Source organism: Mesorhizobium sp. BAC0120 (genome assembly GCF_033542235.1).
Lineage (GTDB): Bacteria > Pseudomonadota > Alphaproteobacteria > Rhizobiales > Rhizobiaceae > JAWRCU01.
On the sequence record NZ_JAWRCU010000007.1, the window covers coordinates 114641 to 168890 of the forward strand.

Here is a 54250-nt window from a genome sequence, read left to right on the forward strand (position 1 = left end):
GGAATAACCGTGTCTGCGATTATCCTGGGCCTTAACCTGCTCGGGGATGGACTTAGCGACTACTACGACAGCGACGGCAGATAGCTCCTGTTCTGATCGGGCTCTCGACCCGCAGAGCGCGTCAACAGGATTTTGCTTCCCCCAATCAGGGCTTCATGTCTGTTCGTCGGGCCGATCGCGGTCTTTGGTGTGGTCGTCCGTCCTGTCTTGGGCCACGGTCGGTTTGCGCGGCTGGTCGACATTGTCGGATTGACTGAGTTCATCTGCTGTTTGGTCGAGCGGCTCGGTCAATCCATAGGGCCCCTTGGGGGGCTTGTTCCCCGCGGCTGCCTGATCGATCTCGGTATTTTCTTCCGCCTCTGGTGCATCCGGGTCCAGCGGATATTTTCTCGCGCCGGTCGCGCGGCGATTTATGGACGGCCTGATTTCTCGGTCTTTCATTAGCAGTGACCTCCTTCCGCTCTCTTGTCGCTGGTCGCCACCTGCCGGTTCTTTTCCCAAAGCCTGTCAGCCGGCAAATGTTCCGGAATGCTGGGCGTGCGCAGTCCAGCTAGGGAACGTCATGACCTTCCGAGCGTTCGATCCCCGCAATTCTCGAATGCATGGAGTAGTCAGCGTGCGAGCAAGCCTGGATGAAGCCAATGCGCGGGATGCCATCATTTCGGCAGAGGCGGCTTCGCTCATCTACGGCAGCGACACCGAGCCGGGCATCCGCCGCAAGCGAATGGGAAAGCAGTTCCGGTACACGGACCCGCAAGGCAGGACGATCACCGATCCCGCGACCCTCGAACGGATCAAGCGCCTGGCAATTCCGCCAGCCTGGAGCGACGTCTGGATCTCGCCGAGTCCCGACGGCCACGTTCAAGCTACCGGCCGTGATGATCGCGGGCGCAAGCAATACCGCTATCATCCGAGATGGACCGCCTGTCGCGATGAAGTGAAATATTCGAGCCTGACGGCCTTCGCGCGCGCTCTGCCTCGCCTGAGACGGCGTATCGATGCTGATTTGCGCAGGAGAGGGCTGCCACGCGAACGTGTGATCGCCTCCATCGTCTGGCTGCTCGACCATACGCTGATCCGGGTCGGAAATACGGCCTATGCGCGTGAGAACAAGAGCTTCGGTCTGACGACCTTGCGCGACCGCCACGTGACGGTCGAGGGTTCCTCCCTACGTTTCGCCTTTCGCGGCAAATCGGGCAAGGAATGGAAGCTCAGGATCAGCGACCGCCGCATCGTCAAGATCGTCAAGGGAGCACAGGATATACCTGGACAGCACCTCTTTCAGTATCTCAACGCGGATGGTTCCCGGGGCGCCGTGGTGTCGCAGGACGTGAACGACTACATCCGGAACGCCGGCAAGGCGGACTTCACTTCCAAGCACTTTCGGACATGGGGCGGAACGACGCGAGCCGTGGAAATTCTCGCAACGACCGAACGGCCACAAACCAAACGCGAGATGGCGCTGGTCATGAACAGAGCGATCGATGAGGTCGCCGCGCGACTCGGCAACACGCGAGCGGTTTGCCGCAGGTGCTATATCCATCCGCTCGTGCTCGAGGCCTGGCAGGAAGGGCGGTTGGCCGGCGAGTTGGCCGCGGTGAAAAGCCGCTTTCGCAAGGTCCCGCGCGGACTGGATGTGGCGGAGGCCATCGTGCTGCGATGGCTCGAAAACGCCGAGCGCTCGAATGCCGCATAGCACCTGAGGGCCTTCAATTGGACAGTGTGACTGTTGCTCCGACCGATAAGAATCCTAATAGTACTTATACCAGGATAATACAGTTTTTGATGCAGCAAATAAAAAAGTTGAATTGTTCTTATCCAGGTAGCTAAATACCAGCCGGAACAATTGAGCTTTGGTTGCGTTGGGCTGTTGTGGCCTGCATCCCCGCCCGTCAGGAAAACTTCCGTGGGCCCTGCAGGCAATCAGCAGAAGGAGAATGCATCATGATCCGCAACCTCTTGGCGGCAACGGCAGTTGCAACAGTCGTGGCGGCCGGTGCTTCCGCCCAGCAGGCTCCCCCCAGCGGCGGCAACACTATGCAGCCGTCGGCGCCCGCGCAGACCGCTCGGCCCGTCCAACCGGAGGGCTATCTGGCCAGCCGACTCATTGGCCAGAGTGTGTATAACGGAACCGATACCAACGCGAAAAGTATCGGGGACGTGAATGACTTGGTCATCGATAAGAACGGTGTGGTCAAATCGGTTGTGATTGGCGTGGGCGGTTTCCTTGGTATCGGGGAAAAGAACGTTGCAGTCGACTTCCCGAAAGTTTCCATGGTGGAAGCGAACGGCAACCGCTGGCTGGTCACGAACGCGACGAAGGAGCAGCTTCAGGCGATGCCGTCATTCGATCGGAAGGCCTATGAACCCAATGAATCCGTGACGGGTTCGATCACAGGCAACACGGCGCCAACTACCAATCCGATGGGCACCACCAAAAAGTAACCCGGAATACGCGGGAGTTTCCCTCGGAATGCCGGGCCCGGCCGGGCGATCCGGACCCGGTGCCTGTGTCGCCTTGCAACATGCGGGCCATGCCGGGAACATGTTTCGCGCATCGTCGTTCTGCCCGTTCGAGCAGTCGGAGATCGAGGCCATGCCAAACCGAATCGAAGAGATGGAGCACAGGCAGCGCGGCGTGCAGGAGCAAGTGGCTCATGCCGATCGGCATCAAGACCCGGGCGGCAGCGAAGGAGCGCCGCAGACCGGAGCCCGACCATATCCTGTCCCGCCTTTTCCCAAGCAGCATCAAGCCAAGCCGGGGTCAGAGGCGAAGCTTGACCCGCAGCCCCTGTACGACGCGCCGTTCTACATCGGTTCGAAGAAACTGGACGGCAAGGTTGCGCTGATAACGGGCGCGGATTCCGGAATAGGGCGGGCGGTTGCTGTTCTATTTGCCCGCGAAGGAGCGGACGTAGCAATCGCTTATCTCAGCGAGCACGACGATGCCGAGACCACCAAAGCGCTGGTTGAAAAAGAGGGGCGCCGCGCAATCCTGTTGGCAGGCGACGTCACCGATCGCGACCATTGCAGGGCAGTGGTGGTCGAGACAATCGGCAAGCTCGGTCGCCTCGATATCCTGGTCAACAACGCGGCATTCCAGGTCCACACCAAGAATTTAGAGGACCTCACGCCGGAACACTTCGATCTGACACTGAAGACAAATCTCTATGGCTATTTTTACATGGCTCAGGCGGCGGTTCCGCACATGGCGCCAGGCTCGGCCATCATCAACACTGGTTCGGTGACGGGCATCGAAGGCTCGGGCCAGTTGCTTGACTATTCGATGACCAAGGGCGGCATTCACGCCTTCACGCGCTCGCTCGCCGCAAACCTGCTGCCGCGAGGCATCAGGGTGAATGCCGTAGCACCCGGACCGGTTTGGTCGCCGCTCAACCCGACGGACAAGGAAGCCGAAGACGTATCGAATTTCGGTGCGCAGACGCCGATGAAGCGACCGGCCCAGCCCGAAGAGATCGCACCCGCCTACGTATTCCTGGCCTCGCCACACTGCTCCAGTTACATCACCGGAGAAATCCTGCCGATAATTGGCGGATATTGAGTGAGATTGGCGGCGTTGGCCAAACTGGCTCAATGAGGGCGCCTGGCGCCGTCTTCGGGCTCGTCGCGATATACTCGCTCGACTGCTTCCCGCTGGGCTTGCCGCTCTCGCGGTCCCAACTTACGGCGCGTGAGCAACACATAGGCAATCAGGACTGCCAGAAGCAGCGGGCCGAGCACAACTACTATCAGCCAAAGCACATCCATGGCGGTTCCCATTGAATTGGCGGCCGATCGCCGCTTGCGTGGCGGCTAGAGCGGCGTGCGTTCAAATTGAACCACCACGCCGCTCTATCGATTTGTTTGCGCATCGGATTCGTCCGAAAACCGCGCGCGCTTTTCGGCCGATGCGCTAACGCTCCCGACCTCGCGGTTCACGGCTGCCGACGTGGTCCTGATACTGTTCGGTCTGCGTTTCCTTGCTGTCCAGCCCGCGCTCCCGCGAATGCTGTGATTTGTCCCGGTTGGAGAGAACCATGTTCTCGCCGAGAAGGTCCTTCCGCGCGTTCGTCATCGCGCCGCTGCCCGAACCTTTGCCATGCGAGGCTTTGCCGAAATGCTTCTTGTCCGCGTGTGCCATGTGCTTCTTCCGTGGTTGGGTTCCGCGACTACCCACGATGGGCGGGTCGGGTGTTCTTCTCAGGGTCATGAGAGTGATGGCTATCGCGCTCACCACCTCCGCCGGATTTCTTGCTGCGGCTGCGCTGATCGGGCTCCGGCGGTGGTTTCTTGATTTCCAGCGGCGCCTTGGCGTTCTCGTGAGATGCGCCAGGGCCGCCTTGTCTGATGCTCGCAGGCGTCTTGCTGGATGTCGACATGTTCAACGGTCCTGCTGACTGCGCTGGGGAGAAATGTTCACCCTGGTATTGCCCTGCTGCCCGCGCTTCTCCGGGTCCTGAATCGAAGATCCACCCTTGTTCTTCTGGTCCAGCGGTGCCTCTTTCGAGTCGCCCGGGCCCTTGGGGCTCCGGTTCTCGGGAGGTGTGGGGGGTGCTTTGCCTATCATGGCTACCTCCTTCAGATGCTCCGAAGGGTGAACAGCCAAGCTCTGCAATGGTTCCGGCCGGTCTGCGCCAATCCATTGTCAGTCAAACCTCGACAGATGGAATGCTACGCCGTCCCACTCCCTGAAGGGACGAATACCGTTCGTGCGGATGCGAAAACCGTAACGATCCGCGAACCGGAGCAGCTCCGCAAGGTCCATCTCGACCGAATCCCGGTACGAGAAGTTCAGGATAACCAGATCGCCGTTCGGCCGCAGGACGCGTGAAGCCTCGGCAACATGCCTTTCGGCGAGGTCGCTCGCCATTTGCAGGTAAGGGAAAGCATCCAGCGCAACCGTGCAGTCGAATGCGGCATTCGGGAACTGTGCCAGATCCATTCCGGAGGTGAGTTGGATCCGAACGTTGCGTTGCTCCGCACACCGTTCGCGGGCGATCCTGACCATCTCAGGTGAAATATCGATGCCGACGATACTGCGAACCTTTTGGTGAAGAGCGCATTCCAGCCGGCCGATGCCGCAGCCGATATCGAGGACGTCCCGCTCCGCTCCCGTCGCTCCGCGAACCTCGAGCCACGCAACGACTTCTTCGGTTGCGGCATCCAGCCGATCGGCCTTTCCGAACGAGTACAGAGCCACGCTGGCCTCCGGCGAGGATTTCGCCGCGCGATCGAAGGCTGCCGCCAAACGCGCTACCTCCGGTCGAGGGTCATCGAGCGGAGCCAGGTCGTGCGGCACCGCGGCAGCGGCCGCACGAACTGCATTCCAGCTGTCGGCATTTTGCCTGGCGAGATCGGACAAAGTATTCAGGCGTTCGGCCGCCGGCGCACTTTCGGCGACCGGGCGGGTCGGCCCTGACAAGAATGCATCGAAATCGGCTGAAGTGTCGGTTTCGAGGATGATGCGAACGAGCGCTGCGGCCGGAGACAAACGACCTTCCATGCACTCGCGTGTCATTTGCTCCAGCCGGTGCCCCAGCCTTCGCGCGCGACGCTTGTTCATGGAACGCGGCTGTACACGAGCTTCTGGTTCAAGCGATCGACGGCGCCCCAGCTATATTTGTAGCTTTCACGGCCGCGCAGGAAATGGAACTCACTGGCGCCTGCGCGGATCGCCTCGGCGATCGCATGTCCGATCAGGATCGAACCCGGGCTCTGCTCGGCAAACTCGGGATCGAACCCGCCTATATAGGCGTAGGCACGGCCGCGATCGAGGAAGCCATAATATGCTCCGGCGACAATCCCGCCGATGTCGAGCAGGTAACAGCGCGCCACGCCATGGTCGGCCAGTATCGGCAGCACTTCCCGATGAAATCGCCTGACGGCCGGGTGATCAAGAACTCCGGCTTCTCCGCGCACCTGCCAGCAGGCCGCATGAAGCCGGAAAAGGTGGTCCAGAAAATAGCTGGGGCGGCTCTGCGCAGCGGTGATCGTAGCCTCTCCAATCCGGTTGGCCGCGGCTTGAGCGCGGCGCAATTGCCGCCTGCGCCTGGCGGGGACACAACCGGCGAGATCCGGTTTTCCCCGCAGCTCGATCACCGGGCAGACGCTCTGATCGACACGTCGGCAGCAGAGGGTGTCAGGGCAGGGAAGCGCCAGCGCATGTGCATCCGGGTGCAGTTCCTCTAATTCCCAGCTCTGCCAGGCAAGCGAGCGGCCGGCGTCGATCATGGCAGCGCCGATGCTTTCCTGCCCCTCCGGCTCGATCAGCACATCGAGATAGTCGCTGACCGAAATGCCGAGTGGCAACAACCGGTGACCCTGCGCGCTCTGCTCATCATAGAAGGGCGCCAACCCGACCAGGCGCGAGCCCCGCCACACCGCAATGGTTGCAAGTTCCCCGGGCGCGAAGCAACGCCACCAGGCCATCAGCCATGGCGGCATCTGGAAGGGCGTGGCGGAAGAGCAGCGACGCCACAGTTCCCACCATCCCTGACAGGATGCTTCGAGAGCTTCCGGAGCGCGGATGATCTCGGCGTGGAGGGAATGGGCATTCATCGTGCGGTCGCGAGGTCGGGCCGCTCGCCTTTGACTGCGGCCAAGGCGCGGTAGGCATCCATATAGGAAAGGATCATCCTGTGGAGCGGGAAGCGGCGCTCTGCCGTAGACCGGCACAAATCCGGATCGAGCATGCCGGCTACCTTCATCGCATGCGCCATTTCGGCGGTATCCCGGACCAGGAATCCGGTGCGGCCATGATCGATGACTTCGGGAAGAGCGCCGTTCGGAAAGGCCACGACGGGCGTGCCGCAGGCAAGGGCTTCCATCGCGACCAGCGAACTGGTCTCGTGCGCGAGGCTGGGCACGACAAGACAGCGGGCGGCATTAAGGAAGCGACGTTTGCGTTCGAACCCGAGTGGCCCGAGGAAGCGCCGGCGAGCGTCGAGGCGGGGGCGAATCTCGTCGTCGAAATAGCGCTCGTGAGCCTCGTATCGATAGACTTGGCCGCCGATCAGAAGCGGCAGATCCGCGGCACGGGCGGCATCGAGAGCGAGATGGATGCCTTTCTCCGGGCAGACGCGGCTGAGGATCAGCGCGAAATTGCGTCTGGCATGGCGCGCTGAAAGGCGCTCGACGTCGACCCCGTTCGAAATGGGCGGGTGCAGTATCGCGCCTGCGGGTGCGCCGGCTAGCTGTGAGGCGGAGACAGGGTGTAGCCAAAGATCGTGGCGGTTCGGCCGAAGGGACGCCGGCGCATACCAGTCGAGCGGCAGATGCAAGGTAACCAACGTTGGTCCGTCATCCGGCAGATAGGCGTCGAAGTCTATGCCGTGCAGATGGACGACATCGACATCCCAGCGGATCCGAGCCGCAGCGATAGCCTTGCGATGACGCGCATGAGCTCTCCGCCTGGCCTCGTCATCCAGGAGGCCGTTCTCTGCTGGAACGGCGATGAGCTCGCCGGCGGCTTGCGAACCCTCGCACGCGATCACCAGCGAATGATGGCCGGCTTCCGTCAGGGCCCGGTCGAGCGCGGTCAGAACCTGCTCGGCGCCGCCCACCGCGTCCGGACCGACGCAGGCCAGAGGGTAGGCGACATTGAGCACGGTGAGCTTCTTCATCTCGGCATCGATCCGAGTTCTTCGGACGCCGCTCTCGCGAGCGTCAACCATTCCGGCCCGGTGAGACCGAGCTTCAGCTCTTCGTAGAGCAGCCGGCCGCCATTGGGCAGGCTGAGGAAGTTGTAGTGCGGCGCGGCACGGAAACGCTCGACCGGCGAGTCGAACGGCGCGAGCACCGAACGTTGCGTGACAAAGTGGGAGAGCATCTTCTGCTTGCGTTCCAAAGCAGCGCCATCGAGCGGAATTTCGAGAGAGGTTTTAGCCGTGTCGCCAAGAAAACGCTGGTAAACGCGACCAGCCGGGCTGGCGTGATAGAACGCCATCTCGACGACGGCCGGAGGAACGAGTCCGGTCCCCTCTGTCAACCAGCATGCCGCATGGACGGCAAAGGCAATGGCGTCGTGATCCGGATGCCCGCCTTCGAACGGATGGGTGCACACAAAGCGGGGCCTGGAGTCGCGGAACAGACCGGCCAACTGCAATGCGAGCGGCACCAGGTTGTGGGCCGCCTCCTGGTCGGGCATTCCAACATTGAGCAGCTGGTCGACGTCGATGCTTGCTTCGCCCATCGCAGCTGCGAGTTCGCCTCGACGAGCTTCGGCGTAATCCTGCCACGTGGCGAATCCGTGAGCGTAGGCATCCCGCATGTTGCGCGGAGCGCCGTCGGTCACGTGAATGATGGTCGCTTGGCTCAGTGCTGTAAGATGACCACCGATTCCGACCGTCTCGTCATCCGGATGAGCGACGACGACCATGACGTCCTCGCCTGCGGGATTGACGGCATCCGCAGACCTGAGCAGCCCGGCGAATTCGCTGAGAGCAGGGTGAGTTGGAAAAGAATTATCCATCCTGCTTCAAGTCCCTTTTCCCGCATGATCTTGGCCGAAGACTCTGCAACTTTTTGCCATCGCCGACCATCGGTTCGGGATCATGCTCCAGGGCAGGGGAGTCCTGTGCGTGTGAGCTTTCCATCGCCTCAGGCCGCGGGCAGAGACAATCCCTCCATCTTGCGATGGCCAACCACAGGCGCGTAGCGCCGGATCATCGTGCTGCAGAACTCGGCGAATTCCTCCGGTACCAGGGGGGCACTGGTGTGATGCGGCATGATACCCCGATGCGCAGGCGTGAAGCAGAAGGTGATCGTGACGTCGAAATCGGCAATCGCGTCCATCTGCCGGTCGAACCAGTCGAGCGCGCCGGGGCGGAAGCTGTCGGCCCAGGACAGGCCAGTGCGCAATGAGGTGACGCCCAGCCGTTTCAGCCAGCGCACCGCTTCATCCAGTCGATAGTCTTCGAAGTCGAACCACTGGGCAATTCCCAGCTGTGGAGTGTACCTGGCGAACTCCTCGAGCGCGGGCTTCGGCGAACCGTCCTCGCGGAGCAGCCCCATATAGAAATGGCGATAGTAGGATGAGCCTTCGGCCTCGCGGTGCCGGGTCGTCGCCTCCCATGCGCGCGGGAGATCGTAGAGACTGTACCACTGAATGCGTGGTGCCTGGCCGAGCAGCAGCTCGGCCGTCCTCTTCAGTCCCCAAAGCTGAACTTCTTCGGCGCCGAAGGTCGAGACGCCGACCTCGGTAATCCAGACCGGGAGATCCGTGACCTCATGGATCTCGGCGAGCTTCTGTGGCCACTCATCGATCTTCCAGAGATTCCAGTCGAGCGGAAAACCATGCACGGCGACAGCGTCGACGTGATCAAGGACGCCGTATCCCTGCATGCGCCGCAGGAACAGGGGATCGATCGGCGAAATGCCGCCGAGCACGCGTGTCACACTGGAATTCTCTGCCGCAATCGCGTCACCTGCGAGCGCCGTCATCTCGGCGAACAGGCTCCATTCCGGATCGATCTCCGGGTCCCAGTGCGATTTGTTATTGGGCTCGTTCCAGATCATGGCCGCTTCAATCATCCGGTTCTCCTTTGGCTGGATAGACTGGGCCTTCGCCGGCAGGCGGGCCTGCCGGTCGGCAGAAATAGACCTCCTCCTCGGGATGAGAGACGATCTCGAAGCCCGAGCTCCTCAGCATCGCTTCCATGCAGGCCCGGTTCGGGACCCACCAGTTGGTGGGATCGCCCGCATATCTGTCTTCGATGAAATGCAGCCTGGGAAATCCGGGATTTTCGAACGGCTCGGTGTCCCAGAAGGCGTGATCTGCCTGTAGCGCGACCAGCTCCGGGCTTCCGCGTTGCATCGACTGAAACACCATCAGTTCCCTGACGCAGTGCTTGCGAACGAGGTCCAGCGCGAGGAGCGGGTGGCGCAGATGGTAGAGCACGCCCATGAACAGGACGATGTCGAAGCGCTCGCTGAGAGCGCCGACGTCGTAGACGGAGAGCTCCCGGAATTCGACATCCGCTTCGGCCACTTCCGCCGCAAAGCGCGCCTGCGCCAGATAACCCTCGTCGGAATCGATGCCCAGCACGCGGTCGGCGCCGCGCCGTTTCATTTCGATCGAATAGAAGCCGGCATTGCAGCCGATATCGAGGACAGTTTTGCCGGCCAGGCCCGCAGGGAGCTCTGAGGCGAACTTGCTCCATTTGACGAACGGATAGTTGCCGAGAAAATGGTCCGGCGCCGTCGATACCCCCTGCAGCTCGATATTGTGGAACCATGGGCCAAGCGCTTCGATCCTGCGGCGAATTTCAGCGGTCGACAGATGCATCGCTATCGTCCTTGCACCGCTGGAATGGGGGCCTCGGCCGTCGCGAGCAGGGCATGAGCAATTTCGTCTCTGCTGGATCTCTCCATCCGGGCAAGAAGGTCGATCGCTGCGCGATAGCCGTTGAACGTACCGACGTCCACGTAATCTGAGCCCGCCTTTATGCCGAAAGCTTCACCGCCCGCAGCGAGATAGGCATTAATGAGGGTGCCGACATATTCGTCGCTGCCTTCGCGGGAGCGCCAGAGAGCGTGCAACTCGCGCAATATTCCGCCTGGCATCTTGAACGCCCCCCAAATCCAGTTCGACTGCGCGTCGGGCTGCTTCACCTGGATCTCGCGAACGCGGTTGGCTCGATCGACGACGACGGCGTCGAAGAATTCTGGCCTCTCGACTGGGAACAGCAGAAACGACAGCGTGCCATCGGGAAGGGCAGTGAACCCGTTCTCCGGATACCAGACCGTATCCGGGAGGCCGATAAGGACCTGCTCGTCGTCATGGACGAGGGGGGTCGCACGAAAGATCGCGTCGCACAGCCCGGCGGGCGTCGGCTGAACGACGAAGGCAGTTGACGCCTGTTCGTAGCCCGCCGCGTAATATTCGAGAATGTCGGATTTGCCCGGTCCGATAACGAAGCAGACCTTGTCCGCTCCCGCCGTGATCATCCGATTTACGAGATATTCGCTGACGGCGCACGGCCGCTCGACCGCGCCGTCGACGCGGCTTCCGACCGGCAGCAGCTCCTTCGAAAACCCGAGTGGCTGGATCCGGCTGCCGCGTCCCGCGGCTGGTACGATGCCGAGCATCAGATTGCCTCCGCCGCTGGCTGGGATGAGCGCTGCGCATTGCCGCACTGTGCAAGGATGGACTCCAGCTCCTGCGCACGCCGATCTGACGTGTGTTCGGCCAGGACGCGCTCACGGGCATTCCTTCCGATCCGGCGAAGCGCCTCGTCGCTGAGCTCAAGAGCAGCGATCACATTCTCCGTCGTCTCGACGGGAATGATCTCTTCGCCCGCCGCGAAGAAGGTGTCGAAGCCCGGCCATACGTCCGTTACGATGGCTGCTCCGCACGCTGCGGCCTCGAACAGACGTCCGGAGGGGCACCAGCCCATCTCCGCCATCGCATGCCGGGTCACGTTGAGTGTCAGCCGCGACGATGCGTAAAAGCCCGGATGGTCCGGAGGCGGCAGATGGCGCACGAAGTAGATGTTGCCGGCCCAGGGGAACTCCTGCGGATATTGCGCGCCACCAATGACGAAGCGGAGGTCGGGCCTGCGTCGCGCAACCTGCACGAGGAAACGGTCGACGCCCGCCTGACGGTCCGCTGCATAGGTGCCCAGGTAGGAAAGATCGCCTGCGAAATCGGGATTGGCTGCGGCTGGTCGATACCGCTCCGGGTCGACATGGCCATGGAGCGGTGCCGTCATGCGCGCTCCAAGCGCCGAGCGCAACTCGGCAAGCGCGGGACCGCCCGCATAGCTCAGTACAAGATCGAATCCCCGCAGGCCGTCCGGTCCGATATAGGCTGGAAGCTTGCCTCTGCGGACATGCGCGAGTGTGACCGGCGTATCGAGGTCGTAGAAGACCCGCAAAGCGACAGGGGCCTCCTGGATGAGGTCGGTGGCTGCGATCGCATCGGGGCAGTATGATGTCACGATCGCGACGTCGGCGTCTGCGACTTCACGTTCGGCGGCCGGCTGCACCTCGGCCCAATCGGGATAAAGGACGAGTTCTCCGCCCTCCAGAGTGTCGAGATCGCGAGCGCCTGCATAGTAAGGTACGTCACGTTCGAAGAAGACGATCGTCCAGCCGCGCCGCGAGAGCGCACGAATCAATCCGCGCCACAGCGTGGCATGTCCATTGCCCCAGGATGAGCTGACGCTCAGTCCGAAGATGACCATCTTCACGCGCTCAGTCTCCCTCAATGCACGATTTCGTTCAGCGAGATTATCCGTGCGCCCCATTCCCCGAGGACGATTGTGGTGACCGAAGCCGGGCTGATGTCGAACCTGGCGCCGGCGTCCGACGGCAGCGCGAGGATCCGACAGACCGCGGCCTTGATCACATCGGCGTGGCTGACGAGGACTACCCCGCTTTCGACGTGAACAGGTCTCAGGCGCTCCATGCAGCCGGTGACGCGTTCCCGGACCTGGAGCATCGTGTCTCCGGCCGGTGTCGAGGCGCGGGAACGGTCGGAGTTCCACAGCCGCCAATCCGGATCGTTCTCGAGCTCGGCGAACGTTTTTCCCGACCAGTCGCCAAAGTCTATCTCGTCAAGGTTTTGGTCTGTCTGGACCGGACTGACGCCGGACACGCCGGCAATAGCTTCGGCCGTCGCCCGCGATCGCGCACGCGGGCTCGAATAGACTGCACCGAATTGCTCGCTCCGCATACGCTCGGCGAGCCGGGCAGCCTGTGCGCGGCCCATCGCGCCAAGCTGTATCCCCTCCATCCGCCCGGCAAGGAGGGTCTCCACCTCATCGTGGGCGGCATGTCGGACAAGAAAGAAGGTCGTAGTCATTCTGCCGCGGCGTCAAGCATCGGTTCGGTATTGTCGATGAAATTGCGCAGCCGCTGATGGGCCTCTGCGTCAGTAAATTGCTCTGGCGGCGACTTCATGAAGTAGCTGGACGGGCCGATCAGCGCGCCGCCGACACCTCGATCAAGGGCGAGCTTCGCGCAGCGCACTGCATCGATCACGACGCCCGCCGAGTTTGGAGAGTCCCAAACCTCGAGCTTGAGCTCGGCGTTGAGCGGGACGCCACCGAACGTGGTACCCTCCAGCCTGATATAGGCCCATTTGCGGTCGGCGAGCCACGGCACATGATCGCTGGGCCCGACATGGATGTCGCCCACGGGGATCGGTACGTCGAGCTGGCTGGTCACCGATTGTGTCTTCGATATCTTTTTCGATTCAAGCCGTTCCCGCTCCAGCATGTTGAGGAAATCGGTGTTGCCGCCGAAATTCAGCTGATAGGTGCGGTCCACGCGAACGCCTCGCTCGCGAAACAGATGGACCAGCATGCGATGAACGATGGTGGCCCCTACCTGGCTCTTGATGTCGTCGCCGATCAGGGGCAGGCCGCGCTGCTCGAAACGGCGACGCCACTCAGGTCGGGAAGCAATGAAAACGGGAATGCAGTTCACGAAGGCGCAGCCTGCTTCGAGCGCGCGCTCGGCATACCACGCGGTCGCCTGTTCCGATCCAACCGGAAGGTAGGAAACCAGAACGTCCGTCCCGCTGCGCTCGAGCGTGCCGGTGACATCGGCTACCGGCCGCGCATCTTCCTCGATCTCATCGCGGAGATATTTGCCAATTCCATCCAGCGTGTTGCCGCGTTCGACCTGCACTCCGATCGGCGCAACATCGGCAAAGCGATGGGTGTTGTTCGGAGCCGCGTAGATCGCCTCGGCCACGTCCCGCCCGACCTTGGTGGCGGCGACGTCGAAGGCGCAAGCTATCTCCAGGTCGCGCACATGATAGCCGCCCAGGTCGACATTCATCAGCCCTGGGATTGGCTCATTGTCCTGGACGTCCCGGTAATAGGTGAGGCCTTGAACCAGAGACGACGCGCAATTGCCGACGCCTACGATGCCGATGCGAACCTTCTTCGTTGCCATCGATCCCCAACACTGCGTTTCAAGGTCGTAAGTACGTGCCGAACCAGTGACGGGTAGCTTTGTTCCACCTCTCGGCAATGTTCGTGCGGGGAAAGTTTCAACCCGCCGGCGTTGAAGTGCGCCGCCAAGCCGGTCGGCGGCAATTCTATCATTGGGCGGGTTTCGGGGTGCCGGAGCTGTTGCCGCCGTTGCCGGGAGGCGGATTTGCCTGCGTCTCTCCGCCTGTGCCGGTCTTGGGGCCCGGACTTGTCTCTACTTGAGGATTCTGGACCGGCGCATTGTTTCCGCGCGCGTTGGGATTCGGCTCACCGCAGGAAAGCAAAAGGAACGGCAAGGGCAACGCGACCAAGGCCACGAGCGGCGAGGTTCTCATTTCGACGGTTTCTTCACTTTAGGACAACCGCTGATCAGCGATGTCGTGACGGACACCGGATCGCTGCCGGGGAAAGTTCCTTGCAGGCCCTCATCCAGTTGTTCATCGAGAATGTTGCGGTCCTCGGAACGCCCCTCGGCGCGCCGATTTCGCTGAGACGTCGCTTCGGCCGGGTTCTTCATCGTCAGCTGCCACCCTGTTGTTCGGTTTTGACGCTCGAAAAACCACCCGGCACCAAAAAAGGTTCCGGTTCAAACCGGTCGGCGAGCTGCGCAACTCACAACGATCGGCAGCGTTGGGAACAGGTGTTGGCTGGAAAGGAGGCGCAAAATGAGTGCGAAACGCAAGCAGGACGCTACAGACAAAGCCGAAGACCGTACCGAGCAACAGCAAGGTCCGACTCTCGCGCAGGAGGACTGGGACGCGGTGAAGGGCGCCGACCCCGCGCCGACGGGTGTCCCCGACGACGATCTCCGGCAGGAGCCGATAAACGCGCCGGAGCCGGGCGACCTCCCCGAGGAAGACGACGATAACCCATACCAGGAAAGCGACGAGGCCCTCCCTGACGATGAGGAGGAGGCGGCACTAACGCGCGACCCTTCGAAGCAGAAATCACGGTTCGATGAGGTGTAGCTTCTCAACCCAAGTCGGTGACTGGTTTATCGCGCCTCTGCTTTCAATTGCTCAAGCAGGGCCCTCGCGTCGTCGACGACCATTCTCAGTTCGCACGTCATCGCGGCCTCTATCGCGAAGGCCCTCGAAGGCAACGCGCCGGGATCCTCCTGATGGTTCTGGAACTGAAGCTCGTCCTCAATCCGTTCGAACAGACGCTCGGTATTCCCTGACGTCCGGGCAATCTCCGCAAGCAGCAGGGTGGTGACAGCGCGAAGCGCATTCAGCCGGCCTTCGACTTCTTCGGCAGCAATTTGCGACATTCGGATTCGCCCTATTCTGGATGGATTTCGACCAATTCCCGAGTGTCGACGCCTTACTTTGTCTCAGGGCTGGGCTGCTGACCAGGTAGATCACGCGGCTTGACCTCAGGCATTCTGTCGGTTTTCGGGGCCGGTCGCGACATTCCCTGGTCGCCGACGGACGGCGGCTTTAGGACACCGCCGCAGGGGGCGAGCTTTTCGGCCAATGGCTGCTGATTTTGCCCAGCCTTGTCCTCGCTGTTCTGCTGCTGGTCGTGACTTTCGGATTGCGGTGCCGCCCGACACTTCTCAGATGGCGGCGTGGCCTCGCGGTCTTGCGCCAAAGTCGCCTCGCACATTGCCAAGATCATGGCGGCCAACATGATCGGTCTGCGGAAGAGCATGTGAGCCTCCTCGTCCGATTGGTGGAACCTCTGTTGGACAAGCGGCAATGCCGCCAATTGTTCCGGCCTATCGCCGGCTCCTGATCGCGCTACGAGCCCGACGCGACAGCAGTTCTGGCGGGTCCGAGAGACAATTTCGGAACATTCGCCATCCAGCACTTGTTGGATTTACGAGAATCCAGCCAGTGAGGAGATCCCGATGAATATGGTCAAATACCTCCCAGCACTTGCGGTAGCTGCCCTGCTTTCACCTGCCGCAGCCAAGGACGATGCATAAGCTTCGTCAACAAGGCCGCGATCGGCGGTATGTTCGAGGTGCAGTCAAGTGAGCTTGCTCTCAAAAAGTCGAAAGATGCCGATGTTCGCCAATTTGCCGAGATGATGGTCACGGACCACACCAAGGCGAACAATACTTTGAAATCCGTTGCGAAGCAGGAACACCTCAAGCTTCCGACCGAGCTCGACCACGAGCACGCCACCATGGGCGGCCAGTGCGGGATTTCCGATCCTCCGCTTTGGCTGCGGAAACGGGTCTCTCTACGCGTTCAATGGTTCACCCGTTCCCGTTCCCCACGCTCACGAAATTCCGCCTCTCGTAAAAAACGGGGAACAATGGTGGGTGACCGGCATTTCTAATGGAACTCCATAAAAGGCGAGTCTCGCGCGGGAGATCACAGCCTTGTCATCGCACAAGTATCAAAGCCCAGCTCCTCAACATGTCGGAACGGCGCCCGTAGGCGGCGAATCTATAGTTGAGCTCATCCCGGCTCTAAGAGCCTTTGCTCGCACCTTTTGTCGGGACCCTTCCGACGCTGACGACCTGGTGCAAGAGACGTTGTTGAAGGGCTTGGCCAGCATTGACAAGTTCGAGCCCGGAACACGCATGAAATCTTGGCTTTTCACAATCATGCGAAATACGTTCAATACGAATATCAAAACATATACGCGAGAGGCGCCGGGTCTGATGGATTGCGCCTCCAGCAGGCCTGTCTCCGATGCCACCCAGGAATGGACCCTTCGAAGCCGGGAAGTTCGTGAGGCGATCGACCGTCTTCCTACCTCCAAGCGCGAGATCCTGGTGCTGGTCGGAGTGCTGGGTGTCAGTTACGAGGAGGCCGCTGAAATCTGCTCCTGCGCGGTGGGCACTGTGAAGAGCCGCCTCAATCGGGCACGCGCAAGCGTTCTGGAGTATCTGGGCGAGAATTCTTCCGAAACGCTCGTCGAGCCGACCGCCTGTTTGCCTGCGGATCATCTCGACACGAACGATCAGCGCAGGCAGTAGCCTGCCTGGTACATCATCCAAGCGGAAGGGTCAGTGAAGCAAATCTCGGCCGACCTTTCGGGCAAGGTCATGCGGCGCGCAAATGCTGAGCTTATTTTCTGCCCTAATTCGGGTCCTGACGACGGCGATGGAGCAAAAGAGCCTCCTGAAGAGCCGAAGCCAGTTCAAGCAGCCGTTCGGGCACTTTTTCCTGCTCGATTTCCGTAAGCAGGTCGGCGATGCGGTCGTCGAGAGTCGAAATGTCGACCTTCTGCTGCTCGCTCTCTCGTTCCGTTATATCGGTCGTAGTACGTGACATTAGTCAGCCGTCATGGAGAACAGGAATTAGATTAACATATGTGAATTCCTTCGCCATCGAAAGTCCCCTGTAAACCTTCCCGCGGCGGCTTTGATCTGCCCGCCCCAACCATCCAGCCTTGAATGAGTTCCGCAGGCTTTGGTGCTATTTCATGGCCTGGCATCCCGCCGCCGGCTACGACATCGGATGCGCTTTTTTCTGCCGTTGAGAACCGTGCCGGCGGCCGCCCGTCAACGTGATGCGTATTGCCGAATAGGCATACCGAAGCGCGTGATCGGCTTCAGCGGTCAGGAGCCGCGACTATTCTGCTTGCCTCCGCCGGGATTGGCCCAGAAGCATTTCCTTGAAGCGCGTGCGCCGTTCGGGGGCGGGCGCCGAGCTCGCATCTGCGAAAATATGCAATGGTCAACCGCAATCCCTCCCTCAATGGAACTTGTGGAGCCCAGCCAAGCAGCGCCTGGGCGCGCGAGATGTCCGGACGGCGACGGTGGGGATCGTCGGCCGGTAATGGAAGATATCGGGGGCGAGAGCTTGTTCGGGTTTCCTCCACGACCAGGCGGGCAAGGTCATTGATAGTGAACTCGCCGGGATTGCCGAGATTGACGGGGAGCCCTGGATTGGGATCGACGGCCATCAGCGAGATAAGGGCTTTGGTCAGGTCGGACACGTAGCAGAACGAGCGTGTCTGCGACCCGTCACCATGGATCGTAAGAGACCGCCTGCTGAGCGCCTGCGTGATCAGGTTCGAGATGATGCGCCCGTCTTCGCGCTGCATGCGCGGCCCATATGTATTGAAAATTCGGGCGACACGTACATCCGCGCGCTTAGCCCGCAAAAAATCGAAGCAGAGCGCTTCAGCAGCCCGCTTTCCTTCGTCGTAGCAGGCACGCGGACCTGTGCAGTTGACATTGCCGAAATGATCCTCGCGCTGTGGATGCTCCAGAGGATCGCCGTACACCTCGCTGGTCGAGGCTTGCACGAAACGCGCCTCGTGGTTCTCGGCCAATTCCAGGAGATTGAGCGTCCCGTTTACGCAAGTGCGCATGGTGTGAACAGGATCCGCCTGGTAGCGGGGCGGGGAAGCCGGGCAAGCCAGATTGTAGATCTCGTCGATCCGCTCCTTTGTTCGAAACGGGAGGCAGACATCGTGCTCGAAAAACCGAAAGCTCGGGTACTGTTCGAGTTCGGCGACATTCTGGAGGCTGCCTGTCAGAAGATTGTCCAGGCACAGGATACGGTCGCCGTTCCCAAGCAGCGCCTCGCACAAATGCGAGCCGAGAAAACCGGCGCCGCCTGCTACAAGGACGGTCTTGCGGTGTGAAGTCTTGTTTCTCCGGGTCATCTCTCTTCCTTCCAAAGGCTGCCCGAACCGTTCAAATAGTCTGGCCGATCAGCCTTGCCTCCAACTCCATGGGACGGGCACCGCGCAACGACATAAGGTGCTGTTCCAGCTGCCGCGCACGGGCGATGCCGGTGTGTGACGAAAGAACTCTCGCGTGAGCTTCGGCAGCCGTTGCCAGGCGCTCGCATTCATCGGATTTCAAAACCTCGACGACATCCGATGTCGAAGAGGCGCAGTAAATTGCCTCGCCGGCAGGAAAGAACTCGTCCAGCCCGGCCCATCTGTCCGTAATGACCGGCGTGCCGGAGGCTGCTGCCTCGAACAGACGCACGCTGGGTGACCATCCGGCGGCCGTCATGTCGGCGCGCGTGATGTTGAGGGTGAACCTTTGGCGGGCGTAGAACGAGGCATGGTCCCGTGGCGCAAGATGGTGAATGCGCTCGACGTTCGGCGGCCATGACACGTCGTTCGGGTAGAGGGGGCCGGCGACAACAAACCGGTGATCCGGCATCTGCTCGGCCACGTCGATCAGCAGCAGCTCGAGCTTGGGCTGCCTATCCGGCGTATACGTGCCCAGATAGCCCAAGTCCCAGCGCTTCGACTCCGTTTGGCTTCGATAGATCTCAGGGTCGACCGAGCAATAGAGCGGCTCGGCTCGACGAGCTCCGTGCTCGCGGACGAGCCGCGTGAGCATAGGCCCCCCTGTAAAGGAAAAGTAGGCGTCAAAGAACGGGATCTGGCGAGCCGCGATGTACTCGTCGTCGCCGGCGGCGAGCTTGCGCAGCGTTACGGGAGTATCGATGTCATAGAAGCAGAATGGTCCTGTGCAGAGGCACGCCACTGCGTCGATGACGGCCACTCCCTCAGGTACGTAGGAACCAACGATGACTGCATCGGCCTGCTGAAGAGCCGAAGCATGCTCGCTCTCCAGCTCGGCGACGCTGTTGTAATAGCGAAGCTCGCAAAAGGCCGGATTCTCCAGATCACGATGATCGGCGTACCAGGGCACTTCCCGTTCAAGGAAGATGACCCTGTGGCCGTTGTGCTTCAGTCCAGCAAGCAGGCTGCGATAAGTGGTGGCGTGCCCGTTGCCCCATGACGATGAAAGGCTGAGGCCCAGGAAGACCAGGTCGAGGCCATGCTGGTTCATTCGGCGGCCTCCGTCGCCGGATGCTTCGCAAAACGCCGAAATACGCGGTCGGCCTCGGCCGCGCGATGCCTGTAGGTGTGTTCCTCAAGCACCCGCTGAAGGGCTCGCTGGCCGATCTCTGCAGCGCGCTCTTCCTTCAACGACTGCAGGATTTCGGCGACGTCCTTGCCGTCGCGCGCGACCAGGACCTCTTCGTCAGGCTTGAGGAACAGCTCCAGTCCCAGCCAGGCGTCTGTTATCAGGCAGGCGCCTGCGCCGGCTGCTTCGAACACCCTTGTCGCCGGCGAGAAACCATTTTCGGCCATGCTTTCGCGACTGATGTTGAGAACGGCCTTCGACGAGACATTGAAGGCATTGTGATCTTGCGTGCCTACGTGACCGAGGAGATCGACGTTCGCTGGAACAGGCTTGTCCGACCAGCCGGCACCGCCCAGCAGGAAGCGCTGATCGGGCAAACCAGCCGCTGGCTCCAGGAAGAAACTCTCCACGCGTTTCTCGCGATCCGGCAGCCGATTGCCGAGGAAGCCGAGATCGCCGGTGTAGCGCTTGTCGGCAGGGACCGGATGATGAGTCTCCGGATCGAGCGCATTATAGATCGGCAGGCAGTCGGCGGCGCCCATCGCGCGGTAGGCGTAAACAACGGGCTCACCGCCGCCGTAAGTAAGCACGAGATCAAGCTGGCTCAGGGCTGCATGGAGCGGGTGATCCGGCTCGGCCCGAAGCTGGGCGAGAGTGGCCGGCGCATCGACATCCCAGAAGATGGTCAGCGCATCGGGCCTGGAGTTCGCGAGCACCTCGCGCAGCAGCGCGTCGTCCTCGAAACCGACCCCGCTCGCCTTGACGACGATATCCGCTTCGCTGGCCAACCCCGCCACCCGCAGCAGGGCCTGTGCGCTCGGCTCATAGACGATGACCTTGCACCAGTCGGGCGGTTCGATGTCGCGGTTCTTCTGCCGGTCGTAGACATCCGGCTCGTAGAAGCTGATGTCGTAGCCGAGTCGAGCGAGCGCTCGGAGCAGGCCGCGGTAGTAGGTCGCCGCACCGTTCCAGTAGGACGACAGAATACTGGATCCATAGAAGGCAATTTTCATTCAGCAGCCTCTCTTGCTGTGATCTGCTTGGCGACATGGAGCGAGCCGGATTGGGCAAGGATATCGAAGAGCTGGTCGACGCGGTGGCGGCAGGTATGGCGAGCGGCGATCGTTTCCAGGCCCGCCAGGGCCAGCGAGTTTGCCAGGGCGGGATCGTTGATGATGTCGGTGAGGTGACGAGCCATTTCGGATCCGTCGCGGGCAAAAAGAAAATCCTGTCCTGGCCGAAACAGGCCTTCGCTGTCGTTCCATGGTGCGGACACAAGGGGGATTCCCGAGGCCAGCGCCTCGAACACTCGAATGGTCGGGATACCCGGGAGCAGTTCGGCGTAGGGCCGCCGCGGAATGTGTACCGTCACCCGATGGGCGGCGAAGGCAGCAGGCACCTCGGCATTGGCGATCCAGCCGCCATACGCTATGCCCGCGTCGCGAAGCGCGGTCAGAGCCGGTCGAGGATAGCGCACGCCGCGGACTGTGCCGCGAATGCCGAGCCTGCACACCGGCTCGATCAAGAAGTTGTGGATCTCGGCGCTTCGCTCCTCGTCTCCCCAGTTGCCGACCCAGATGAGATCGGCGTCCTTCGACGCATAGGGGGAGGGGTGGAAGAGTCGGTCGTCGACTGCCTCATGCCAGGTGAAAACCTGTCTTCCCCAGCCGGCCCGAAGGTAGCGCTCCCGCAATGTTTCACCGAAGGCAAGCACTGCGTCGTAGGCGTCGAGAGCAAGACTCGAAATCGCGTCAGACGACACCGCCCGATGGTGTGTGTCGTGAAAGAGGAGGGTGAAAGGCCCGCCGCTTGAACGCACTCGGCCAATTCGAGCGACCAGCTCCGGTTCCGTCCACTCGTGGACCATGACGACATCAGCTGTGTCCAGCCAGCTTTCGTGATCGAAATCGTCGCCGTAGCTTACCGACGTCAATTCAGGGAAATCGACGGCAAAACGTTCGATCGCCGCAGGCCCCTGATGGGCAAGAAGATTGTTCCGGCTCCAGCCGTCCTTGGGTTCCAGGGCGATCGCGTCGTGGCCTCGAGACAACAGTTCTCGCATTATTCCGCGCAGGAAATGAGCATTGCCGTGGTTCCAGTCGGAGACAAGCGAGTGCGTGTAGAAGACAAACCGCATGGCTCAGCTCTCGACCGCCACCCTGGCTTCAACCAGGTCATAAACCGCCTGCATCCGCGCCAGCTGTCGCTCGGCCGAGTATTCCTTTGCACGGCGTCGGGCGGCGCGGCCGAGCCGCAGGCGTAGACCTTCGTCCCCAGCGATCTCGTTGAGGATCACCGCAAGCGCGCGTGAATCCAGCGGAGGGAAGAATACGGCTGCCCCGTCCCAGAGTTCGCGATACGTCGCGATATCCGAGAGCACCAGAGGGGTCTCTGCCATGGCCGCTTCAAGAGCGGCGAGACCGAACGGCTCGAAGATCGATGGCGAGACGAAAATGGCTGCCCGCGCCATCAAGGCACGAACCTCTTCACCCGCGAGTTCGCCGAGACCGACAACGTCGCTGAAGGATGTCGATTGCCCGTTAGGTCCGATGGTCGCGCCGGCCGCGAAAACAGGCCACCTGCACAGTGAGGCGGCCTCATCGAGCACGCCGCCGTTCTTGCCCTCGTCCCACCAGCGGCTTGCCGCCAAGATCACATGCTCGCGCGCCGCAGATTTCGCGACCGCTCGGGAAGCATTGTGGACGACCTCGAGGCCGGCGATCGGCCCATAGCACGCCTCCAGCATCACGGCGTGGCTCGCGCTCGGTGCAATCACGGCGTCTGCGCGATCGAATCCGCGACGGTTTCGCCGCTTCTGCCATTCCCAGGGCGCCGGCGGAGCCTCAGTCTTGACTGTGTGGAACCATGTGACGACGCATGAATGCGATACGGCAACCACCGGACACGAGAACTCCAGGCCGCAGGCTTGAGAGGGGGCATTGAGATGCACGAGATCCACACCGTGCTCGTGCGCCACCGCAGTGAGTTCCGCAGGCAGATCTTCCAACGAATCTTCGTTTTCGACGGTCCAATCCAGCGGGCTCTGCAGCCAGACGAGTGCGCCGATACGTTCCGCCTCGCGTCGCTGATCGTCGGAAGGTCCTGGCCCGACCCCAACCAGCACGATACTGTGTCCGCGTTGTGTGAGCCCTCCCGCGAGGTCGATTGCATAGCGCCAGACGCCGCCCACGGCATCGACCGTCATGAGGATGCGCCGCTTCCGCATCAGACTCTGCAGCATGCCGACTCCAATTCGCGGAGGGGACGGGGCCGGCTTTCCTGAATGTCGCTGAACTTCCCGAACGAGGCGAGATAGTGTTCGTGTGCCCGCTCCCACGCCCGGTCATCCGGCTCGCCCCAGAGCCGGCGATAGCTTGGCGAGCTCGGATAAGGATAGAGAGGCACTGGCTCGTTGGCCCAGACGCCGTTCGAGATGAGACGGCCCCGCCAGTAGTCGACAAGCCGCTGGTCATCCTCGACCACGCCGATCAGATTGGCCTGCACGAAAGGAACATGTCGCCGCGCCAGGATCAGTAGCTCGGCAAGCTCTTCGGTGCCGAGCCGGCAACGTTTCGCGAGCATCTCGCGGCCTTCCACCGTTAGGCTTTCTAGGCCGGCCTCTATCGATACGCAGCCGGCGGCGCCGAGCAGTTCCAGAAGGTCGGGCTTCCACAGATCGATCCGCGTCTGCACCCCGAAGCTGACGTCGCGATCGACCAGCGCTTCGAGCAGCGCCTTCTGCGGCAGGAATATCTCGTCGATGAAATAGATGTAGCCGACGCCCTGGTCGATCAGGCGGTCGATCTCTTCGACAATGATGTCGTGATTGCGCCGCCGGTAGGCATCTCGGTAGTCGATCTTGGCGCAGAAGCTGCAATTGTATGGGCAGCCGCGCGATGCCTCCACCTCGGCGCCGAAGCCTTCTTTCCGATCGTCGAAGCGATGATGATGATGAATGTGCCGGGAAAGCCATTCGGAGGGCCAGCGCAATGCGGCGTGATCGACGAAGCGGCTGGCATGGGCCGCTCTGTTGCACACGGCGTTGCCTTCGACGAGCCGGGCAGTCGAAGGAACCGCGCTCCAGTCCGCAGTGTTGGCCAGTTCCGCAATCACCTCCTCGCACTCGCCACGCACGACGACGTCCGCGCCGAGCTTGTTGAGCGTCGGGGCCGGCGTGGCGGAGCCGTGCGGACCCACCGCAACGGTACGGCCGCCATCGCGCCCGAGATGGGACAGGAACTCGGCCGGCACCCGCAATTCGGGCGGAGCGCAGCGCCAGAACAGGTAAGTGGGTGCGGTGGTGACCACGGTCATGCCGGGAGAGAATTCGGCGACGGAAGCCGCAAGCTCGGAATTGTCGAGCTGCTGGATCTGGCCATCGAGCATCAGAACCTCATGGCCGTCCGCTTCAAGCTGCGCCTTCGAATAGCCGAGCTCCAGAGGCAGATGGGGCTCTCGGCAACCGAAATAGACGCTTCCTTCATAGCTCCAGGACGGGTTTACGAGAGCGACCTTCATGCGCTGGCTCTCCGCTCTTCTCGAAGTGTTCCGCCAAGCCGATTTGCGGCAAGCCATTCGGCCAGCCGCCGCACGCCGTCGCGCCAGCCGATCTGCGCCTTCCAGCCGGTAGCCATTTGCAGCTTGCGCGTATCGGCGACGAAGAAGAGCTGGTCTCCTTGACGCCAGTCGCCGTAGCTAGCCTCGGTTTCGGATCCGAGGATCAGCCCGATCTCGAACAGCAGGCCCCTGATGCTGACGGCATTGCGAGGACCGCCGCCGAGATTGAATGCCTGACCTTTCAGCTGCTCTATCCTAGACAGAACGGCGCGATAGGCGGCGACCGCATCGTCGACGTGGAGGATGTCGCGAACCTGCGTGCCGTCGCCATAAATCCGGACAGGCTGACGAGCGAGCGCACGCAATAGGAAATGAGCAACCCAGCCCTGGTCTTCAGTGCCGAACTGGCGTGGACCGTAGATGCAGCTCATGCGCAGCACGGCGGTCGGCAGATCGAAATGACGAGCGTAATCCAGGACGTACTGGTCGGCCACGCCTTTGGAGCAGCCATACGGGGTGCAGAGATCGATGCTCCTGGTCTCGCTGACGCCGTATGCTCCCAGGGCGGCATCGACCGGATGGCGGCGCGCATCGGATTGAGCAAGCTCGACGTCCTCCAGGCCGCCATAGACCTTGTTGGTGCTCGCGAATATGACCGGAATTCTTCTGCCGCTGCGCCGGACTGCCTCCAGGACATTCAATGTCCCGCGCGCATTGATCTCGAAGTCGTCCACCGGCTCCATCAGGCTTGTTGTGACAGCCGTCTGGGCCGCAAGATGAAAGATGGCTTTCGCATCGCGCAGCACAGCTTCAACCGCGTCGAAGTTGCGGACATCCACGATGCGGCTGTGAACGCGATCCGGGTAAGCCTTCTGCAGCCAATCGAGATTCTGACGGACTCCGTCCCGGCTAAGGTTATCGATGATGACGACCTCCTCGCCGTCTCGAAGCAAGCTCTCCGCGAGATTGGTGCCTATGAAACCGCAGCCGCCAGTGATGACGACAGGTCCGGTCGGCGCCAATGTAAGAAGATTGTGGACAGACGACGTACTCATGAGACGAGCCCCATTTCTTCCAATTCGCGCTTCATCTGCGGGCCACGATCTACGGACCGGGTGCTACGCACCCATTCCACAAACTCGTCGAGTGAAGTTTCGAGCCGGTGCTCGGGACTGAAGCCGAGCAGCTCCCGAGCCTTCGCTATGTCGGCGAAGCAGTTGCGGATGTCGCCCGAGCGCGCTTTTCCCGTAATGTCCGGATGAATGTCGGGCAGGCCCATCGCCCTGGCGAGCAGGAGTGCCACTTCCTTGATGCTGTAGGACTGTCCGCTTCCGACGTTGATCGCATGGCCCGCTGCTTGCGGCTGCTCCAATGCGAGCCGGAAGGCGTGCGCCACGTCGCACACGTGAACGAAATCCCTACGCTGCTCGCCGTCTTCGAAGATGATCGGCGGCTGGTGATTGGCAAGGCGCGATGCAAAATTCGCCAGCACGCCCGTATAGGGGTTGGACAGCGCCTGGCCAGGCCCGAACACATTGAAGAGCCGCAATGCGACGGCGCCGACGGAATAGGCCTCGCCGAACAGCAGGACAGACTGCTCCTGAGCGTATTTGGTCAGGGCATAAATCGAAGCAAGGTCAACCGGCTTCGATTCGTCCGTCGCGGCGGGCATTAACGGACCACCACTCTCTGACAGCGGTTCCCAGTCGCCCGTTTTCAGTCTTTGCGAAAGGCGGCGGACATTGCCTACTCTCCGGCCTTCTGGGGTTACATAGGCGCCCTCGCCATAAACGCTCATCGAGGACGCAACCACGATGCGCCTTACCGGGCGCTTGATCATCGCTTGGAGGAGAATGGCCGTGCCGAGATCGTTGACACCGACATAGCGGGCGATTTCGTACATCGACTGGCCGACGCCAACCTCGGCAGCGAGGTGAACGACCGCGTCCACTCCGTCGAGCGCGTCCAGGACGGCCGATTTGTCGCGAATGTCGGCTTTGATCAGTTCGGTGCCCGGTTCGAGCGAAACGGTCTGATCGCCGTGCACTTGATCTAGCAGATTGTCGAGCACGCGGACCGCGTAGCCGTGCTGGGTAAGCTCGCGGACCACATAGCGACCGATGAAGCCGCAGCCTCCGGTGACAAGAACTTGTTTCACGATCTCTCCGTTGGGGACGCTTCTTTGTTGCCCGAACCGCAATCGAGAAGGTTTGTTCCACCTTTCCTCGGCGCGCTTCGTCCGATGCCCGCCGGAGCTGCAGTGGACGCTCAAGGAACAAAAGGATCGAACGGTCTGTTAGGGCGCGGAATTTCGGCAAGCCAGGAAGGGGTAGCTGCTGCCAACGCTTGCGCTCGAACTGGCGACCTTAGAGTCGGATCAGGAGCGGTCCTGCCTGATATTGGCCTTGGGCCGACGAGCCTGGCGCAGCGTTGCCCTTCGGTCCTGCCGCAATGCCGGAAAGCTTCAACTGCAGGAGGCATTGATGTCTGAAGCCAGCACCACCACCAACCACAACGAAATCCGTAAATGGGTGGAAGACCGCAGCGGACATCCCGCTGTGGTGCGAACAGGCAAGGAAGGCGGGATATTGCGGATCGACTTCGGGGAGCCGGATGAAAGTTTAGAGCCGGTCGAGTGGGATGAGTTCTTCGAGATTTTCGAGGACAACAATCTCGCATTCCTGCACCAGGACAAAGCCAACAACGGCCAGCTCAGTCGGTTCAATAAGTTCGTCGAACGCGAGCACTGAACGCTCATTGCCAGCCTGCGGGACTGCACGGCGCTCACTCGAAGGTTCGGGCGAAAACAAAGAACTAGAGCAGGATGAACGTTCCAATTCATCCTGCTCCACGCCGATAGATACCGTGCTCTGATGGCAGCCAACGGTCATCCGCGAGAGGGTGCCGTTGCGTGGAGAAGGATTCCATCGGCGCCGCGACGCACGCCGGCTTAATCGAGCTCGCGCAGCATTTCGGCTTCACGTTCGAGGATCGCGGCGACATCCTCGCGAGGCAGATGCGTCATCATCAGGCTGATGCAGCATTCGAGATAAGTGATTGACGCGCGCTTGAGGAAGGCAGCCGTCTCGCGCGCTCCGATCTCGTCGATTTTCTTGGCGGGCCGCTCCATGGATCTTTCCTATGCGATCAACTGGTCGATCCGGATCGGGAGGTCTCGAATGCGCTTTCCAGTGGCGTGATAGACGGCGCTGGCGACAGCCGCCGGGGTGCCGACATTGCCGAGCTCGCCGAGACCTTTCACGCCGGCCGGATTAACATCATGGTCGATCTCGGGAACGAGGATGACCTCGAGCTCGCGGATATCGGCATTAACCGGAACCAGATAGTCCTGCAGGTCGCGGTTGACGTAGCGGGCGACGCGGCGGTCGATATCCGTTGCTTCATGCAGGGCGCAGCCGACGCCCCAGATCATGCCGCCCATCAGCTGCGAGCGCGCAGTGCGCGTATTGGCGATGCGGCCGGCGGCGAAGGCTCCGACGAGGCGCGGCACTCTTATCTCCCGGGTAAGCCGGTTGATGCGAATTTCGACGAATTCCGCGCCGAAGGCGTACTTCACCTTGTCGCCGTCATCGCCGCCCTGGAATTCGGTCTGGCCCTTGTAGAGCTTGGCGACTCCGTCGGGCGAGCCGCCTTTCGGCACGAACTCGGCATACTCTTCGATCACGCCGGCGCCGAGCCGGTTCATCGTGTCGGTGAGTTTCTCGGCAGTGTCTCCGGCCATGACCTTGCCGTCGCGGAGCTCGAAGTTCGCCATGTCCTTCCCGGTAAGCGGTCCGTCGTTCGCGGTCGATGCGGAGTAAAACAGCTTGTCGCGAATTCCCTCGCAGGCCTTGATGACTGCGGAGCCGACGCTGGCAGTGGAGTTTGAACCGCCTGACACTGGCGCAGGCGGCAGGGCCGTGTCGCCCGTCTCGACTTCGACCGCATCGAAACCGACGCCAAGCCGTTCGGCCGCAATCTGGCCCGCTACGGTGCGAATGCCGGTGCCGATCTCGTGCGAGGCCACTTGAACTGTTACATGACCGTTCGACGACAGGCGCACGCGAGCCGCGCAGGGGGCGACGTTGGTCGGATAGATCGCGGTTGCGCAACCCATGCCGATCAGCCAGTCGCCGTCGGTCATCGATCCGACTTGCGGGTTGCGCCGCGACCAGCCGAACGCTTCGGCAGCCTGATCGTAGCACTTCATCAGCGAGCGGCTGGAGAAGGGCTTGCCCTCGATCGGCTCGGTCATGGTGTCGTTGATGCGACGAAACTCGACCGGGTCCATGCCGAGCGCGACTGCCATCTCGTCCATGGCGTTCTCGAGGGCGTAGACGTAAGGTGTCTCCGGCGGCGAGCGCATATAGCCTGGCGTATTGCGGTCGGCCCTGACCATCGAGACCTGCGTCAGTACCGATCCGTAGCCGTACATCCTGGCGGTCGCCGACGTGCCGCCGACCACATATGGATCCGGCCGCGACGTTATTTCCTTGCCCTGGTGGGAAAATGCAGTGATCTTGCCGTCGCGGTCGGCGCCCATCCTGATGTGGTGGCGGGTCTCGGCGCGGTAGGTCTGAATGGAATAGGCCTTTTCGCGCTCGACGACGCAACGGACCGCGCGGCCGAGCTTGCGTGCCGCCAGGGCGACGATCGCCGTGCGCGGCGTCATCGGGCCTTTCGACCCAAATGCCCCGCCGATGAAGGGACTGACCATCCGGACCTTTTCGGGGTCCATCTTCAACTGAGCGGCGACCGCGACTTTCCAGCCGAAGACGTTCTGGCTCGGCTCATAGATCGTGAGCTCGTCGTCACGCCACACGGCCGTCGTCGAGAAGAGCTCGATGGGATTGTGATGCTGTGTCGGTGTCGAATAGGTCTGGTCGATTTTCACGGGAGCGGCGGCAAAAGCGCCATCGAAATCGCCCGCCTTGGGATGTTGCTTGAGCCACCGGGTGGCGCCTATGGCATCCGCTTCCTCAACCCCCTCGGAATCGAAAGTCGCGCTGGGCCGCTCATCGCGATAATCGGCCCTGACGCGCATCGCCGCCTCTTGCGCGGCCTCGAAGTTCTCGCCGATGACGACGGCGATGACCTGACCGTCATGCCAGATTTTGTGATCCTGCAGCGGGGCTATCGATGTCGCGTTCGCATTGCCGAACTTCGGCTTGTCGAGTTTTCCGCTGACGTCGTTGACAGTGAGGATGTCGATGACGCCGGGCATGGCTCTTGCTTCCCCGGTATCGAGGCGAGCGACTTCCCCCTTCGCGATGCTGCTCGGAACCAGGACGGCATAAGCGAGGTTGGCGACGTCGATGTCTGCCGGGTACCGCGCCGCTCCGGTGACCTTGAGGCGGCCATCGATGCGCGCAAGCGGCTCGCCCATGTTCTCCTTCGGTTTGGGGGCTGCTGCAATGTCCATGGTCAGACCTTCATGTCGCGCGTTTCGAGAAGCGCCCGGACCAGCGTCTGTTTGCCGAGCGGGATCTTGAATGCGTTGTGGTCGTGAGGCTGCGCCGCTGCAAAGGCGGCATCTGCGGCCCTGGCCGCGCTCGCCTCATCCAGCGCCTCGCCTTCGAGAGCCTGCTCTGCTTCGCGGGCCCGCCACGGCACCGTTGCCACGCCGCCGAGCGCTATGCGCGCATGGCGAACTTTTTCGCCGTCCAGATCGAGCGCGACGGCGGCCGACGCCAGCGCGAAGGCATAGGACTCGCGGTCGCGAACCTTCAGGTAACGCGAGCGCCTGGTCCAAGGACCAGCCGGCACGGAGATCGCCACGATCAGTTCGTCGGGCGCAAGGTTTGTCTCGACATGCGGCGTATCGCCTGGACGCCGATGCAGATCGGCGAACGCGATCTTTCGGCGGCCGTTGCCGCCTTGAGCCTCGACGATGGCGTCGAGCGCGATCAGCGCCTGTGCGAAATCACCGTGATAGGTGGCGATGCAGGCATCGCTCACGCCGAGAACGGCGTGCTGCCGGTTGACGCCTCCCATGGCGGCGCAGCCGGAACCAGGCTCGCGCTTGTTGCAGGCCCAGGAAGTTTCGCGAAAATACTCGCAGCGTGTGCGCTGCAGGACATTGCCGGCGAGCGAGGCCATGTTGCGGATCTGGCCGCTGGCCGCGAGTCTCAGGCTCTCTGCAATGACAGGATAGTCGCGCTTGATATCATGATGTTCCTCCGCGTCGGCCATGCGCACCAGTGCGCCGAGCCGCAAGCCGCCGGCATCGACCTCGATAAGTCGCAGTTCCGGCTCGGCAAGCTGGTTCACGTCGATCAGGCGCTCCGGACGCGCGACACCAAGCTTCATGTAGTCGATGAGATTGGTGCCTCCGGCAATGTACTGGGTGCCGGCTCTGGTCGGAACCTTTTCGTCCGGCTTGAAAGCTGCTGCCGCAATGGCCGTCTCGATGTCGTGCGGAGCTTGGTAGGCGAAGGATCGCATGTCAGGCCTTCCCTGTTTCGGTGCGCGCCTGCCGGATCGCGGCAACGATGTTCGGATAGGCGGCGCAGCGGCACAGATTGCCACTCATATATTCGCGGATATCGTCGTCGCTTTCCGCGTGGCCCTCCCTGATGCATCCAACCGCGGACATGATCTGTCCGGGCGTGCAGTAGCCGCATTGGAAGGCGTCGTGGTCCACGAACGCCTGCTGCAGCGGATGGAGGTTTCCGGTTCCGGACGCCAGGCCTTCTATGGTCGTCACCTTGGCATCCGGATGCATGATGGCGAAACTCAGGCAGGAAAGCACCCGCTTGCCGTCGACAAGCACCGTGCAGGCGCCGCACTGGCCGTGGTCGCATCCCTTCTTCGTTCCGGTGAGGCCGATGTGGTCGCGGAGCGCATCGAGTAGAGTCGTGCGGACGTCGAGCGCTATTCTGTAAGGCTGCCCGTTGACCGTCAGGAAAACGTCGGGCTTATCGGTGACGTCAGGAGGCGGCTGAGCGGCCGTGCTCTGTCCGGATTGGCTGAGCAGCATCGGTGCAGCCGCCATCGAAGCCGAGCCTGTCATGAAAGCTCTCCGGCTTACCCCCTGGCGCGTTGGTAGGGCATCTTGTTGGTGCATGGCATTGCTCCGTGGCAATCACCTAACCGATGCCCTCTTCGAGAGTTCCGAAAAACCTCGGGCATTTGAAAACGGCTCTCGCTCGGAACGACATCAGGTCGGCGACGTTCGGCAGAAAAGGTTCGCCGCTGATGGCCGCTTGTCGTGGTTGCCTGCGCTTCCCTAAAGTAGCAACGGGAATCTACACGGGATGCACACCTTGCCTGGCGAGGCAGATTCGGTCCGGATGCCGATCGGGCGCCCATCGCGAAAGACGATCTACGCGGCCCTCTTCGGCAACCTGCTGATCGCGGTGACGAAGTTCATCGCAGCGGGTTTTACCGGCAGTTCTACGATGTTGAGCGAAGGCGTGCATTCGCTGGTCGATACATGCAACGAAGTGCTGCTGCTGTATGGTCTCAATCGATCGTCGAAGCCACCTGATGCGAACCATCCACTTGGTCATGGACGTGAGCTCTATTTCTGGAGCTTCATCGTCGCACTGCTTGTCTTCGCGCTGGGTGCGGGCGTTTCCTTCTACGAGGGCGTCGCGCACGTGCTTGCTCCCGTGCCTATGGAGAATATTGGCGTAAACTACGTCGTTCTTGCCCTGTCGGCGCTTTTCGAAGGCTATTCATGGCGGGTGGCGCTCAAGCACTTCAGGTCATCGAAAGGCAAGAACAGCTACCTGGATGCCATTCGCGAAAGCAAGGATCCCGCTACTTTCACAGTGCTCCTCGAAGACAGTGCGGCGCTGGCCGGCATTGCGATCGCGGCTGTCGGCATCACTTCAGCGTATTATTTCGAGATGCCGGTACTGGACGGCGTCGGCTCGCTCTGCATCGGGCTGCTGCTCGCAGTAACTGCGATTTTCCTGGCGCGAGAGAGCAAGGGTCTGCTGATCGGGGAGCGGGCATCGGCTGCCCTTGAGGCGTCTATCCTGGAAATGGCCCGGACGGACCCGGCGATCCAGCGCGTCAACGGCGTGATGACGGTGCACCTGGCTCCGGACCAGGTGGTCGCCGCGCTCAGCGCCGAATTTCGCGACAACGCCAAGGCTGACGATATCGAGGCCTGCGTCGAACGCCTCGAAAGGCGCCTTGCCGCCGAGCGGCAGGAGATCACTGTGTTGTTCGTCAAGCCGCAGACGGCCAAGCGGTGGAAGGACCATCAGGCCGTTATCCCGCCAGACTAGTGGTCATGTTGTCTTCGACCGAGGTGCGCTGAATTCGGCTCGTCCGCGGCCAGCGCTGCTAAGCCGCCTTGCGGCGTTTCTTTTTGTCGCCGCCCTCTTGCGGCTTCTTTTTATCGCTGCCCTCTTGCGCAAGGCTCTTCTTCAGGAGAGCGGCCAGATTGACGACGTTCTCCTTGGGTTGCGGCGCTGCCTTGGGCGGTTTCTTACCCTTCTTCTTCGCCTCGAGCATTTCGATCAGCGCATCCTCGTAGCGGTCGGTGAAGGCCGATGGGTCGAAATGTGTCTTCTTCCGATCGATCAGCATTCCTGCAATGTCGCCCACTTCCGGGTCGGTCTTGGCTTGCGGAATCTTCTCGAAATAGTTCTTCTCGGCCACGATCTCATTGGCCTGACGCAGCAAGGTTACGGTCATGCCATCGCCAAGTGACTCGATCAGGACCGAGCGCTCGCGCTGCTGCATGACAATGCGACCGACAGCGCTGACGTGCTCGTTTTCCAATGCAGCCCGAATGAGCCCATATGGCTCGGAGGCCAGTCTGTCGCCGGGAATGAGGTAATATGGCTTTTCGCGATAGAGCGAGGAGACCGAACTGCGATCGACGAAGCCGTCGATTTCCAGCCTGTGCTCACCGGCCTTCTTGAGCTTCTCGATTTCCTCGGGTTCGATCAGCAGGTATTCGCCCTTGCTGAGCTCATATCCCTTTACCTGGTCCTCTCGCTCGACCGGCTCTCCGGTTTCCTCGTCGACATAGATCGCCTTTACCGGCTGCCGCGTCTTACGGTTGAGTGTCCTGAAGTGGATTTTGCCGGCTTCCGTGACCGCCCCCGCCAGCTTCACCGTGAAGGTGATGTTGCCCAGCTTGAGGTAACCCTTCCACATCGCGCGGGGTGCGGCCATGACTCGAAACTCCAACCACAGTTCAGTCGAACGGGCGGAAATCGAATTCGTTCCGGCTCAGCGCTTTCCGGCGGTTGTTTCGGTCTTCGATATCGCCTGGCTGACGGCTTCGATCAGGCTTGCCTGGTCATACGGTTTCGTGACCTGCGGGACCTTCCTGAATCTTTCGGGCAAATCCGTCGAAAGATAACCGGTCAACAGCACGAAAGGTATTGCGCGACCCGCCAGTTCATCTGCCAGGGGAAACACCATCTCGCCGTTCAGGTTGACGTCGAGAATGGCCAGATCGAACTGGTTCGTGCGCAGCGCTTCGGTTGCGCTCGAAAGACTTCCGAACGGTCCCACGATCGAGCATCCGGCGGATATCAGGTCGTCCTCCAACGAGAGCGCCAGCAAGGATTCGTCCTCTACGACGAGCGCCCGCAACCCGTTCAGAAGTTTCGCGCCCGCAACCATGGACTACTCCATCCCCCACGCCTGGTTTCTGCTCGGAGAGGTGTATTGCATTCCTCTCACCGGAGACATCAATGACATTTCATGCGCCGCCGTCCGACATAAGCGTCGGCAATGTGATGATGCAACGCAAGCCGTTCTCGGCAAAGTCCATCTGAACAGAGCTCCCCAGATCGGAAGCCAGCACCCGTTCAACCAGCAGTCGCCCAAATCCGGAGCGCGTCGGAGGGACCAGCTTGGGCCCGCCCTTCTCGATCCAGCGAATCTGAATTCGCCCCTGCTCATCCGGTTCCCAGATGACCTCGACCGAGCCTGCCCGGGTTGAGAGCGCACCATGTTTGGCGGCATTGGTGGCTAGCTCGTGTGCAGCCATGGCCAGGATGACCGCATGCTTGGGCGCGAGCATTATCGGCTGCCCCCAAACGCGCACATTGGAGCCGTTGTCCTGTCGATATGGCGCAAGCTCATCCAGGAATAGCGTCTCCAGAGACACCCCCGACCACCTGCTTTCCGCCAACCGGCTATGTGTCTTACTGAGCGCATGAATCCTGGCGAGGAAGGAACGCTGCGCATCAACCGGATCCGGGTTCGATGCGAATGATTGTCGCGCTATAGAGGTGACGGTTGCCAGGGCATTCTTGACCCGATGGCTGAGTTCTGCCACCAGCAGGTCGCGCTGCATCTCGGCCTGTTTGCGCTCGCTTATGTCACGGGCGATCTTGGATGCGCCGACGACACGGCCATGGGCATCGCGTACCGGAGAGACGGTCAGAGATATGTCGACGATGCTGCCGTCCTTGCGCACGCGCCGGGTTTCGTAGTGCTCGATCGGCTCGCCGCGACCGATGCGCTCCAGGATGTGAGGTTCCTCATCCTGGCGATCCCCGGGGATGATGATTGTGATCGGTTTGCCTATCACCTCTTGAGCTCTATAGCCGAAAAGCCGCTCGGCGCCCTTGTTCCAGGTTCTGATGATCCCCTTGAGATCCTTGCTTACGATGGCGTCGTCTGAGGACTCCACGATCGCGGCGAGGTGCTGGGCTGCTTCGTTCGCCCGACGGCTGTCTCGCAGGTCGATCAGCATGTTCACCGCGCCCATCAACTTGCCCGAAAGTGAGAACATCGGCGTCGGATAAGGAGCGAAAGGGATCATGGTGCCGTCGGGCCGCTCAAGGTACGCCTCCATGCCCCTTATCGGCCTTTGTTCCTTGATCGACTGAGCCATGGGGCATTCCTCATGCGGCATGAGACTCCCATCCGCATGGCGAAGCCGCCAACTCACGCACCATTTGTCCTTACCGGCGTGCGGTTTGCGCCCGGCCAGTTCCGCCGCCGCACGGTTGAAAAAGGTCAGCGTCCCGTCGGCATCAGTAGCGTAGATCGCGACAGGCAGCGCGTCGAAAATCTCGCGAACGCGACTGTCGGCTTCGAGAGGAAAATCCGGGTGGCTCTCGGAACAACGGACCTCTTGGAGAAAACCGATGGCGCCTTCGACCCTATCGTCGGTCTTGAGTACCTCAACATTCGTTAGAACGGTTGTACGCGAGCCGTCTGGCCTTCCGATCACAATCTCCCGTTCATCTTGCGAATTGCCGGTGCGGAGCGCGACTTCCATGGGCGCGGCGTTCGGCAACAAGGGCGTTCCGTCTGAACGAAACAGCCGGGCGGCGCCGCAGTAGCGTTCCTGGGCTTCTCCCAGCCGCGGGCTGCGGCCCCATAGCGCTGCTGCTCGCTGGTTGGAGCGGACAATCCGGCCGTCAGAGGAACACAGGTAGGCAGGACACGGGAAGGCCTCCCACACGGATTGGTCAAGCGCAAGCAGCGCCTCGAACCCGGAAAGCGCCCGAGCAGTCAGACAGGTTTCGGCACTATTCACGATTGTCCCAGATCTTATCGACTCCGCAAAGGCAGCCTGATGAAACGTGTTTTGGCAACGGAAAGTTCCCCTTGCCCATTCGGCTGATTGCTCGCGGCTGCAGGCCGTCGATTCGAGCGGTCATGTCTCGTTTTTCGGCGCGCGGTCGTTTTCCCAGGGAACTTAGTGCGGCTTCGGCGGTTCAGAGAGGTTCCAACGCGGAGTTGATCGTCGACCCTGCGGCGTAGCGGCGCGAAAGTAAAGACGCCGCGAACTGGAAGCGGGTGCTAAAGGCGAGGTGAAGGAGCAGTGGGAAAGCTGACCGACGACGATTTGGACGAGATCGCCGGCCGTCGTGAGCTGCTGAAAGGCAAGATCCAGGAGCTGGATGGCCTCGGCAGAGGTCGTTAGCCGCAACCTGGATCGATGGTTTAACACACAGGATTGGTAGCCCAAAGTTGTCCATCCGTGATCGGGTGGAGTGCAAGGCCGCAGCCATTGCCAGCTTCCCGCGAGGCCGCGTCGGGCTGCTTTCAAGTCAGTCTGGCCTTCTACGAAAATTCCGTACCTTTTCTTGGAAGTTTGTCATTGGTTAATGCCCGACGCGCCGACTGCCGCTAACTGGGAATAAAGACAATAAGAAGGAACAACTGGAGGTAGTTTTGATTAAATACCATCAGGAGAGTTTACACGAGCTAGTTGAGCACTACATGGACTGCCGACGCCTCAAGAAGTCGCCAGTCTCCCTTGCTGCCGCATCCAAAGCGATCACAACAATTATGCCGGATTGTCCCTTGGCAGGCAGGGAACTGGCGAATGTCATTGCTGCATCGGCAATAAGACATGGCCATATCGTCAGTTTCGACCTTGATCGGAGCCTCAATCGGTCCGTAGCAGGGCACTAATTCGGTGGCCCGGAGCGCACCGCTTGGGCCTTGGCAACAAGAGGAGGAGCGAGTTCACGGTCGACGGCAGCAGAGCTACGGGAGCAGCCAGCTCAGCCGCCGCCGATCGGAGTGATGACCTTGCCCGACCCACCGCATTCGGGGCAGGGGGCATCGTTCACTTTTCCGGTCCCGGAACAGCGGCGACAGATGTTCTCGCCGGAGCCCGGAGTACCAGCCGCGACCTCATCGCCATTTGTCTGGATTGATGTAGCTCCATGCTCGGCCGCAGTTTTTCCTTCGAGCTTGTCCCGGATCAATGCCGCTTGAGCCCGGTCGACGTCGACAGGCCTACCGCTGTCGTCCGGCAGACCTTCGCCGGATTGGCCGATCGTGTCGTTGCGGGGCCGGTCATTCGTGCCGGTTGTGATTTTCGGTGTTTGGGCCATTGTCAGGCTCCAATGTATCGGGTGGAAACCGCATCATTGGTGGAGGGCGTGTTCGAGCTGGCCCTTTGACATCTTGGAACGGCCTGGAATGTCGCGACGCTTGGCCTCCTGGTAGAGTTCGGCCTTCGTGGCGCCGCCATCGCCTCGGCGGGATGCACCCTTGCCTTCTGTCCTGGCTTGCGCCGTTTCGCCCTTGCGCTCCTTGGTCTTGGTCCGTCTCAGGTTCCTGCGATTTTCCTTTGGACTCTCCTGTCTCGTTGCGCCTGCTTCGTGCAGCGCGATGGCGACAGCCTGCTTGCGATTTTTGACCTTTGGACCTTTGCCGCGGATGCGCAACTCACCGTGCTTGTATTCATGCATGACGCGCTCGACGGTCTTCTCTTGAGCCTTCGATTGCTTGGCCATGTTTTTCTCCTTTTTCCTTTCGAACGTAGGCTGGTCGGGGAGGTTCCGGTCTCAAGGAAACTGCGACATCGCAACGGGCCTCACGATGTGAACATTCGGGCTGCGCGGAAGTTTCGAAGGGGTGGTTCAACGCACGCAAAATCGAACCGCGCAAATCGAAAGGAATGCCCATGTCTTCCGATCCCAAAAACCAGCTCGTCGATTTCCTGGAGAAACGCGCCTTCGATCCGGTCATGAGGGCGAAGCCGGACGGCCGCTCCGAAACCGAGCGCAAGAAACTCGAGCATGTCCAGAACGCCACGCAGTCGGAGATCGAGCGCTATCGCGGCTACGATTCGGCCAAGGAGGTCGTGGTCAATTTCAGGCGTGACCTCGATTCAAGTGCCGCCAAGAAGGTCCATTCCGAACTGCACCAGCTGAACCTTCCTACGGTCCGCGACATTCGAGAGGAATTCGAGAAGAAGGTCGCCTCGCTTCACGTAAGTGCCTGAGGCTGGGACCCGCTCGATCAGGGCTGGGCTGGCGCTGGTTTCCGGCGTCGGGCCGACCCTTTCATTCGACAGAGCCTTCATCTTGTACCCATTGAGGAGGCAGGAATGACCGATGCAACAATCCTTCCACACGGAGACGCACGTGCTGCTCCCGGTTCGGGTGCTTCCAGAGATGACATATGGGCGCTCAACCATGAGCTTGCCGACAGGGGCTTTCTCGTAACCTCAGCCGACAACCTGATCACATGGGCGCGGACGGGCTCATTGATGTGGATGACTTTCGGACTTGCCTGTTGCGCGATCGAGATGATGCAGATGTCTATGCCGCGCTACGACGCCGAGCGGTTCGGATTTGCGCCACGTGCGAGCCCCCGCCAGTCCGATGTGATGATCGTAGCCGGCACGGTCTGCAACAAGATGGCGCCGGCACTCCGGAAGGTCTACGACCAGATGCCTGAGCCTCGTTACGTGATCTCCATGGGATCGTGCGCCAACGGCGGTGGATACTATCATTACTCCTACTCGGTCGTCCGCGGTTGCGACCGCATCATACCGGTAGACATCTACGTGCCTGGATGTCCGCCAACTGCTGAGGCGCTGCTCTACGGCGTATTGCTGCTGCAGAAGAAGATTCGACGGATCGGCAGCATCGAGCGCTGATTAGACGCTGGCACGCTCGCGCGGAACCTCCACGGCGATTGGCGGTTGGGGTTTATGCCGATTGCGTTGCCGGAAATGATCGCCCGAACTGCGCAGGCGCTGCCAGACTTCGATGATCCGGCGTTCGGAGCGTTATTCGACCAATTCGGCGATCGTCGGGTGGTGCTGCTCGGAGAGGCAAGTCATGGCACCTCCGAATTCTATCGCGCTCGCGCAGCTGTCACCAGGCATTTGATCGAGCGTCACGGCTTTACGATCGTGTCCGTGGAAGCGGATTGGCCCGATGCCGCTGCGATCGATCGATATGTGCGGCATCAGCCGGCCCGAGCCGGTGCCGAGCCGCCCTTCCAGCGGTTCCCGACCTGGATGTGGCGAAACACCGACGTCGCTTCCTTTGCCGACTGGCTGCGCAGCCGAAACGAGGCGATTGCGACACCCGAAGGGATGGCCGGCTTCTACGGTCTCGACATCTACAATCTGCGGGCCTCGATCTCCGCTGTGCTCGCCTATCTCGACCAGGTCGATCCAGAGGCAGCTGCGGTGGCGCGTGAGCGCTATGGATGCCTCACCCCCTGGCAACGGGAGCCTTCGACCTACGGCAGGGCCGTACTGACCGCAGGATACCGCAGATGCGAAGAAGCGGTGATCGCCCAATGCCGGGATCTGCTGGCCCGGGAGCTCGACTACGCCGCGCAGGATGGCAGGAGCTTTCTCGATGCCGCACAGAATGCGAGGCTGATCGCTTCCGCCGAGCGCTATTATCGCATCATGTACTATGGCGGCGCCGAATCCTGGAACCTGCGCGACACGCACATGTTCGAGACGCTCCAAAATCTGCTTGAAGCACGGGGACCGGCTTCGAAGGCGATCGTATGGGCGCACAATTCGCATATCGGGGATGCCCGGCATACCGAGATGGGCTCAGAGCGCGACGAGCTGAATATTGGCCAGCTCTGCCGCGAAAAATTTGGTGATCAGGCGGCCTTGATCGGCTTCGGCACCCATTCCGGCACGGTGGCCGCGGCTAGCGACTGGGACGGCGACATGGAGGTGAAGAGCGTAAGGCCGTCGCATGCCGACAGTTATGAGAGGCTCTGCCATGACTCCGGCGCGCCGCGGTTCCTTCTCGATCTGGGCGCCGACAACGACGTGAACGACCGCTTGCGCGAGCCAAGGCTCGAACGCTTCATCGGCGTCATCTATCGTCCCGAGACCGAGCTGATGAGCCACTATGCGAATGCTTCGCTGCCCCGGCAATTCGATGCATATCTCTGGTTCGACCAGAGTTCGGCGGTGACGCCGCTCGGTCCGGAACATGCCCGCACAGGTGTGCCGGATACCTACCCGTTTGGCCTGTAGGAGCCCTCCCTCGCAGAGGGGAACCTTCGGCATCGAGTTATTGTTGGGTCTTCGAAAGGACCCCAATGATGACCAGCACCAAGCATCATAAAGGCAAGAAGCCGAGCGACATGGATGTTTCCAACAATCCCGGTATCGGCACCTCGAAAGGCACGATCAAGGAAAGCGACGAGCTCTTCCAAGGCGAGAACACCGTCGAGGGCGATGTGGAGAACGACGCGGGGAGGGGCGGAAGCATCAATCCACGTCAGAACGTTCGCACCAACAAATGAGGTGGCGCAAATGAGTAGTGTTCGATCGAAGGCAAGGCCGATGGCGGGAAAGAAGACCCACGACCAGCAGATTCGCATAATCGAAGGCCGCGAGAACACGAAGAAAGCCGGCAAGGATTTCGACGCTGAAGCTGAGCTGAAGCGATCGGAACAGGAGCGCGAAGCCTTTCGCAAGGGCGCTCATCTGAAGGCCCCGCCGCGCGACCTTGCCGATCCTGACGATCGCAACCAGCTACGCGGCGAACATCAGGAAAGCAGCCACCACAAAAAGAGGCCGGACGATTGAGCGCGCGTTTGGCATGAGCAATCTCTCGAACGCCGTTGACATTGCCGCCCAGGCGCATGACGGCCAAATTGACAAGCTTGGCGAGCCCTATTTCGAGCATTGCCGGCGAGTCGCGGAGGCGGTGGAGACGCTTGACGAAAAGATTGTCGCTTATCTACACGACGTGATCGAGAAAGGAGCGGGGTGGAACCGGTTACGGCTTCGGCAAGAAGCGGGGTTCAGCCCGGTCGTGATATCCGCCGTTGATGCCCTGACGCGCCGAGCGGGAGAAGGGGACGACGATTTTGTCCGCAGGGCGGCCTCGAACCCGCTCGCCCGCAATGTAAAGCGCGCCGACCTTCTCGACAATCGACGTCAGGCGATCGCTGCTGGCAGGTCATCGGCGAAATATGATGAGGGGCTGGCGGTGCTTGCGAACGAGTTCGGCCTGTGATGCCGGCGCCGGAGTGGATCGCAAAGAGTTGACGTTTGTCGCAGCTGGGATTGGAACTCGACCTGTGCTGTGGCTGTTGATTTCCCACCTGACGGTTGCAACGAGATGAGGCAGCGCCATGAGCGAGCTGACGGACATCCGAGGCCTTATCCAGCGAGGCGCTCCCGCCAATGGTGACGAGGCCCGAAGAATTATCCGGGTTGCTCTCGAAAACGGTGCCGATCGGGCACAGGATTGGGAACGCAGGTTATCGGCAGCCCTCACGGAAATTCTGGTCGGCCGTCAATTGCATCTGGCGACATATGCGGCCCGCGCGAACGCACTTGCCGTCATCGACGAAATAGACCGTCGGCGAATGCATTAGCCGGAAGTCTGCGCACTCAGCTATTGTCTCGCAGGTGAGACTCCAGTGTCGGGTGTCTCCGATTTCAGCAGCCGATCCTGCGCGAGAAACCGAACTGGATCACGTTTGGCATCAGCCGAGCCTGTCCTTCTCCCGAGGGCTGTCTGAAGGGACGGCTTCTATCACTGCCTTGTCCGGATCGAAGGCTCCGTGCCTGGCAATGGACTGTGCGGCTGGGTTCGGCGTCTCATAAGCCCACATGAAGTCGTCTGCGGTCTCTCCGACAGCGCTGACACGCCAATAGCTTGCGGTACCCTTCACCGGGCACCGGGAGCTGCGATCTGTCTTGTGGAGGAATTCGAAGTAGATGTCGTCGAATGGGATGTAAAGAACCGGTTCATGCCCTGCTTCTTGCACGATCTTGGCGCGCTTCGTCGAGGCGACGATCGCGCTTGAAAATGTAACAGTGACCGTCCCGTCATAGGGCTCGATCTCAATTTCGCTGCGGGGACTCCGGGTCGTTTCATTCTGAACGTTCATCTGGGACTCCAAGGCGATTGAAACACCACATGTCCCGAACGCACTTTGGAGCCGAGCGTTCCAACTCCGCCAGGGCTGGAACCTCCGTTTTCGCGACGACGTTCTACTATCCAGCAAGGAGTGGAAAAGTGTCGAAAATCGCTTGGAAAACCGTTCTCGCCAACAACTCGCCTTTGATACTGCCATCGGCGCCGGATGCGCTGACCGCCCGGCTGATCGAGATGGCCGGCTTTCCGGCATATCAGATCGGCGGTTTCGCGCTCGCCGCCGCAATGCATGGCTTCCCCGACATCGACCTGGAACATTATGGCGAAAAGCATGCGCGGGCGCGCGAGATCATCGAGGCATGTGAGCTTCCCGTTCTCGTCGACGGCGACGACGGCTATGGCGATGTCAAGAACGTGACGCGCGTCGTTCGCGGCTATGAAGCCATCGGCGCTTCGGCGCTATTCATCGAGGATCAGACCGCGCCGAAGCGTTGCGGCCACATGGCTGGCAAGGAGGTCGTTCCGGTGGAAGAGATGGAGCAGAAGATCCATGCCGCGGCGTCGGCACGCGTGAGCCAGGATTTCTTCCTGCTGGCGCGGACCGATGCACGGGAGCCGCTGGGATTGGAGGAAGCGATAGAGCGCGGCGAAAAATACCTGAAGGCCGGAGCAGACGGCATCTACGTTGAAGGCCCGACCACCGAAGATGAACTGCGTCAGGTGGGAGCCGCATTCAAGGGCGTTCCGCTCGCGACCAGCATTCTCGAGCGTGGCGGCAAGACGCCTTGGGTCGCCCCGGCTGATCTTTACGCGATGGGTTACAGCATGATCCTCTATCCAACGACTGTGCTCTTCCGCGCAGTCCATGCCATGCAATCGGCGCTGGATGATCTGAAGCGCGGCACACCGCTCTCTCGTGACGAAAGCGTCGACATGCCGGCCTTCGAAAAGATCGTGAACATGCCCGAATGGTCTGAGATCGAAAACCGCTACATGGGCAAGAGCCGATCTCCGGGGATGGTCGGAAAGATGAAGCAGGCACTGACCGGCACTTGACGGACTTCGCGGCGGATCCAGCTGCCGCTTGCCGTCCGCCCGAAGGCTCGCGCCATAGGCGCGCTCCAGCCGCTCGGGAGGTGCCGGTGCATTTTGTCGGAATGCATTGAGACTGACTGCCACACGTCTGCCCGTCCTAAGGCGGGCATCAGCTGGATCCGCCTGCGGCCGTCACGCGCCAGACCGTATTGCCGACGTCGTCGGCAATCAGCAGGGCGCCGGATTTGTCGATGGCCAGACCAACCGGACGGCCGCGCGCCTCGCCATTTGAATTCAGGAAGCCTGTCACCACATCCTGCGCCTTCCCGCTAGGGCGGCCGTCACTGAACGGCACGAAGACGACCTTGTAACCGTTCAACTCCTGCCGGTTCCAGCTGCCGTGCTCACCGACGAAAGCACCGCCGTGATAGTTAGCCGGCAGGCTGTTGCCGGTGTCGAAAGCCAGCCCCAAGGGGGCGACGTGGGAACTCAGCGAATAATCGGGAACGATCGCCTTCGCGACCAGGTCGGGCCGCTGCGGCTGGACGCGGGGATCAATGTGCTGACCCCAATAGCTGTATGGCCAGCCGTAGAAGCCGCCGTCTCGCACGGAAGTCAGGTAGTCCGGCACCAGGTCCGGACCCAGTTCGTCGCGCTCGTTGACGACCGTCCAGAGCGCACCTGACTGAGGCTCCCAGCTCAGGCCGTTTGGATTGCGCAATCCGCTCGCGAAGATGCGCCAGCGGCCGCTCGCCCTGTCCACCTCCCAGATCGCGGCGCGGTTCTTTTCCGCCTCCAGCCCATTTTCGGTGATGTTGCTGTTGGAGCCGACGCCGACGTAAAGCCGCGAGCCGTCCTGGCTTGCCAGAAGGCTTTTGGTCCAGTGATGGTCTATGGGACCGCCGGGAAGCGGGAGAAGGGGAGTGCCCGGTGCCGAGATCTTCGTATCACCCGGCTTGTACGGGTAACGGACGATCGAGTCAGTATTTGCGACGTAGAGATCGTTCCCGACGAGCGCGACGCCGAAAGGTGAGCTGAGGTGGTCGAGGAAGACGCTGCGGGTCTCCGGCACTCCGTCGCCATTTGCATCGCGCAACAGGGTAATTCGATTGCTTTCCTGGGTGTTGCTGCCGCCTGACGTGGCCATGGATTCGATCCAACCCATGACCAGGTCTTTCGGCCGTCTGATCGGCTGGACGTCGGGTGACTTGGATTCGACGACCAGGACGTCGCCGTTCGGCAGCACGTAAAGCGAACGCGGATGCTCGAGACCGGTGGCAAACGCCTGCACCTGCAATCCCTGCGCGACCGAAGGCTTCTCATCTTTTTGCCATCCGACAATTTTGGCGACGTGCATGGGCGGGATAAGATATTGCTGCAGCGGCGGCAGATTTGGATTTGGACCGACCTGGGCACTGGGGTCTCCGCCGTTGTCACTGCATGCGGCGACAGCCAGAACCAGCGCGCCGGCGAAGGAAAAGCTCGCGAAACGGCGCGAGCCGATCGCGCTCGGGTGGGAAGGCATCAGTTAGCTACTCCTACTCCATGGCGATAGACCAGGGACCCGCCCAGCCAGCCGGTGAACAGAAGGATGATCACGACGACAGCGGACAGGATCACGCCTGTCGGGACGACCGAGGTCCAGGCGTCGCGGGTGTGGACGAATGCATTGACCACGGCGAGCACCATCGCCACCACGTTGCCGACAAGGTGCAGCCACGCCGCCCGCTGTGCGCGAATGAGAGGGTTGGCTATGAAATCGATCAAACCCGCGATTGCTGCCAGCACGCCCGTGATGACGCCAATGGTCAGCAGCCAGGCGGAAAAATCCGCCCACATCATGTCCGCTGTCCGCCAGTAGGCGAGATCCGTGATCAATGCGCCCGTGAACAATACGATGGGGAAGTGGACGAGCATCGGATGAATGGGATTAATCCCGACCCGGGCCGTTGAACGGGGATGTGCGGCATCCATCGGAACGTCCTTGCATTTCAAAAGATCAGCAACGGATGAACTCAGCGGGGTGTTTGGATGTTCCGCTGCGTGAGAACGGCTCCGGATTTCGTTACCTCGCGCGACTGCCCGCGACTATGTCGACCGCTCTCGCCGACCGCTCTCGACGTCCGATCTGTCGGGCGGGGAATGGGGCCGGAACCATGCCCCGGATGTCTCGTTGGGCAGGCATGTCTTGTCGGCAAGAAAGGCAGGCTGACATGAGCGATCCGTTCCAGCCAATTCCGACGCCGGATCCAAAACCGCCGGTGCAACCGCCCCCGAGCCCGACGCCTCCGCCGCAGCCGGTCAGGGAACCCGAACCAGAGCGGTTACCGGATGAAGCGCCCGAGCCAAACCCGGACGAAAATATCGATCCGCCCGAGCAGGCGGATCGGTGATGGTGAAGTCGCGGCCGGGGGCCGGTCGGCTGCTGAGAACAGGCGAAGAAGCCGCTAAATCCTGCCCATCAGCGCCAGGATGAGTATGACAATGAGAATAACACCGACGATGCCCGATGGCCCGTAGCCCCAACCCGAGGAATAAGGCCAAGCGGGGATGGCCCCAAGTAGCACCAAAATAAGAATAATAACGAGGATAGTGCCGAGCGTCATGTGGGTTCCTCTTCAATATTTTGAGTGGGTAATGCTTATCCCCACGACAGAGTTCCTCGACGACGCGAATTGTTGGCCAATAGAGCCACAGTGATTTCGGTCTGGCGGAGAGCGAGGCGGCGCTGGTGTAAGAGGGCTCTCCAGGCTTTCAGCTGAACAAATGGAACAGTGGCCTTACGAAACTGTTGAGGCTCCAATGGGAGAATGACCAATGCCGGCGGACAAGATTGAAGCAGGCCCTGGCAATCCTTCCGTCGCCGCCTCCGAAAAGGCCCGGGCCAGGGCGCTTGCAGGCCAATATGGCATCAGCCTCGGGCAAGCGCGTGAGTTGATCGCCCAGCACCGCAATGATCAGGAAATCCTGGAACAGAAGGCAGCGAAGTTGAAGGCAGATCGGAACGCCGGAAAAACTGACTGAACTGCCAGGGCTGCGCGTTCCCCCTGAACAGGACCTGACGCTGGATCTGTCGTGCATCCCGGCCAAGCCCGAAGGGGGCCTGAAGATAAGTCGCGTGAGGCAGTGCCCTGTGGGCGGGTCGCGGCCCGATATCGAAGCAAGGGGGGCCGTCCCCCGCGGCACAGCAATAGGACGAAGATGACCGGAACCACAGCCCTCAATGGCAAGAACGGAAGCTGCTGGACGGCAACTGCCGGGCCAACCAGCTATTCGCCGCTCGAAGGCTCCATTCATGCCGAAACCGTGGTCGTCGGTGCCGGGATCGTTGGCCTTACCACCGCGTTGCGGCTTTGCGAGGCCGGACGTTCCGTCATCGTGCTTGAGGCGCTGCGGGTGGGCCGACAGGTCACGGGTCGCTCGACCGCCAAGATCACGACCCAGCACGGCCTGATCTACCATGATCTCATGCGCAATCTCGGGCAACCGACGGCGCAGAGCTATGCCGATGCAAATCGCGCCGGCGTCCGCCAAATTCTCGACTGGGCGGCCGCGCACGCGATCGACTGTGACCTCGAAACCAGAGCCGCCTACACCTATACCGCTGACCCGGCGCGGCGCGGGGAAATCGAGGCCGAGGCGAATGCAGCCCGGCAGCTGGGGCTCGATGCGGAGGTGCTCGATCGTGCTCCGCTCCCATTCTCTACGGCGGGCGCGTTGCGCTTCCCCGACCAGGCGCAGTTCAATCCGGCGCGCTATGCAATCGGTCTCGCCAGGGCGGTGGAGAAGCTCGGCGGGCGCATCTTCGAACTGAGCCGCGCCGTGTCGATCGATGAAGCGAGCCGCTGGCGCGTTGTGACCGACAACGGGACTGCGCACGCAGAGAACATGGTCGTTGCCACGAACATGACGGTCAAGAGCCCGGTCGGGATGGCCAACCGGACGCAGCCGCGCAGCCATCCCGTCATGGCGTTTCGTATCGATGATCCTACGCGGCTCGACGGCATGTTCCTCGGCATCGACAATCCGACCAGATCCATCCGGACAGGCCGCGATGATGCAGGGCCTCTCCTGGTGGTGCTCGGGCCGAAATTCAACACGGGTCAGGACGCCGACGTCGCCCGCCGCTTCGTCGAGCTCGAGAGCTGGGCACGCGCCAACCTTCCGGTAGGCGCTGCCGCCTGGCGCTGGTGCAACGAGGACTACGATACGCCGGACCGTCTGCCATATGTCGGCGAGCCCGACCCGGACAAGTCGCCGGGGTTTCATATCGCGACCGGCTTCAACGCCTGGGGGATCAGCAATGGGACAGCCGCCGGAATCCTGATTTCCGACCGCATCCTGGGCCAGTCCTGTCCATGGGAGAAGCTCTATGATCCGGCGCGGCCCTACGACAAAGAATTCCACATCAATGGCCAGAGCCAATCCATCGTCGGGAGCTTCGATGAAATCGGGCCGGGCGAGGGCGGAGTCCTCGTAAGCGGCGAGAAAAAGATAGCCGCCTGGCGGGATGAAACAGGAGAACTCCATACCGTCTCTGCGACCTGCACCCACAAGGGATGCACGGTAAGCTGGAACAATGCCGACCGCACCTGGGATTGCCCGTGCCACGGCTCGATTTTCGCGGCCGACGGGTCGGTCATCCACGGGCCGGCAAGAAAGGCGTTGCCGCCGGCCAGCCTCTGACAGTCTCGTCGTCGAAGGTCTCTCGGTGGGATCGCTTCTCACGCGATATTCTGGATGCGGGCCCAAGTGCTCTTGGTGCCCCAGATGCCTGAACGGAGCGGCGGGCCGCTTATGCCGGACCGCGGCGCGTCCGCTCCCCGGCTCGATCGAGGAGCCGCGTCATTCCTTCAGCCCGGCAACACGCTCCAGCATCGGGCGCTGCAGCCAATGCACATGCCCGACAATGCCAAATGCGAGATTGCGGAATGTCGTCAGCAGCGGATTGCTCGCTTGAGCAGCGGAAAGGAGCGTTTCGCTCAATCTGATCCATTGATGGCCGATCGGGTGGCGCTCGGCCGTGTAGCCAGCGAGATCGTTCGCGGCGAGGCGACGCGCGAAGGACGCGGCATCCTCGATCCCGAGATTCATGCCGCGGGCGCCGACCGGCGAGTGGACATGCGCGGCATCGCCGCCGAGGAAAACATTACCATCCTGGTATCGCGGCGCCTGGCGGATGGGAATACGAAACTGGTCGGTGCGGAGCACTTGGACGATCCGATAGTTGCCCGGCACACGCGCAAGCGCGTTGTCGGTATTGGAGACGGCGCGAAACCGGTCTTTGCCGATCGGAATGATGAAGCCGACATCACCATTCGGATGAAGAAAGGCGTGAGCCGCACCAGGCTCGTAGGGCCAGTCGGCTATCTCTGCGTCCGCTATGCTCCACGTTCGGTGATGCGTATATCCCTCGAAATTGAACGCCAGCGCCTTGCGCACCGCGCTCTGCACACCGTCGGCGCCGAACAGGAACTCGCAGACGGCAGTTTCTTGCCCGGCCGGTCCTTCAAGTGCAGCGTGGATCTCGCCGCCGGAGCGCTCGAGTGCGACGAAGAGGGTGCGCCATTCGACGGCAACGCCGAATCCCGCAAGGATATCGACCATGATGGTTTCCGTGTCGCTTTGCGGGAGCGACAGCAGGAAATTGAACCGGTGCGGCAGCCCCGAAAAGTCAAAGGCACCAAGCTGGTGGCCATTGAACCAAAAATGCGCCCGATAGATCCTGATGCCGTTGGCGAGCAGCCGCTCCGTAACACCCGAGGGCTCCAGAACATCCAGGCTATGCGAGCTGATGCCCACGGCCTTGCTCAAGGAGGTCGGCTTTTCGTCGCGATCGATAATGCGCGGAGTGAAGCCGCGGCGCGCAAGTTCGACGGCCGCGGTCAATCCTGTCGGGCCGGCACCTACGATGAGGACGCCAGGTTTGTTTGTCATTGCGCTTCCAAGTCTCCGCCGACCCGATGGTTCCCCCTGTCGGTCCCTTCCTCACGACTGGTGTTCGATCAGCCGGATCACGTCATCGACAGTCTTCGGTTCAACGCCGAGCTCCAGGAAGCCCGGCAAACCCCTTCCGGCGATATTGTCCTGCTGCATGAGCTCGACCTGATTGCGCGTGATTGGGGGCGCGGAAAGAGACTCCGCAATGCCTGCCACAGCTGTCCATGCCGCGAAAGGCATGGGCATAAGCGTCACCGATATGCCGAGTTGCCGGCCGATTTCACGAAGGAGTTCCCGGTAGGTATAGGTGTGCGGGCCGCCCAATTCGAAGACGGGCGAACGAATGTGATTGCGCCCCTCGATCAGCCGCGCCACCGCTTCGGCGACGTCTTCTACATAGGCCGGCTGAAGCCGGGTCTGGCCCTGCCCGAACAACGGATAAAGCGGCAAGCGACGCATCAGCCGAACGATCGTCGTGAGGAAGGCGTCGTCCCGTCCCATCATGACCGCAGGACGCACGATGAGAGCCCCGGGAAAGGCTTTCGCGACGGCAGCTTCCCCGCGCCCGCGGGCTGCGATGTATTTCGAATCCGATCGAGGATCAGAGCCGATCCCCGAGATTTGGACGAAGCGATCGACGTGGCGGGCGAGCGCAGCTGCAGCGAGTTCCGCCGCCGCCTTCACATGCACGCGTTCGAAAGTCAGTTCGCCATGCTCGACATAGAGGCTGACCGCGTTGATAACCGCATATGATCCCCCGGTCGCCGAGGCGATCGATGAGGCGTCCAATATATCCGCCTTGACCGCTTCGACCGCGCTGGTGCTGCGGCCAGGCCGCACCCGACTTGGATGGCGGGAGGCGACGCGGACAGGAAACCCTTTTTCTCCAAGCCGTTCGACGATCCGCCGGCCCAGGAAACCCGTTCCGCCGAATACTGTCACGAGGCGGTTCGCATTGGAGCCCGTCCCATCCGTTCGGCTCGCCATTCTGTACCCTTCATCGCGCTTCCCGCTCCTCGAACCAATTGAGCGGCGCAATGTTCGCCTCGTCTATTGGTGCGGCGAGCCGTCGGTGCAGAGCGCGGGATGCCGGAACGAAATCTCGAAGCCGCAGTTAGGCGGCCGATGTGGGCGGCCGGGCCAGGAGCAACGAGAGGAGTGCCGGAATGCAGAGCGTTCGTATCCATGCATTTGGCGGTCCGGAGGTCCTGGCGCTCGAGACGGAGCCCACGCCCGACCCGCAATCCGGCGAGGTTCTGGTCCGCATACATGCCGCCAGCGTTAATCCGGTCGATTACAAGATTCGCAACGGCGGCTATGTCGGAGAGGATCGCCTGCCGCTGACGCTCGGGCGCGATATTTCGGGCGTCGTCGAAGGATGCGGACCGGGTGTCGAAGAGTTCAAGCCCGGCGACGCAGTCTATGCGCTGTTGACGCCGGACCGCGGCGGCTATGCCGAATTCGTGGCGGTCAAGGCCGAGGATTGCGCAGCCGAGCCGGCAAGCCTCGACCATGTGCACGCGGCGGCGGTCCCTCTCGCCGCCTTGACCGCTTGGCAGGGCATTTTCGACCATGGCGGCCTGAGCGCGGGTCAGCGTGTCCTGATCCATGGCGCTGCCGGTGGTGTCGGCCATTTCGCGGTTCAGTTCGCCAAGGCGCGAGGCGCGACCGTCTACGCAACGTGTTCGGGTCAGGACATCGATTTTGTGCGGAGCCTCGGCGCCGACGAGGCGATCGACTACAAAAACCGGCGCTTCGAGGACATCGCGCGCGATATCGATCTCGTTTACGACCTCGTCGCCGGCGATACCCAGGAGCGCTCCTGGTCGGTTCTCAGGGAAGGCGGCATCATCGTCTCGACCCTTCAGGAGCCATCGAAGGAAAAGGCCGCCGAACACAAGGCGCGCGGGGCTCGATACATGACGAAGCCGGACGGCGCCGAGCTCGGCGAAATTGGACGGCTGATCGATGCAGGTGACGTGCGCGTCGAGGTGGGCAAAGTCTTCCCGCTGCGCCAGGCAGCGGATGCAGAGCGCGCGCTCGAAGAGGAACACGTCCGCGGCAAGGTGGTTCTGAAGGTGGCATAGCCGGAGGTCTCGGCCTATCGCCGGGCTGTTGCCGCAGAGCGCTGAGAATCCGCAAGAAGCCTCGCCCTAAGCGAGGCGCAGAGCAATAGGAGATTTCCCGATGGCAGGACGACTCGATGGCAAAGTTGCGATCGTAACGGGAGCGGGCGCAGGCATCGGCGAGGCGGTCGCACATAAATTCGCACGGGAGGGCGCTAAGCTTGTGCTCGCCGGCTTGCCTGACGATCCGGTGGAAGACGTTGCCCAGGCCATCCGCGACAATGGTGGAGAGGCCGATGTTTGCCTCGCCAATATCGCCGACGAGCAATCGGCACGTGCCTGTGTCCAGATGGCGATCGACCGGTTCGGCAAGCTCGATGTCCTCGTCAACAATGCCGGCGTCTTCCTCGAGGTCGCCGAATGCCAGGACTATTCCGTCGACAACTTCGATCGGACTATGCTCAACAATATCCGGTCGGTCTTCATGATGACTAAATTCGCGCTGCCGCACCTGCAGACGACACGAGGCGTCGTGCTCAGCGCCGGCTCCGAGGCCGGCGAAATGGGCGAAGGCAACAATGCGCCCTATGGCGGCACCAAAGGCTTCGTTCATGCATTCATGCGAGGCATCGCATTCGAGCAGGGCAAATATGGCGTGCGGGCCAACTGCGTCTGTCCGGGGCCTGTCGATACGGCATGGACGCACAAGGAAACCGGTCCGATGGACGAACAGATGGAAAAGATGACCGTGGCCGGCACGGTACTCGGACGGCGAGGCACGCCCGAGGAGATCGCCAACGTCTATGCCTTCCTCGCCTCCGACGAAGCGAGCAACGTGACCGGTGCTCTCTGGTACGTCGACGGCGGCACGACGATCGCCAAGGGCGGTCCTGGCCAGTTCATCCCCGGCGAGCTTACGGCGCAGCCGAAAGCGTCTCTGCCGCTGCGGCACAGCCACGACGGTCTGAAGGATAAGCAGACGGAGAACCGGCTGCACTGAAACCCGGTCGGAACCGCAGGCGGATGACGATGACCCGTCCGCCTTTTGCCGGCACATCCACAAGGGCTGGCCGATGACATTTGATTCCATCAACCCGGCATCGGGCGAAACTCTCGCGAGCTATGAGCAACTCTCGGCATCCGCCGTGGAGGAAGCAATCGCTGAGACGCACGAGGACTGGCGCGCATGGCGCCGCCGCGATTTCACCGATCGGGCCAAGCTGATGCGGGCCGCAGCCGGCCTTCTCCGCGACAAAGCGCAGGGTTATGGGCGGCTCATGGCTGAGGAGATGGGCAAGCCCATCAGGCAGGGAATAGCAGAGGCGCAGAAATGCGCGGCAACCTGCGACTACTTTGCCGATAATGCGCAGCGATTCCTTGCGCCCGAGATGGTCGATGCCGGGCCGCCGAAGCGCTTCGCCGCCTTCCAGCCGCTCGGCGTCGTTCTCGCGGTCATGCCCTGGAACTTCCCATTCTGGCAGGTCTTCCGTTTCGCGGCCCCGGCACTAATGGCCGGGAACGCGGCGGTCCTGAAGCATTCGTCGAACGTTCCCGGCTGCGCGCTTGCGATCGAGGAGGTATTTCGCGAGGCAGGTTTCCCGGAGCATCTGTTCCGCACGCTTCTAATCGGTTCGCGTGCGATCGACGGGATGATCGAAAATCCTCTGATACGCGCCGTCACTCTTGCCGGCAGCGGCCCCGCCGGACGGGCAGTCGCGCGCAAGGCCGGCGAAATGTTGAAGAAGACGGTGCTCGAGCTCGGCGGCAGCGATGCGTATCTTGTGCTGGACGACGCGGACGTCGCGTTCGCAGCAAGAACGAGCGCGGAAGGCCGTCTCATTAATTCCGGTCAGAGCTGCATAGCAGCGAAACGCTTCATCATTCTCGACAGCCTGCGGTCCCGTTTCGAGGAGGGGTTCGTCGAGGAAATGCGGGCGGCCAAGGTCGGCGATCCTCTGTCGGAGGAAACCACGGTGGGGCCGCTGGCGCGCCACGACCTGCGCGATTCCCTTCATCGCCAGGTCGAGGGGAGCATCGCCAAGGGAGCCCGCTGCCTGCTGGGCGGCAAGGTACCCAACGGACCGGGTGCGTTCTATCCGCCGACCGTGCTCACCGACGTCAGGCCCGGCATGCCGGCATATGACGAGGAGATGTTCGGACCCGTAGCCGCCGTCATTCCAGTTTCTGATGAAGAAACAGCCGTAAAAGTCGCTAATAACTCGCCTTTTGGCTTGGGCGGCGGCGTCTTCACTCGCGATCTCGATCGGGGCGAACGCCTCGCCGTCGAGGAAATCGACGCCGGCTCCGTGTTCGTCAACGCCATCGTGCAATCGGACCCCAAGCTCCCATTCGGCGGCGTCAAGGAGAGCGGCTTCGGTCGCGAGCTGTCGCATTACGGCATCAAGGAGTTCGTCAACATAAAGACGATTGTGGTTGCTGAGATGGGCGATCCCTCCAGGAGCGGGGCCTCGCAGTCCTCCGCCCGGACGGAATGATCAAAAGGACATTTCTTGCGCGCATCCTCGCTTGTTCTTGAGCCTGGCCAGAATTGGCGCAATAATTGAGTGGGTCATGTGCTGGGGGGTGCAGGGGCGATGGCCGGAGAGGGCGAGAACGGCGCCGCAGCGGGAGCAGACCGCAAGCCGGCTCCGCATTCGGTTTTCGATGTATCGGATATGCCGGCGAAGCAGGTCGCCACGACAGGGCGCGAGGCGTACAGCTTCTTTGGCGAGTTCGAGCCGGCTCGGGCGCGCGAAGAGCGTTTGACGTGGGTGCGGGCGCCGAGGGGTGACGGCAGCTGTTTCCGTCCTTTACTCGCTAAACCCGCTGCTTGCGGTTCAGCGGAAAGGGGCGGGTGAGATTATGGCTCGACGCGCCAAGAAACCCAACCGTGGCGGCATGGCCTTCGGACGCAACCTGGCGATCCTAGGGTTAGTCCCGTTTGTGTTGGGGATTTATGCCACAGTGATGGGGGCGATGACGCTGAGTTGGCCGCGTGCCGAGGCGACCATCATCGGCTGCGAACATATCTGGCCCGAAGGCGACCGGCGCAACATTGGCAGTCCGGAGAATCCGAAGGGCTGGAGCACGGCTCACATCACCTATTCCTATCGTGCCCACGGGGAGGAACGGACCGGCTCGGGCGTGCAAGCCTATACTCTGGGGTTCGCCAATGCCGCGCATGAGGATGAGCTCTGTGTGACCTATCAGCCCCACCAGCAGGTCAAGATAGCCTATGACCCCGACAACGTGAATATCACTTACCTCGAGCCGGGACCAAGCAGTCCGGCCCTGATGCTCCTGGGCGTCGGCGCCTTCATGATGCTATGCGGCTGGCGAGCCTATACGCTC

59 protein-coding genes and 3 pseudogenes (2 of these 62 cut by a window edge) are annotated in these 54250 nt (G+C 61.6%); 22 read left to right on the forward strand and 40 right to left on the reverse strand.

Going from position 1 to position 54250, the window contains the following annotated elements; all coding sequences use genetic code 11:
• Positions 1-84 carry the 3' end of an ABC transporter permease gene (locus SAZ10_RS17605; protein ID WP_318610659.1) on the forward strand. Its footprint begins 789 nt before the window's first position, so only the last 84 of its 873 coding nucleotides appear in the window; its start codon lies beyond the left edge, outside the window; its stop codon occupies positions 82-84.
• A 69-nt stretch (positions 85-153) separates the two neighbouring features.
• Here the strand turns inward: SAZ10_RS17605 and SAZ10_RS17610 are convergent, their stop codons facing one another.
• Positions 154-441 carry a hypothetical protein gene (locus SAZ10_RS17610; protein ID WP_318610660.1) on the reverse strand — a complete coding sequence of 96 codons (288 nt, stop codon included), beginning with the start codon at positions 439-441 and terminating at the stop codon, positions 154-156.
• A gap of 175 nt (positions 442-616) precedes the next feature.
• Here SAZ10_RS17610 and SAZ10_RS17615 point away from each other — a divergent pair, with 175 nt between their 5' ends.
• The 3 genes from SAZ10_RS17615 (at position 617) to SAZ10_RS17625 (ending at position 3562) form a co-directional block, all read left to right on the forward strand.
• Positions 617-1696: a DNA topoisomerase IB gene (locus SAZ10_RS17615; RefSeq protein WP_318610661.1), complete on the forward strand. Its 1080-nt coding sequence runs from the start codon at positions 617-619 to the stop codon at positions 1694-1696.
• 248 nt (positions 1697-1944) lie between these two features.
• Positions 1945-2445 carry a PRC-barrel domain-containing protein gene (locus tag SAZ10_RS17620; RefSeq protein WP_318610662.1) on the forward strand — a complete coding sequence of 167 codons (501 nt, stop codon included), beginning with the start codon at positions 1945-1947 and terminating at the stop codon, positions 2443-2445.
• A gap of 151 nt (positions 2446-2596) precedes the next feature.
• On the forward strand, positions 2597-3562 hold the full coding sequence (locus SAZ10_RS17625) for an SDR family oxidoreductase (RefSeq protein ID WP_318610663.1): 966 nt from the start codon (positions 2597-2599) through the stop codon (positions 3560-3562).
• A gap of 351 nt (positions 3563-3913) precedes the next feature.
• On the opposite strand, the gene SAZ10_RS17630 is transcribed toward SAZ10_RS17625, so the two are convergent.
• From SAZ10_RS17630 to SAZ10_RS17695, 14 genes are all read right to left on the reverse strand, one after another.
• Positions 3914-4141 (reverse strand): hypothetical protein, encoded by a 228-nt coding sequence (locus SAZ10_RS17630; protein WP_318610664.1) that lies wholly within the window; start codon positions 4139-4141, stop codon positions 3914-3916.
• A 28-nt stretch (positions 4142-4169) separates the two neighbouring features.
• On the reverse strand, positions 4170-4379 hold the full coding sequence (locus SAZ10_RS17635) for a hypothetical protein (RefSeq protein ID WP_318610665.1): 210 nt from the start codon (positions 4377-4379) through the stop codon (positions 4170-4172).
• A gap of 2 nt (positions 4380-4381) precedes the next feature.
• The gene (locus tag SAZ10_RS17640; protein ID WP_318610666.1) at positions 4382-4567 is read right to left on the reverse strand and encodes a hypothetical protein; all 186 of its coding nucleotides are present in this window, start codon (positions 4565-4567) and stop codon (positions 4382-4384) included.
• A gap of 78 nt (positions 4568-4645) precedes the next feature.
• On the reverse strand, positions 4646-5503 hold the full coding sequence (locus SAZ10_RS17645) for a class I SAM-dependent methyltransferase (RefSeq protein WP_318610667.1): 858 nt from the start codon (positions 5501-5503) through the stop codon (positions 4646-4648).
• A 56-nt stretch (positions 5504-5559) separates the two neighbouring features.
• Complete coding sequence (locus tag SAZ10_RS17650; protein WP_318610668.1) at positions 5560-6558, reverse strand: GNAT family N-acetyltransferase; 999 nt, start codon at positions 6556-6558, stop codon at positions 5560-5562.
• Positions 6555-7622 (reverse strand): glycosyltransferase, encoded by a 1068-nt coding sequence (locus SAZ10_RS17655; protein ID WP_318610669.1) that lies wholly within the window; start codon positions 7620-7622, stop codon positions 6555-6557. Before SAZ10_RS17655 ends, SAZ10_RS17650 begins: the two co-directional genes overlap by 4 nt.
• A complete protein-coding gene (locus SAZ10_RS17660; protein WP_318610670.1) occupies positions 7619-8377 on the reverse strand; it encodes a PIG-L family deacetylase in 759 nt (252 codons plus the stop codon). Before SAZ10_RS17660 ends, SAZ10_RS17655 begins: the two co-directional genes overlap by 4 nt.
• A 221-nt stretch (positions 8378-8598) precedes the next feature.
• Complete coding sequence (locus tag SAZ10_RS17665; RefSeq protein WP_318610671.1) at positions 8599-9531, reverse strand: beta-xylosidase; 933 nt, start codon at positions 9529-9531, stop codon at positions 8599-8601.
• Entirely contained in the window at positions 9524-10285 is a 762-nt protein-coding gene (locus SAZ10_RS17670; RefSeq protein WP_318610672.1) for a TIGR04290 family methyltransferase, read from the reverse strand. The genes SAZ10_RS17665 and SAZ10_RS17670 overlap by 8 nt, the downstream gene beginning before the upstream one ends.
• Positions 10286-10287: 2 nt before the next feature.
• Positions 10288-11088, reverse strand: coding sequence for a sugar phosphate nucleotidyltransferase (locus SAZ10_RS17675; protein ID WP_318610673.1), 801 nt, complete (start codon positions 11086-11088; stop codon positions 10288-10290).
• Complete coding sequence (locus SAZ10_RS17680; RefSeq protein ID WP_318610674.1) at positions 11088-12191, reverse strand: glycosyltransferase; 1104 nt, start codon at positions 12189-12191, stop codon at positions 11088-11090. Before SAZ10_RS17680 ends, SAZ10_RS17675 begins: the two co-directional genes overlap by 1 nt.
• A gap of 14 nt (positions 12192-12205) precedes the next feature.
• Positions 12206-12805: a histidine phosphatase family protein gene (locus SAZ10_RS17685; protein ID WP_318610675.1), complete on the reverse strand. Its 600-nt coding sequence runs from the start codon at positions 12803-12805 to the stop codon at positions 12206-12208.
• Positions 12802-13905 (reverse strand): inositol-3-phosphate synthase, encoded by a 1104-nt coding sequence (locus SAZ10_RS17690; RefSeq protein WP_318610676.1) that lies wholly within the window; start codon positions 13903-13905, stop codon positions 12802-12804. Before SAZ10_RS17690 ends, SAZ10_RS17685 begins: the two co-directional genes overlap by 4 nt.
• 369 nt (positions 13906-14274) lie before the next feature.
• Entirely contained in the window at positions 14275-14460 is a 186-nt protein-coding gene (locus tag SAZ10_RS17695) for a hypothetical protein (protein ID WP_318610677.1), read from the reverse strand.
• A gap of 148 nt (positions 14461-14608) precedes the next feature.
• On the opposite strand from SAZ10_RS17695, the gene SAZ10_RS17700 reads away from it, so the two are divergent.
• Positions 14609-14911 (forward strand): hypothetical protein, encoded by a 303-nt coding sequence (locus tag SAZ10_RS17700; RefSeq protein WP_318610678.1) that lies wholly within the window; start codon positions 14609-14611, stop codon positions 14909-14911.
• Positions 14912-14937: 26 nt separating this feature from the next.
• Here the strand turns inward: SAZ10_RS17700 and SAZ10_RS17705 are convergent, their stop codons facing one another.
• Positions 14938-15213, reverse strand: a complete 276-nt coding sequence (locus SAZ10_RS17705; RefSeq protein WP_318610679.1) for a hypothetical protein — start codon at positions 15211-15213, stop codon at positions 14938-14940.
• Between the two features lie 656 nt (positions 15214-15869).
• Here SAZ10_RS17705 and SAZ10_RS17710 point away from each other — a divergent pair.
• Together SAZ10_RS17710 and SAZ10_RS17715 are read left to right on the forward strand one after the other, a co-directional pair.
• Positions 15870-16232 (forward strand): DUF4142 domain-containing protein, encoded by a 363-nt coding sequence (locus SAZ10_RS17710; protein ID WP_318610823.1) that lies wholly within the window; start codon positions 15870-15872, stop codon positions 16230-16232.
• A gap of 34 nt (positions 16233-16266) precedes the next feature.
• Positions 16267-16878 carry a sigma-70 family RNA polymerase sigma factor gene (locus SAZ10_RS17715; protein WP_412535242.1) on the forward strand — a complete coding sequence of 204 codons (612 nt, stop codon included), beginning with the start codon at positions 16267-16269 and terminating at the stop codon, positions 16876-16878.
• 103 nt (positions 16879-16981) lie between these two features.
• On the opposite strand, the gene SAZ10_RS17720 is transcribed toward SAZ10_RS17715, so the two are convergent.
• The 9 genes and pseudogenes from SAZ10_RS17720 to SAZ10_RS17760 form a co-directional block, all read right to left on the reverse strand.
• Positions 16982-17176 carry a hypothetical protein gene (locus tag SAZ10_RS17720; protein WP_318610680.1) on the reverse strand — a complete coding sequence of 65 codons (195 nt, stop codon included), beginning with the start codon at positions 17174-17176 and terminating at the stop codon, positions 16982-16984.
• A 280-nt stretch (positions 17177-17456) separates the two neighbouring features.
• Complete coding sequence (locus SAZ10_RS17725) at positions 17457-18518, reverse strand: UDP-glucuronic acid decarboxylase family protein (protein WP_318610681.1); 1062 nt, start codon at positions 18516-18518, stop codon at positions 17457-17459.
• Positions 18519-18549: 31 nt separating this feature from the next.
• Positions 18550-19668, reverse strand: a complete 1119-nt coding sequence (locus SAZ10_RS17730; protein ID WP_318610682.1) for a glycosyltransferase — start codon at positions 19666-19668, stop codon at positions 18550-18552.
• The gene (locus SAZ10_RS17735) at positions 19665-20759 is read right to left on the reverse strand and encodes a glycosyltransferase (RefSeq protein ID WP_318610683.1); all 1095 of its coding nucleotides are present in this window, start codon (positions 20757-20759) and stop codon (positions 19665-19667) included. The genes SAZ10_RS17730 and SAZ10_RS17735 overlap by 4 nt, the downstream gene beginning before the upstream one ends.
• Positions 20756-21883 (reverse strand): glycosyltransferase, encoded by a 1128-nt coding sequence (locus SAZ10_RS17740; RefSeq protein ID WP_318610684.1) that lies wholly within the window; start codon positions 21881-21883, stop codon positions 20756-20758. Before SAZ10_RS17740 ends, SAZ10_RS17735 begins: the two co-directional genes overlap by 4 nt.
• A gap of 3 nt (positions 21884-21886) precedes the next feature.
• Positions 21887-22987 (reverse strand): glycosyltransferase family 4 protein, encoded by a 1101-nt coding sequence (locus SAZ10_RS17745; protein WP_318610685.1) that lies wholly within the window; start codon positions 22985-22987, stop codon positions 21887-21889.
• Positions 22972-24264 carry a TIGR04295 family B12-binding domain-containing radical SAM protein gene (locus tag SAZ10_RS17750; protein ID WP_318610686.1) on the reverse strand — a complete coding sequence of 431 codons (1293 nt, stop codon included), beginning with the start codon at positions 24262-24264 and terminating at the stop codon, positions 22972-22974. The genes SAZ10_RS17745 and SAZ10_RS17750 overlap by 16 nt, the downstream gene beginning before the upstream one ends.
• A pseudogene (locus SAZ10_RS17755) lies at positions 24261-25310 on the reverse strand (NAD-dependent epimerase/dehydratase family protein); the annotation flags it as partial. The pseudogene SAZ10_RS17755 and the gene SAZ10_RS17750, both read right to left, overlap by 4 nt.
• A 44-nt stretch (positions 25311-25354) precedes the next feature.
• Positions 25355-26461, reverse strand: a complete 1107-nt coding sequence (locus SAZ10_RS17760; protein WP_318610687.1) for an NAD-dependent epimerase/dehydratase family protein — start codon at positions 26459-26461, stop codon at positions 25355-25357.
• A 325-nt stretch (positions 26462-26786) separates the two neighbouring features.
• On the opposite strand from SAZ10_RS17760, the gene SAZ10_RS17765 reads away from it, so the two are divergent.
• A complete protein-coding gene (locus SAZ10_RS17765) occupies positions 26787-27053 on the forward strand; it encodes a hypothetical protein (RefSeq protein WP_318610688.1) in 267 nt (88 codons plus the stop codon).
• 200 nt (positions 27054-27253) lie between these two features.
• On the opposite strand, the gene SAZ10_RS17770 is transcribed toward SAZ10_RS17765, so the two are convergent.
• Genes SAZ10_RS17770 through SAZ10_RS17785 form a run of 4 tightly spaced genes read right to left on the reverse strand, consistent with a single transcriptional unit; the run spans position 27254 to position 31315 of the window.
• Positions 27254-27433, reverse strand: a complete 180-nt coding sequence (locus SAZ10_RS17770; protein ID WP_318610689.1) for a hypothetical protein — start codon at positions 27431-27433, stop codon at positions 27254-27256.
• Between the two features lie 9 nt (positions 27434-27442).
• The gene (locus SAZ10_RS17775; protein ID WP_318610690.1) at positions 27443-29725 is read right to left on the reverse strand and encodes a xanthine dehydrogenase family protein molybdopterin-binding subunit; all 2283 of its coding nucleotides are present in this window, start codon (positions 29723-29725) and stop codon (positions 27443-27445) included.
• Between the two features lie 2 nt (positions 29726-29727).
• On the reverse strand, positions 29728-30747 hold the full coding sequence (locus SAZ10_RS17780) for a xanthine dehydrogenase family protein subunit M (RefSeq protein ID WP_318610691.1): 1020 nt from the start codon (positions 30745-30747) through the stop codon (positions 29728-29730).
• A gap of 1 nt (position 30748) precedes the next feature.
• The gene (locus SAZ10_RS17785) at positions 30749-31315 is read right to left on the reverse strand and encodes a (2Fe-2S)-binding protein (RefSeq protein WP_318610692.1); all 567 of its coding nucleotides are present in this window, start codon (positions 31313-31315) and stop codon (positions 30749-30751) included.
• Positions 31316-31595: 280 nt separating this feature from the next.
• Between SAZ10_RS17785 and SAZ10_RS17790 the strand changes: the two genes are divergently transcribed.
• Positions 31596-32543, forward strand: a complete 948-nt coding sequence (locus tag SAZ10_RS17790) for a cation diffusion facilitator family transporter (protein WP_318610693.1) — start codon at positions 31596-31598, stop codon at positions 32541-32543.
• 58 nt (positions 32544-32601) lie between these two features.
• On the opposite strand, the gene SAZ10_RS17795 is transcribed toward SAZ10_RS17790, so the two are convergent.
• The 5 genes from SAZ10_RS17795 to SAZ10_RS17820 form a co-directional block, all read right to left on the reverse strand.
• Positions 32602-33441 (reverse strand): Ku protein, encoded by an 840-nt coding sequence (locus SAZ10_RS17795; RefSeq protein ID WP_318610694.1) that lies wholly within the window; start codon positions 33439-33441, stop codon positions 32602-32604.
• A 57-nt stretch (positions 33442-33498) separates the two neighbouring features.
• Positions 33499-33897 (reverse strand): response regulator, encoded by a 399-nt coding sequence (locus tag SAZ10_RS17800; protein ID WP_318610695.1) that lies wholly within the window; start codon positions 33895-33897, stop codon positions 33499-33501.
• Between the two features lie 79 nt (positions 33898-33976).
• Positions 33977-35770: a PAS domain S-box protein gene (locus SAZ10_RS17805; protein WP_412535237.1), complete on the reverse strand. Its 1794-nt coding sequence runs from the start codon at positions 35768-35770 to the stop codon at positions 33977-33979.
• A 976-nt stretch (positions 35771-36746) separates the two neighbouring features.
• Positions 36747-37082: a hypothetical protein gene (locus SAZ10_RS17815; protein WP_318610830.1), complete on the reverse strand. Its 336-nt coding sequence runs from the start codon at positions 37080-37082 to the stop codon at positions 36747-36749.
• A 33-nt stretch (positions 37083-37115) separates the two neighbouring features.
• On the reverse strand, positions 37116-37487 hold the full coding sequence (locus tag SAZ10_RS17820; RefSeq protein WP_318610697.1) for a DUF6496 domain-containing protein: 372 nt from the start codon (positions 37485-37487) through the stop codon (positions 37116-37118).
• 170 nt (positions 37488-37657) lie between these two features.
• Between SAZ10_RS17820 and SAZ10_RS17825 the strand changes: the two genes are divergently transcribed.
• The 6 genes and pseudogenes from SAZ10_RS17825 (at position 37658) to SAZ10_RS17850 (ending at position 40988) form a co-directional block, all read left to right on the forward strand.
• Entirely contained in the window at positions 37658-37978 is a 321-nt protein-coding gene (locus SAZ10_RS17825) for a hypothetical protein (protein ID WP_318610698.1), read from the forward strand.
• Between the two features lie 189 nt (positions 37979-38167).
• Positions 38168-38638 (forward strand): annotated as a pseudogene (locus SAZ10_RS17830) (NuoB/complex I 20 kDa subunit family protein); the annotation flags it as partial.
• A gap of 66 nt (positions 38639-38704) precedes the next feature.
• Positions 38705-39997, forward strand: a pseudogene (locus tag SAZ10_RS17835) (erythromycin esterase family protein); the annotation flags it as partial.
• Between the two features lie 65 nt (positions 39998-40062).
• The gene (locus tag SAZ10_RS17840; protein ID WP_412535238.1) at positions 40063-40269 is read left to right on the forward strand and encodes a hypothetical protein; all 207 of its coding nucleotides are present in this window, start codon (positions 40063-40065) and stop codon (positions 40267-40269) included.
• A gap of 40 nt (positions 40270-40309) precedes the next feature.
• On the forward strand, positions 40310-40555 hold the full coding sequence (locus SAZ10_RS17845) for a hypothetical protein (RefSeq protein WP_318610700.1): 246 nt from the start codon (positions 40310-40312) through the stop codon (positions 40553-40555).
• A 13-nt stretch (positions 40556-40568) separates the two neighbouring features.
• On the forward strand, positions 40569-40988 hold the full coding sequence (locus tag SAZ10_RS17850) for an HD domain-containing protein (RefSeq protein ID WP_318610701.1): 420 nt from the start codon (positions 40569-40571) through the stop codon (positions 40986-40988).
• Between the two features lie 475 nt (positions 40989-41463).
• Here the strand turns inward: SAZ10_RS17850 and SAZ10_RS17855 are convergent, their stop codons facing one another.
• The gene (locus SAZ10_RS17855) at positions 41464-41871 is read right to left on the reverse strand and encodes a DUF427 domain-containing protein (RefSeq protein WP_318610702.1); all 408 of its coding nucleotides are present in this window, start codon (positions 41869-41871) and stop codon (positions 41464-41466) included.
• A 128-nt stretch (positions 41872-41999) separates the two neighbouring features.
• Between SAZ10_RS17855 and SAZ10_RS17860 the strand changes: the two genes are divergently transcribed.
• The gene (locus tag SAZ10_RS17860) at positions 42000-42914 is read left to right on the forward strand and encodes an isocitrate lyase/PEP mutase family protein (protein ID WP_318610703.1); all 915 of its coding nucleotides are present in this window, start codon (positions 42000-42002) and stop codon (positions 42912-42914) included.
• Positions 42915-43062: 148 nt separating this feature from the next.
• On the opposite strand, the gene SAZ10_RS17865 is transcribed toward SAZ10_RS17860, so the two are convergent.
• From SAZ10_RS17865 to SAZ10_RS17875, 3 genes are all read right to left on the reverse strand, one after another.
• The gene (locus SAZ10_RS17865) at positions 43063-44418 is read right to left on the reverse strand and encodes a sorbosone dehydrogenase family protein (protein WP_318610704.1); all 1356 of its coding nucleotides are present in this window, start codon (positions 44416-44418) and stop codon (positions 43063-43065) included.
• Positions 44418-44867, reverse strand: coding sequence for a DUF2231 domain-containing protein (locus tag SAZ10_RS17870; RefSeq protein ID WP_318610705.1), 450 nt, complete (start codon positions 44865-44867; stop codon positions 44418-44420). The genes SAZ10_RS17865 and SAZ10_RS17870 overlap by 1 nt, the downstream gene beginning before the upstream one ends.
• A 473-nt stretch (positions 44868-45340) precedes the next feature.
• Complete coding sequence (locus SAZ10_RS17875; protein WP_318610706.1) at positions 45341-45499, reverse strand: DUF3309 family protein; 159 nt, start codon at positions 45497-45499, stop codon at positions 45341-45343.
• Positions 45500-45710: 211 nt separating this feature from the next.
• On the opposite strand from SAZ10_RS17875, the gene SAZ10_RS17880 reads away from it, so the two are divergent.
• Both SAZ10_RS17880 and SAZ10_RS17885 read left to right on the forward strand, forming a co-directional pair.
• A complete protein-coding gene (locus SAZ10_RS17880; protein ID WP_318610707.1) occupies positions 45711-45917 on the forward strand; it encodes a DUF3606 domain-containing protein in 207 nt (68 codons plus the stop codon).
• Between the two features lie 177 nt (positions 45918-46094).
• Entirely contained in the window at positions 46095-47579 is a 1485-nt protein-coding gene (locus tag SAZ10_RS17885) for an FAD-dependent oxidoreductase (protein ID WP_318610708.1), read from the forward strand.
• A gap of 159 nt (positions 47580-47738) precedes the next feature.
• On the opposite strand, the gene SAZ10_RS17890 is transcribed toward SAZ10_RS17885, so the two are convergent.
• Both SAZ10_RS17890 and SAZ10_RS17895 read right to left on the reverse strand, forming a co-directional pair.
• Positions 47739-48830, reverse strand: a complete 1092-nt coding sequence (locus tag SAZ10_RS17890) for an FAD-dependent oxidoreductase (protein ID WP_318610709.1) — start codon at positions 48828-48830, stop codon at positions 47739-47741.
• 51 nt (positions 48831-48881) lie between these two features.
• Positions 48882-49820: a complex I NDUFA9 subunit family protein gene (locus tag SAZ10_RS17895; RefSeq protein ID WP_318610710.1), complete on the reverse strand. Its 939-nt coding sequence runs from the start codon at positions 49818-49820 to the stop codon at positions 48882-48884.
• 179 nt (positions 49821-49999) lie between these two features.
• On the opposite strand from SAZ10_RS17895, the gene SAZ10_RS17900 reads away from it, so the two are divergent.
• The 4 genes from SAZ10_RS17900 to SAZ10_RS17915 all read left to right on the forward strand — a co-directional run.
• Entirely contained in the window at positions 50000-50920 is a 921-nt protein-coding gene (locus SAZ10_RS17900) for an NADP-dependent oxidoreductase (protein WP_318610711.1), read from the forward strand.
• Between the two features lie 100 nt (positions 50921-51020).
• Positions 51021-51899 (forward strand): SDR family oxidoreductase, encoded by an 879-nt coding sequence (locus SAZ10_RS17905; protein ID WP_318610712.1) that lies wholly within the window; start codon positions 51021-51023, stop codon positions 51897-51899.
• A 73-nt stretch (positions 51900-51972) separates the two neighbouring features.
• A complete protein-coding gene (locus SAZ10_RS17910) occupies positions 51973-53394 on the forward strand; it encodes an NAD-dependent succinate-semialdehyde dehydrogenase (RefSeq protein WP_318610713.1) in 1422 nt (473 codons plus the stop codon).
• A 367-nt stretch (positions 53395-53761) separates the two neighbouring features.
• Positions 53762-54250: the 5' portion of a DUF3592 domain-containing protein gene (locus SAZ10_RS17915; RefSeq protein WP_318610714.1), read on the forward strand. 93 nt of this gene lie beyond the right edge of the window; 489 of the gene's 582 nt are visible here — the first part of the coding sequence; it begins with the start codon at positions 53762-53764; its stop codon lies beyond the right edge, outside the window.

What these genes read in the sequence shown, in the direction of transcription:
- SAZ10_RS17610 (WP_318610660.1), bottom strand. Translation starts at nt 441, where the DNA reads ATGAAAGACCGAGAAATCAGGCCGTCCATAAATCGCCGCGCGACCGGC.
- SAZ10_RS17620 (WP_318610662.1), top strand. Translation starts at nt 1,945, where the DNA reads ATGATCCGCAACCTCTTGGCGGCAACGGCAGTTGCAACAGTCGTGGCG.
- SAZ10_RS17625 (WP_318610663.1), top strand. Translation starts at nt 2,597, where the DNA reads ATGCCAAACCGAATCGAAGAGATGGAGCACAGGCAGCGCGGCGTGCAG.
- SAZ10_RS17630 (WP_318610664.1), bottom strand. Translation starts at nt 4,141, where the DNA reads ATGGCACACGCGGACAAGAAGCATTTCGGCAAAGCCTCGCATGGCAAA.
- SAZ10_RS17635 (WP_318610665.1), bottom strand. Translation starts at nt 4,379, where the DNA reads ATGTCGACATCCAGCAAGACGCCTGCGAGCATCAGACAAGGCGGCCCT.
- SAZ10_RS17640 (WP_318610666.1), bottom strand. Translation starts at nt 4,567, where the DNA reads ATGATAGGCAAAGCACCCCCCACACCTCCCGAGAACCGGAGCCCCAAG.
- SAZ10_RS17645 (WP_318610667.1), bottom strand. Translation starts at nt 5,503, where the DNA reads ATGGAAGGTCGTTTGTCTCCGGCCGCAGCGCTCGTTCGCATCATCCTC.
- SAZ10_RS17650 (WP_318610668.1), bottom strand. Translation starts at nt 6,558, where the DNA reads ATGAATGCCCATTCCCTCCACGCCGAGATCATCCGCGCTCCGGAAGCT.
- SAZ10_RS17655 (WP_318610669.1), bottom strand. Translation starts at nt 7,622, where the DNA reads ATGAAGAAGCTCACCGTGCTCAATGTCGCCTACCCTCTGGCCTGCGTC.
- SAZ10_RS17660 (WP_318610670.1), bottom strand. Translation starts at nt 8,377, where the DNA reads ATGGTCGTCGTCGCTCATCCGGATGACGAGACGGTCGGAATCGGTGGT.
- SAZ10_RS17665 (WP_318610671.1), bottom strand. Translation starts at nt 9,531, where the DNA reads ATGATTGAAGCGGCCATGATCTGGAACGAGCCCAATAACAAATCGCAC.
- SAZ10_RS17670 (WP_318610672.1), bottom strand. Translation starts at nt 10,285, where the DNA reads ATGCATCTGTCGACCGCTGAAATTCGCCGCAGGATCGAAGCGCTTGGC.
- SAZ10_RS17675 (WP_318610673.1), bottom strand. Translation starts at nt 11,088, where the DNA reads ATGCTCGGCATCGTACCAGCCGCGGGACGCGGCAGCCGGATCCAGCCA.
- SAZ10_RS17685 (WP_318610675.1), bottom strand. Translation starts at nt 12,805, where the DNA reads ATGACTACGACCTTCTTTCTTGTCCGACATGCCGCCCACGATGAGGTG.
- SAZ10_RS17690 (WP_318610676.1), bottom strand. Translation starts at nt 13,905, where the DNA reads ATGGCAACGAAGAAGGTTCGCATCGGCATCGTAGGCGTCGGCAATTGC.
- SAZ10_RS17695 (WP_318610677.1), bottom strand. Translation starts at nt 14,460, where the DNA reads ATGAAGAACCCGGCCGAAGCGACGTCTCAGCGAAATCGGCGCGCCGAG.
- SAZ10_RS17700 (WP_318610678.1), top strand. Translation starts at nt 14,609, where the DNA reads ATGAGTGCGAAACGCAAGCAGGACGCTACAGACAAAGCCGAAGACCGT.
- SAZ10_RS17705 (WP_318610679.1), bottom strand. Translation starts at nt 15,213, where the DNA reads ATGTCGCAAATTGCTGCCGAAGAAGTCGAAGGCCGGCTGAATGCGCTT.
- SAZ10_RS17720 (WP_318610680.1), bottom strand. Translation starts at nt 17,176, where the DNA reads ATGTCACGTACTACGACCGATATAACGGAACGAGAGAGCGAGCAGCAG.
- SAZ10_RS17725 (WP_318610681.1), bottom strand. Translation starts at nt 18,518, where the DNA reads ATGACCCGGAGAAACAAGACTTCACACCGCAAGACCGTCCTTGTAGCA.
- SAZ10_RS17730 (WP_318610682.1), bottom strand. Translation starts at nt 19,668, where the DNA reads ATGAACCAGCATGGCCTCGACCTGGTCTTCCTGGGCCTCAGCCTTTCA.
- SAZ10_RS17735 (WP_318610683.1), bottom strand. Translation starts at nt 20,759, where the DNA reads ATGAAAATTGCCTTCTATGGATCCAGTATTCTGTCGTCCTACTGGAAC.
- SAZ10_RS17740 (WP_318610684.1), bottom strand. Translation starts at nt 21,883, where the DNA reads ATGCGGTTTGTCTTCTACACGCACTCGCTTGTCTCCGACTGGAACCAC.
- SAZ10_RS17745 (WP_318610685.1), bottom strand. Translation starts at nt 22,987, where the DNA reads ATGCTGCAGAGTCTGATGCGGAAGCGGCGCATCCTCATGACGGTCGAT.
- SAZ10_RS17750 (WP_318610686.1), bottom strand. Translation starts at nt 24,264, where the DNA reads ATGAAGGTCGCTCTCGTAAACCCGTCCTGGAGCTATGAAGGAAGCGTC.
- SAZ10_RS17765 (WP_318610688.1), top strand. Translation starts at nt 26,787, where the DNA reads ATGTCTGAAGCCAGCACCACCACCAACCACAACGAAATCCGTAAATGG.
- SAZ10_RS17770 (WP_318610689.1), bottom strand. Translation starts at nt 27,433, where the DNA reads ATGGAGCGGCCCGCCAAGAAAATCGACGAGATCGGAGCGCGCGAGACG.
- SAZ10_RS17775 (WP_318610690.1), bottom strand. Translation starts at nt 29,725, where the DNA reads ATGGACATTGCAGCAGCCCCCAAACCGAAGGAGAACATGGGCGAGCCG.
- SAZ10_RS17780 (WP_318610691.1), bottom strand. Translation starts at nt 30,747, where the DNA reads ATGCGATCCTTCGCCTACCAAGCTCCGCACGACATCGAGACGGCCATT.
- SAZ10_RS17785 (WP_318610692.1), bottom strand. Translation starts at nt 31,315, where the DNA reads ATGACAGGCTCGGCTTCGATGGCGGCTGCACCGATGCTGCTCAGCCAA.
- SAZ10_RS17790 (WP_318610693.1), top strand. Translation starts at nt 31,596, where the DNA reads ATGCCGATCGGGCGCCCATCGCGAAAGACGATCTACGCGGCCCTCTTC.
- SAZ10_RS17795 (WP_318610694.1), bottom strand. Translation starts at nt 33,441, where the DNA reads ATGGCCGCACCCCGCGCGATGTGGAAGGGTTACCTCAAGCTGGGCAAC.
- SAZ10_RS17800 (WP_318610695.1), bottom strand. Translation starts at nt 33,897, where the DNA reads ATGGTTGCGGGCGCGAAACTTCTGAACGGGTTGCGGGCGCTCGTCGTA.
- SAZ10_RS17815 (WP_318610830.1), bottom strand. Translation starts at nt 37,082, where the DNA reads ATGGCCCAAACACCGAAAATCACAACCGGCACGAATGACCGGCCCCGC.
- SAZ10_RS17820 (WP_318610697.1), bottom strand. Translation starts at nt 37,487, where the DNA reads ATGGCCAAGCAATCGAAGGCTCAAGAGAAGACCGTCGAGCGCGTCATG.
- SAZ10_RS17825 (WP_318610698.1), top strand. Translation starts at nt 37,658, where the DNA reads ATGTCTTCCGATCCCAAAAACCAGCTCGTCGATTTCCTGGAGAAACGC.
- SAZ10_RS17840 (WP_412535238.1), top strand. Translation starts at nt 40,063, where the DNA reads ATGATGACCAGCACCAAGCATCATAAAGGCAAGAAGCCGAGCGACATG.
- SAZ10_RS17845 (WP_318610700.1), top strand. Translation starts at nt 40,310, where the DNA reads ATGGCGGGAAAGAAGACCCACGACCAGCAGATTCGCATAATCGAAGGC.
- SAZ10_RS17850 (WP_318610701.1), top strand. Translation starts at nt 40,569, where the DNA reads ATGAGCAATCTCTCGAACGCCGTTGACATTGCCGCCCAGGCGCATGAC.
- SAZ10_RS17855 (WP_318610702.1), bottom strand. Translation starts at nt 41,871, where the DNA reads ATGAACGTTCAGAATGAAACGACCCGGAGTCCCCGCAGCGAAATTGAG.
- SAZ10_RS17865 (WP_318610704.1), bottom strand. Translation starts at nt 44,418, where the DNA reads ATGCCTTCCCACCCGAGCGCGATCGGCTCGCGCCGTTTCGCGAGCTTT.
- SAZ10_RS17870 (WP_318610705.1), bottom strand. Translation starts at nt 44,867, where the DNA reads ATGGATGCCGCACATCCCCGTTCAACGGCCCGGGTCGGGATTAATCCC.
- SAZ10_RS17875 (WP_318610706.1), bottom strand. Translation starts at nt 45,499, where the DNA reads ATGACGCTCGGCACTATCCTCGTTATTATTCTTATTTTGGTGCTACTT.
- SAZ10_RS17880 (WP_318610707.1), top strand. Translation starts at nt 45,711, where the DNA reads ATGCCGGCGGACAAGATTGAAGCAGGCCCTGGCAATCCTTCCGTCGCC.
- SAZ10_RS17885 (WP_318610708.1), top strand. Translation starts at nt 46,095, where the DNA reads ATGACCGGAACCACAGCCCTCAATGGCAAGAACGGAAGCTGCTGGACG.
- SAZ10_RS17890 (WP_318610709.1), bottom strand. Translation starts at nt 48,830, where the DNA reads ATGACAAACAAACCTGGCGTCCTCATCGTAGGTGCCGGCCCGACAGGA.
- SAZ10_RS17895 (WP_318610710.1), bottom strand. Translation starts at nt 49,820, where the DNA reads ATGGCGAGCCGAACGGATGGGACGGGCTCCAATGCGAACCGCCTCGTG.
- SAZ10_RS17900 (WP_318610711.1), top strand. Translation starts at nt 50,000, where the DNA reads ATGCAGAGCGTTCGTATCCATGCATTTGGCGGTCCGGAGGTCCTGGCG.
- SAZ10_RS17905 (WP_318610712.1), top strand. Translation starts at nt 51,021, where the DNA reads ATGGCAGGACGACTCGATGGCAAAGTTGCGATCGTAACGGGAGCGGGC.
- SAZ10_RS17910 (WP_318610713.1), top strand. Translation starts at nt 51,973, where the DNA reads ATGACATTTGATTCCATCAACCCGGCATCGGGCGAAACTCTCGCGAGC.